At 59.8% G+C, this 57,671-nt stretch carries 50 protein-coding genes (2 of these 50 running past the window's edge); 27 read left to right on the forward strand and 23 right to left on the reverse strand.

Annotation, left to right across the window (positions count from 1 at the left end):
• The 20 genes from cysE to CS390_RS04715 form a co-directional block, all read left to right on the forward strand.
• Positions 1–675 carry the 3' portion of a serine O-acetyltransferase gene (cysE, locus tag CS390_RS04620; protein ID WP_065761350.1) on the forward strand. It extends 93 nt beyond the left edge of the window, so 675 of the gene's 768 nt are visible here — the last part of the coding sequence; its start codon lies beyond the left edge, outside the window; the stop codon is at positions 673–675.
• A 152-nt stretch (positions 676–827) separates the two neighbouring features.
• Positions 828–1,319 carry a Fe-S cluster assembly transcriptional regulator IscR gene (gene iscR, locus CS390_RS04625; RefSeq protein ID WP_065761351.1) on the forward strand — a complete coding sequence of 164 codons (492 nt, stop codon included), beginning with the start codon at positions 828–830 and terminating at the stop codon, positions 1,317–1,319.
• 42 nt (positions 1,320–1,361) lie between these two features.
• Entirely contained in the window at positions 1,362–2,576 is a 1,215-nt protein-coding gene (locus tag CS390_RS04630) for an IscS subfamily cysteine desulfurase (protein ID WP_065761352.1), read from the forward strand.
• Between the two features lie 46 nt (positions 2,577–2,622).
• Positions 2,623–3,009: a Fe-S cluster assembly scaffold IscU gene (iscU, locus tag CS390_RS04635; RefSeq protein WP_002552476.1), complete on the forward strand. Its 387-nt coding sequence runs from the start codon at positions 2,623–2,625 to the stop codon at positions 3,007–3,009.
• 28 nt (positions 3,010–3,037) lie between these two features.
• On the forward strand, positions 3,038–3,361 hold the full coding sequence (iscA, locus tag CS390_RS04640) for an iron-sulfur cluster assembly protein IscA (RefSeq protein WP_065761353.1): 324 nt from the start codon (positions 3,038–3,040) through the stop codon (positions 3,359–3,361).
• A gap of 8 nt (positions 3,362–3,369) precedes the next feature.
• Positions 3,370–3,891, forward strand: coding sequence for a co-chaperone HscB (gene hscB, locus CS390_RS04645; protein ID WP_065761354.1), 522 nt, complete (start codon positions 3,370–3,372; stop codon positions 3,889–3,891).
• Positions 3,892–3,932: 41 nt separating this feature from the next.
• Positions 3,933–5,795, forward strand: coding sequence for a Fe-S protein assembly chaperone HscA (hscA, locus tag CS390_RS04650; protein ID WP_065761355.1), 1,863 nt, complete (start codon positions 3,933–3,935; stop codon positions 5,793–5,795).
• A gap of 3 nt (positions 5,796–5,798) precedes the next feature.
• On the forward strand, positions 5,799–6,140 hold the full coding sequence (gene fdx / locus CS390_RS04655) for an ISC system 2Fe-2S type ferredoxin (protein WP_065761356.1): 342 nt from the start codon (positions 5,799–5,801) through the stop codon (positions 6,138–6,140).
• Between the two features lie 14 nt (positions 6,141–6,154).
• On the forward strand, positions 6,155–6,355 hold the full coding sequence (gene iscX, locus CS390_RS04660; RefSeq protein ID WP_065761357.1) for a Fe-S cluster assembly protein IscX: 201 nt from the start codon (positions 6,155–6,157) through the stop codon (positions 6,353–6,355).
• Positions 6,356–6,445: 90 nt separating this feature from the next.
• A complete protein-coding gene (gene ndk / locus CS390_RS04665; RefSeq protein ID WP_065761358.1) occupies positions 6,446–6,871 on the forward strand; it encodes a nucleoside-diphosphate kinase in 426 nt (141 codons plus the stop codon).
• A gap of 28 nt (positions 6,872–6,899) precedes the next feature.
• The gene (gene rlmN, locus CS390_RS04670) at positions 6,900–8,045 is read left to right on the forward strand and encodes a 23S rRNA (adenine(2503)-C(2))-methyltransferase RlmN (protein ID WP_065761359.1); all 1,146 of its coding nucleotides are present in this window, start codon (positions 6,900–6,902) and stop codon (positions 8,043–8,045) included.
• 13 nt (positions 8,046–8,058) lie between these two features.
• On the forward strand, positions 8,059–8,817 hold the full coding sequence (gene pilW / locus CS390_RS04675; RefSeq protein ID WP_099773610.1) for a type IV pilus biogenesis/stability protein PilW: 759 nt from the start codon (positions 8,059–8,061) through the stop codon (positions 8,815–8,817).
• Positions 8,817–9,863 carry a RodZ domain-containing protein gene (locus tag CS390_RS04680; protein WP_099773611.1) on the forward strand — a complete coding sequence of 349 codons (1,047 nt, stop codon included), beginning with the start codon at positions 8,817–8,819 and terminating at the stop codon, positions 9,861–9,863. The genes pilW and CS390_RS04680 overlap by 1 nt, the downstream gene beginning before the upstream one ends.
• A gap of 3 nt (positions 9,864–9,866) precedes the next feature.
• A complete protein-coding gene (gene ispG, locus CS390_RS04685) occupies positions 9,867–10,976 on the forward strand; it encodes a flavodoxin-dependent (E)-4-hydroxy-3-methylbut-2-enyl-diphosphate synthase (protein ID WP_065761362.1) in 1,110 nt (369 codons plus the stop codon).
• A 23-nt stretch (positions 10,977–10,999) separates the two neighbouring features.
• On the forward strand, positions 11,000–12,289 hold the full coding sequence (gene hisS / locus CS390_RS04690) for a histidine--tRNA ligase (protein ID WP_065761363.1): 1,290 nt from the start codon (positions 11,000–11,002) through the stop codon (positions 12,287–12,289).
• A 39-nt stretch (positions 12,290–12,328) separates the two neighbouring features.
• Positions 12,329–12,970, forward strand: a complete 642-nt coding sequence (locus CS390_RS04695; RefSeq protein ID WP_065761364.1) for a YfgM family protein — start codon at positions 12,329–12,331, stop codon at positions 12,968–12,970.
• Positions 12,963–14,114, forward strand: coding sequence for an outer membrane protein assembly factor BamB (gene bamB, locus CS390_RS04700; RefSeq protein WP_065761365.1), 1,152 nt, complete (start codon positions 12,963–12,965; stop codon positions 14,112–14,114). The genes CS390_RS04695 and bamB overlap by 8 nt, the downstream gene beginning before the upstream one ends.
• Before the next feature lie 116 nt (positions 14,115–14,230).
• Positions 14,231–15,697: a ribosome biogenesis GTPase Der gene (gene der / locus CS390_RS04705; protein WP_099773612.1), complete on the forward strand. Its 1,467-nt coding sequence runs from the start codon at positions 14,231–14,233 to the stop codon at positions 15,695–15,697.
• A gap of 136 nt (positions 15,698–15,833) precedes the next feature.
• A complete protein-coding gene (locus CS390_RS04710; protein ID WP_099773613.1) occupies positions 15,834–16,982 on the forward strand; it encodes a pyridoxal phosphate-dependent aminotransferase in 1,149 nt (382 codons plus the stop codon).
• Entirely contained in the window at positions 16,970–17,761 is a 792-nt protein-coding gene (locus CS390_RS04715; RefSeq protein WP_065761960.1) for an amidohydrolase, read from the forward strand. Before CS390_RS04710 ends, CS390_RS04715 begins: the two co-directional genes overlap by 13 nt.
• A gap of 1,119 nt (positions 17,762–18,880) precedes the next feature.
• Here CS390_RS04715 and CS390_RS04720 read toward each other — a convergent pair.
• Together CS390_RS04720 and CS390_RS04725 are read right to left on the reverse strand one after the other, a co-directional pair.
• Entirely contained in the window at positions 18,881–21,262 is a 2,382-nt protein-coding gene (locus CS390_RS04720; protein ID WP_099773614.1) for a PepSY domain-containing protein, read from the reverse strand.
• A 105-nt stretch (positions 21,263–21,367) separates the two neighbouring features.
• A complete protein-coding gene (locus CS390_RS04725) occupies positions 21,368–23,665 on the reverse strand; it encodes a TonB-dependent siderophore receptor (RefSeq protein ID WP_099773615.1) in 2,298 nt (765 codons plus the stop codon).
• 219 nt (positions 23,666–23,884) lie between these two features.
• Here CS390_RS04725 and CS390_RS04730 point away from each other — a divergent pair, with 219 nt between their 5' ends.
• Together CS390_RS04730 and CS390_RS04735 are read left to right on the forward strand one after the other, a co-directional pair.
• Entirely contained in the window at positions 23,885–24,565 is a 681-nt protein-coding gene (locus CS390_RS04730) for a Fe2+-dependent dioxygenase (protein ID WP_099773616.1), read from the forward strand.
• Between the two features lie 3 nt (positions 24,566–24,568).
• Positions 24,569–25,327 (forward strand): tetratricopeptide repeat protein, encoded by a 759-nt coding sequence (locus tag CS390_RS04735; RefSeq protein WP_099773617.1) that lies wholly within the window; start codon positions 24,569–24,571, stop codon positions 25,325–25,327.
• Between the two features lie 72 nt (positions 25,328–25,399).
• Here the strand turns inward: CS390_RS04735 and CS390_RS04740 are convergent, their stop codons facing one another.
• On the reverse strand, positions 25,400–26,563 hold the full coding sequence (locus CS390_RS04740; RefSeq protein WP_065759367.1) for a type III PLP-dependent enzyme: 1,164 nt from the start codon (positions 26,561–26,563) through the stop codon (positions 25,400–25,402).
• A gap of 504 nt (positions 26,564–27,067) precedes the next feature.
• On the opposite strand from CS390_RS04740, the gene CS390_RS04745 reads away from it, so the two are divergent.
• Complete coding sequence (locus CS390_RS04745) at positions 27,068–28,651, forward strand: peptide chain release factor 3 (protein ID WP_065759368.1); 1,584 nt, start codon at positions 27,068–27,070, stop codon at positions 28,649–28,651.
• 83 nt (positions 28,652–28,734) lie between these two features.
• On the opposite strand, the gene CS390_RS04750 is transcribed toward CS390_RS04745, so the two are convergent.
• The 11 genes from CS390_RS04750 to CS390_RS04800 all read right to left on the reverse strand — a co-directional run bounded on the left by CS390_RS04750 (position 28,735) and on the right by CS390_RS04800 (position 45,545).
• Positions 28,735–31,551 carry a dermonecrotic toxin domain-containing protein gene (locus CS390_RS04750; protein ID WP_099773618.1) on the reverse strand — a complete coding sequence of 939 codons (2,817 nt, stop codon included), beginning with the start codon at positions 31,549–31,551 and terminating at the stop codon, positions 28,735–28,737.
• A 124-nt stretch (positions 31,552–31,675) separates the two neighbouring features.
• Complete coding sequence (locus CS390_RS04755) at positions 31,676–33,823, reverse strand: hypothetical protein (RefSeq protein ID WP_099773619.1); 2,148 nt, start codon at positions 33,821–33,823, stop codon at positions 31,676–31,678.
• Positions 33,824–33,965: 142 nt separating this feature from the next.
• Positions 33,966–34,934 carry a peptide ABC transporter ATP-binding protein gene (locus tag CS390_RS04760; RefSeq protein WP_065759370.1) on the reverse strand — a complete coding sequence of 323 codons (969 nt, stop codon included), beginning with the start codon at positions 34,932–34,934 and terminating at the stop codon, positions 33,966–33,968.
• Positions 34,934–35,902, reverse strand: coding sequence for an ABC transporter ATP-binding protein (locus tag CS390_RS04765; protein ID WP_099773620.1), 969 nt, complete (start codon positions 35,900–35,902; stop codon positions 34,934–34,936). Before CS390_RS04765 ends, CS390_RS04760 begins: the two co-directional genes overlap by 1 nt.
• A 10-nt stretch (positions 35,903–35,912) precedes the next feature.
• Positions 35,913–36,845 (reverse strand): ABC transporter permease subunit, encoded by a 933-nt coding sequence (locus CS390_RS04770; RefSeq protein WP_099773621.1) that lies wholly within the window; start codon positions 36,843–36,845, stop codon positions 35,913–35,915.
• Positions 36,846–36,855: 10 nt separating this feature from the next.
• The gene (locus CS390_RS04775; RefSeq protein ID WP_099773622.1) at positions 36,856–37,866 is read right to left on the reverse strand and encodes an ABC transporter permease subunit; all 1,011 of its coding nucleotides are present in this window, start codon (positions 37,864–37,866) and stop codon (positions 36,856–36,858) included.
• Positions 37,867–37,940: 74 nt separating this feature from the next.
• Complete coding sequence (locus tag CS390_RS04780; protein WP_099773623.1) at positions 37,941–39,536, reverse strand: ABC transporter substrate-binding protein; 1,596 nt, start codon at positions 39,534–39,536, stop codon at positions 37,941–37,943.
• 74 nt (positions 39,537–39,610) lie between these two features.
• Positions 39,611–40,990: an OprD family porin gene (locus tag CS390_RS04785; protein WP_099773624.1), complete on the reverse strand. Its 1,380-nt coding sequence runs from the start codon at positions 40,988–40,990 to the stop codon at positions 39,611–39,613.
• A 92-nt stretch (positions 40,991–41,082) separates the two neighbouring features.
• Entirely contained in the window at positions 41,083–42,693 is a 1,611-nt protein-coding gene (locus tag CS390_RS04790; RefSeq protein WP_099773625.1) for an ABC transporter substrate-binding protein, read from the reverse strand.
• 253 nt (positions 42,694–42,946) lie between these two features.
• Positions 42,947–44,572 carry an ABC transporter substrate-binding protein gene (locus CS390_RS04795; RefSeq protein WP_099773626.1) on the reverse strand — a complete coding sequence of 542 codons (1,626 nt, stop codon included), beginning with the start codon at positions 44,570–44,572 and terminating at the stop codon, positions 42,947–42,949.
• Positions 44,573–44,831: 259 nt separating this feature from the next.
• A complete protein-coding gene (locus tag CS390_RS04800; RefSeq protein ID WP_099773627.1) occupies positions 44,832–45,545 on the reverse strand; it encodes an SIMPL domain-containing protein in 714 nt (237 codons plus the stop codon).
• Positions 45,546–45,745: 200 nt separating this feature from the next.
• On the opposite strand from CS390_RS04800, the gene CS390_RS04805 reads away from it, so the two are divergent.
• Together CS390_RS04805 and CS390_RS04810 are read left to right on the forward strand one after the other, a co-directional pair.
• Positions 45,746–47,005 (forward strand): ATP-binding protein, encoded by a 1,260-nt coding sequence (locus CS390_RS04805; RefSeq protein ID WP_065759379.1) that lies wholly within the window; start codon positions 45,746–45,748, stop codon positions 47,003–47,005.
• Positions 47,002–47,562, forward strand: a complete 561-nt coding sequence (locus CS390_RS04810) for a response regulator transcription factor (RefSeq protein WP_099773628.1) — start codon at positions 47,002–47,004, stop codon at positions 47,560–47,562. Before CS390_RS04805 ends, CS390_RS04810 begins: the two co-directional genes overlap by 4 nt.
• Before the next feature lie 6 nt (positions 47,563–47,568).
• Here CS390_RS04810 and CS390_RS04815 read toward each other — a convergent pair whose 3' ends face one another.
• The 3 genes from CS390_RS04815 to CS390_RS04825 all read right to left on the reverse strand — a co-directional run bounded on the left by CS390_RS04815 (position 47,569) and on the right by CS390_RS04825 (position 49,761).
• Positions 47,569–48,267, reverse strand: a complete 699-nt coding sequence (locus CS390_RS04815; RefSeq protein WP_065759381.1) for an HAD family phosphatase — start codon at positions 48,265–48,267, stop codon at positions 47,569–47,571.
• Positions 48,264–48,980, reverse strand: a complete 717-nt coding sequence (locus CS390_RS04820) for a hypothetical protein (RefSeq protein WP_218195293.1) — start codon at positions 48,978–48,980, stop codon at positions 48,264–48,266. The genes CS390_RS04815 and CS390_RS04820 overlap by 4 nt, the downstream gene beginning before the upstream one ends.
• Positions 48,981–49,128: 148 nt before the next feature.
• Positions 49,129–49,761: a GNAT family N-acetyltransferase gene (locus CS390_RS04825; RefSeq protein WP_157767117.1), complete on the reverse strand. Its 633-nt coding sequence runs from the start codon at positions 49,759–49,761 to the stop codon at positions 49,129–49,131.
• Between the two features lie 477 nt (positions 49,762–50,238).
• On the opposite strand from CS390_RS04825, the gene CS390_RS04830 reads away from it, so the two are divergent.
• Positions 50,239–51,180, forward strand: coding sequence for an AEC family transporter (locus CS390_RS04830; protein ID WP_099773630.1), 942 nt, complete (start codon positions 50,239–50,241; stop codon positions 51,178–51,180).
• A gap of 51 nt (positions 51,181–51,231) precedes the next feature.
• Complete coding sequence (locus tag CS390_RS04835) at positions 51,232–52,605, forward strand: amino acid permease (protein ID WP_065759385.1); 1,374 nt, start codon at positions 51,232–51,234, stop codon at positions 52,603–52,605.
• A gap of 26 nt (positions 52,606–52,631) precedes the next feature.
• On the opposite strand, the gene CS390_RS04840 is transcribed toward CS390_RS04835, so the two are convergent.
• The 6 genes from CS390_RS04840 to gatC all read right to left on the reverse strand — a co-directional run.
• Positions 52,632–53,009: a carboxymuconolactone decarboxylase family protein gene (locus tag CS390_RS04840; protein ID WP_065759386.1), complete on the reverse strand. Its 378-nt coding sequence runs from the start codon at positions 53,007–53,009 to the stop codon at positions 52,632–52,634.
• A gap of 10 nt (positions 53,010–53,019) precedes the next feature.
• Complete coding sequence (locus CS390_RS04845) at positions 53,020–54,063, reverse strand: calcium/sodium antiporter (protein WP_099773631.1); 1,044 nt, start codon at positions 54,061–54,063, stop codon at positions 53,020–53,022.
• 61 nt (positions 54,064–54,124) lie between these two features.
• Positions 54,125–54,496: a septal ring lytic transglycosylase RlpA family protein gene (locus CS390_RS04850; protein ID WP_065759388.1), complete on the reverse strand. Its 372-nt coding sequence runs from the start codon at positions 54,494–54,496 to the stop codon at positions 54,125–54,127.
• Between the two features lie 91 nt (positions 54,497–54,587).
• On the reverse strand, positions 54,588–56,033 hold the full coding sequence (gene gatB / locus CS390_RS04855) for an Asp-tRNA(Asn)/Glu-tRNA(Gln) amidotransferase subunit GatB (protein ID WP_065759389.1): 1,446 nt from the start codon (positions 56,031–56,033) through the stop codon (positions 54,588–54,590).
• Positions 56,034–56,044: 11 nt separating this feature from the next.
• The gene (gatA, locus tag CS390_RS04860; protein WP_099773632.1) at positions 56,045–57,496 is read right to left on the reverse strand and encodes an Asp-tRNA(Asn)/Glu-tRNA(Gln) amidotransferase subunit GatA; all 1,452 of its coding nucleotides are present in this window, start codon (positions 57,494–57,496) and stop codon (positions 56,045–56,047) included.
• A 16-nt stretch (positions 57,497–57,512) separates the two neighbouring features.
• Positions 57,513–57,671 carry the 3' portion of an Asp-tRNA(Asn)/Glu-tRNA(Gln) amidotransferase subunit GatC gene (gene gatC / locus CS390_RS04865; RefSeq protein ID WP_099776545.1) on the reverse strand. It continues 129 nt past the right edge of the window, so only the last 159 of its 288 coding nucleotides appear in the window; its start codon lies off the right edge, out of view — the gene reads right to left on this strand; it ends in the stop codon at positions 57,513–57,515.

The following is a 57,671-nucleotide window of genomic DNA, read 5'->3' on the forward strand; positions in this document are numbered from 1 at the left end:
ATGCACGCAATCTGGCTGCACCGTGCAGCGCATGCCCTGTGGGTGCGGGAGTGGAAGTGGCTGGCGCGGTTGGTGTCGAACTTCGGCCGTTGGCTGACCGGCATCGAAATTCACCCGGGTGCCAAGGTGGGGCGGCGTTTCTTCATCGATCACGGTATGGGTATCGTGATTGGCGAGACGGCCGAGATCGGCAACGATGTCACCCTGTACCAGGGCGTGACGCTTGGCGGTACCAGCTGGAACAAGGGTAAGCGCCACCCCACGCTGGAAGATGGCGTGGTCGTGGGTGCTGGTGCCAAGGTGCTCGGCCCGTTCACGGTCGGTGCCGGGGCCAAGATCGGCTCCAACGCCGTGGTGACCAAGGCCGTGCCGGCCGGTGCCACGGCGGTAGGTATTCCGGGGCGCATCATCGTCAAGACCGATGCCGAGCAGGAAGCCAAGCGCAAGGCCATGTTTGATGCCTACGGCGTCAGCGAAGACATGCCAGACCCGGTCGCGCGCGCCATTGGTCAGTTGCTTGATCACCTGCATGCGGTGGATGGGCGCCTGGAGGACATGTGCGGTGCCTTGAAAAACCTGGGCAGTGACTACTGTGCCAAGGAGCTGCCTGCCTTGCGCGACGAGGACTTTGCCGAGGTTAAGGCCGAGCCGCGTAGCGACGCCGCGACGCATTGACAGAAGGGGCGTGTGCTCACGCCCCGACTTTGCTATTATTCTGCCGCCGTCCAGGCTCAATCCCGACTAAAGCACTAGGTCTTATAGTTGACTTAAATGCTCGGGAATAGCATACTCGCTCACATCCCGTAACTCCGTGGTACCTACTAGCCATGCGACTGACTACAAAAGGCCGATACGCCGTGACCGCCATGCTCGACCTGGCATTGCACGCGCAGCATGGGCCGGTGTCCCTGGCCGACATTTCCGAGCGCCAAGGCATTTCCCTTTCTTATCTGGAGCAGCTGTTTGCCAAGCTGCGTCGTAGCAGTCTGGTTTCCAGTGTGCGCGGTCCGGGCGGTGGCTATCAGCTGTCGCGAGACATGGGAAGCATTCAAGTCGCGCAAGTTATCGATGCGGTCAATGAATCGGTCGATGCTACGCGCTGCCAGGGCCTGGGTGATTGCCACGCCGGCGATACCTGCCTGACTCACCACCTGTGGTGCGATCTCAGCCAGCAGATTCACGAATTCCTCAGCGGTATCAGCCTGGCTGACCTTGTCACTCGCAGTGACGTGCAAGAGGTCGCCCAGCGTCAGGACTTGCGTCGAATCGCAGGCCGGGCACCGCAGCTGGACAAGATTGAGACGTCCGCCGTCGAATGACCGTTTCGACGCGCGACGCGACCGCCTGATAGGAGATATTCAATGAAGTTGCCGATCTACCTCGATTACTCCGCGACCACGCCGGTCGACCCACGCGTCGCGCAGAAAATGAGCGAGTGCCTGCTGGTCGACGGAAACTTCGGTAACCCGGCCTCGCGCTCCCATGTTTTTGGCTGGAAAGCCGAAGAGTCGGTCGAAAATGCTCGTCGCCAGGTTGCTGACCTGGTCAATGCCGATCCGCGGGAAATTGTCTGGACCAGCGGTGCCACCGAGTCCGACAACCTGGCAATCAAGGGTGTCGCGCACTTCTATTCGACCAAGGGCAAGCACCTCATCACCTCCAAGATCGAGCACAAGGCGGTCCTGGACACCATGCGCCAACTGGAGCGTGAAGGTTTTGAAGTCACCTACATCGAGCCCGGTGAAGACGGCCTGATTACCCCGGCCATGGTTGAAGCGGCACTGCGTGACGACACCATCCTGGTTTCGGTCATGCACGTGAACAACGAAATCGGCACCATCAACGACATCGCCGCCATCGGTGAGCTGACCCGCTCCCGTGGCGTGCTGTTCCATGTCGACGCGGCCCAGTCCACTGGCAAGGTCGAAATCGACCTGCAGAAGCTGAAGGTCGACCTGATGTCCTTCTCGGCCCACAAGACCTACGGCCCTAAAGGTATCGGCGCGCTGTACGTCAGCCGCAAGCCTCGCGTACGCCTGGAAGCCACCATGCACGGTGGCGGTCACGAGCGTGGCATGCGTTCCGGCACCCTGGCCACCCACCAGATCGTCGGCATGGGTGAAGCCTTTGCCATCGCCAAGCAGGAAATGGCCAGCGAAAACCAGCGTATCAAGGCCCTGAGCGAGCGCTTCTTCAAGCAGGTCGAAGGCCTGGAAGAGCTGTACGTCAACGGCAGCATGACCGCCCGCGTACCGCACAACCTGAACCTGAGCTTCAACTACGTCGAAGGCGAGTCGCTGATCATGGCGCTCAAGGACCTGGCCGTTTCGTCCGGTTCGGCCTGCACCTCGGCCTCGCTGGAGCCGTCCTACGTGCTGCGCGCCCTGGGCCGCAACGACGAGCTGGCACACAGTTCTATCCGTTTCACCTTCGGTCGCTTCAGCACTGAAGAAGAAATCGACTACGCCGCGCAGAAAGTGTGCGAGGCAGTTACCAAGCTGCGCGAATTGTCGCCGCTGTGGGACATGTACAAAGACGGCGTCGACATCTCCAAGATCGAGTGGGCTGCGCACTAAGTAGTCGCCAGCAAGAGCGGCTCTCTGATGAGGAAGGAATTGCACCATGGCATACAGTGAAAAGGTCATCGACCATTACGAAAACCCGCGTAACGTCGGCAAGATGAATGCCGAGGACCCGGATGTCGGTACCGGCATGGTTGGCGCACCTGCGTGCGGCGACGTCATGCGCCTGCAGATCAAGGTCAACGAGCAGGGTGTTATCGAAGACGCCAAGTTCAAGACCTATGGCTGCGGTTCGGCTATCGCTTCCAGCTCCCTGGCCACTGAGTGGATGAAGGGCAAGACGCTGGACGAGGCTGAAACCATCAAGAACACTCAGCTGGCTGAAGAACTGGCGCTGCCGCCGGTTAAAATCCACTGCTCGGTACTCGCCGAAGACGCCATCAAGGCGGCCGTTCGTGATTACAAGCAGAAGAAAGGCTTGCTCTAAGTCGCTTGTTGCAGGTTAAGGAGTTCCGATGGCTATCAGCATGACAGAAGCCGCCGCCAACCATGTGCGGCGCTCCCTCGAAGGACGTGGCAAGGGTGAAGGCATTCGCCTGGGCGTACGTACCACCGGCTGCTCCGGTCTGGCCTACGTGCTGGAGTTCGTCGACGAGCAGGGCAGTGAGGACCAGGTCTTCGAAAGCCATGGCGTGAAGGTGATCATCGACCCGAAAAGCCTGGTTTACCTTGACGGTACCGAGCTCGATTTCGTCAAGGAAGGGTTGAACGAAGGCTTCAAGTTCAACAACCCCAACGTGCGCGGTGAGTGTGGCTGCGGCGAAAGCTTCAACGTTTGAGGCAGATTGTGGGTACTCCTTGTCATTTCGCCCTGTTTGACCTGCAACCTGGCTTCCGCCTGGACCTCGACAAGTTGGCCGCGCGTTATCGCGAGCTGGCCCGCGAGGTCCATCCGGACCGCTTCGCCGATGCTTCCGAGCGCGAGCAGCGCTTGGCGCTGGAGCGTTCGGCTGGCCTCAATGAAGCCTACCAGACGCTCAAGAGCGCGCCGCGACGTGCCCGTTACCTGCTGGCGATCGGCGGCCATGAAGTGCCGCAGGAAGTCACCGTCCACGACCCTCAGTTCCTGCTGCAGCAGATGCAGTGGCGCGAGGAGCTTGAAGACCTGCAGGACAGTGCCGACCTCGAGGGCGTTGCAGCCTTCAAGCACCGCTTGAAAGTTGCTCAGGAGGCCCTCAATGAGGACTTCGCCGCTTGCTGGGATGTGGCTGCGCAGCGTGAGCAGGCCGAGCGCCTGATGCGCCGCATGCAGTTCCTCGACAAGCTCGCCTACGAAGTGCGCCAGTTGGAAGAGCGCCTCGACGATTAACCCGGTGCCGCCCTGGCGGCCCCTCTGGTACCCGAATAAGCATGGCCCTACTGCAGATCGCTGAACCCGGTCAGAGCCCTCAGCCCCACCAGCGTCGTCTGGCGGTGGGCATCGACCTTGGCACCACCAATTCGCTGGTCGCTGCGCTGCGCAGCGGTCTTTCCGAACCACTGGCCGACTCCGAAGGTCGGGTTATCCTGCCGTCTGCGGTGCGTTACCACGCTGACCGCGTCGAGGTCGGGCATTCAGCCAAGGCGGCTGCCTCCAGCGACCCGCTCAATACCGTATTGTCGGTCAAGCGCCTGATGGGGCGTGGCCTGGCGGATGTCAAACAGTTGGGTGATCAACTGCCTTACCGCTTTGTCGGCGGTGAATCGCACATGCCGTTCATCGATACCGTGCAGGGTGCGAAAAGCCCTGTAGAGGTTTCGGCCGAGATCCTGCGGGTACTGCGCCAGCGTGCTGAAGACACCCTCGGGGGTGAACTGGTGGGTGCGGTGATCACCGTGCCAGCGTATTTCGACGACGCTCAGCGCCAGGCCACCAAGGACGCCGCCAAGCTGGCGGGCCTCAATGTATTGCGCCTGCTCAACGAGCCAACCGCGGCCGCGGTGGCCTATGGCCTGGACCAGAATGCCGAAGGCCTGGTGGCCATCTATGACCTGGGTGGCGGTACCTTCGATATTTCCATCCTGCGCCTGACCGGCGGCGTGTTTGAAGTGCTGGCTACCGGCGGCGACAGTGCCCTGGGCGGCGACGATTTCGATCACGCCATTGCCAGCTGGATCGTTGAGCAGGCCGGCCTGTCGGCTGACCTCGATCCGGGCGCGCAGCGCCAGCTGCTGCAAACGGCGTGTGCCGCCAAGGAAGCCCTGACCACGGCCGATAGCGTGCCGGTGGCTTACGGTCAATGGCAGGCTGAGCTGACCCGCGAAGCGTTTGATGCGCTGATTGAGCCGATGGTCGCACGCAGCCTCAAGGCTTGCCGTCGTGCGGTGCGCGACAGTGGCATTGAGCTGGACGAAGTCGGGGCCGTGGTAATGGTCGGCGGCTCGACCCGCGTGCCGCGTGTGCGCGAGGCGGTTGGCGCACTGTTTGGGCGTACGCCACTGACCGAAATCGACCCGGATCAGGTCGTGGCCATTGGCGCTGCCATTCAGGCGGATACCCTGGCTGGTAATCGTCGCGACGGTGGCGAGTTGCTGCTGCTTGACGTGATCCCGCTGTCCTTGGGCCTTGAGACCATGGGTGGCCTGATGGAAAAGGTGATTCCGCGCAACACCACGATCCCGGTAGCACGCGCTCAGGAGTTCACCACCTACAAAGACGGCCAGACAGCCATGATGATTCATGTGCTGCAGGGCGAGCGTGAGCTGATCAGCGACTGCCGTTCCCTGGCGCGTTTCGAGCTGCGTGGCATCCCGGCGATGGTTGCCGGTGCCGCAAAAATCCGTGTGACCTTCCAGGTCGACGCCGATGGCCTGCTCAGCGTGGCGGCCCGTGAACTGGGTTCGGGTGTCGAGGCCAGCATTCAGGTCAAGCCGTCCTACGGTCTGACCGACGGTGAGATCGCCCGCATGCTCAAGGACTCCTTCGAGCACGCCGGCTTCGACAAGACCGCCCGTCAGTTGCGCGAGCACCAGGTCGATGCTCAGCGCCTGATCGAGGCGGTGCAAGGCGCCCTGGATGTCGATGGTGACCGTTTGCTCAGCGCCGAAGAGCGTCTGGCGATCGAGCATCAGATGCACGAGTTGCGTGAATTGATGAACGGCACCGATGGCGCAGCCATCGAGCAGCAGACCAAGCGTCTGTCGCAGGTGACCGATGCTTTTGCAGCCCGCCGCCTTGATTCGACGGTAAAAGCCGCGTTGGCCGGGCGCAACCTGAATGAGATCGAGGAATAACTGATGCCGCAGGTGATTTTTCTGCCCCACGAGAAGTTCTGTCCGGACGGTCTTGTGGTGGAGGTGGAGCCGGGTACTAATATCCTGGAGTTGGCCCACGAGCACCATATCGAGATGGAAAGCGCATGTGGCGGCGTGTGCGCCTGCACCACTTGCCATTGCATCGTGCGTGAAGGTTTCGATTCGCTCGAGGAAGCTGACGAGCTCGAAGAAGACATGCTCGATAAGGCCTGGGGCCTGGAGCGCCAGTCGCGTCTGGCCTGTCAGGTATTCGTGGGTGAGGAAGACCTGACCATCGAGATTCCGAAGTACACGATCAACCTGGCCGCCGAAGCGCCGCACTGATTCAAGGAGCCATCATGAGTCTGAAATGGGTTGATGTACTTGAAATTGCAATCCAGCTTGCCGAAAGCAAGCCGGAAGTCGATCCTCGTTATGTGAACTTCGTCGATCTGCATCAGTGGGTTCTGGCTTTGCCGGAGTTCAGCGACGATCCACAGCGTGGCGGCGAGAAGGTTCTGGAAGCGATCCAGGCCGCCTGGATCGACGAAGCCGACTGAGTACGCTCGGCAGGTTAGGCAATCCCTAAGAACCCGCGTATAATTCGCGGGTTTAATTTTTCGCTTCACTTACTGTTTCTGGAGTTTTCCATGGCTGTTCAACGTACTTTCTCGATCATCAAGCCTGACGCAGTTGCCAAGAACGTCATCGGCGAGATCACCACTCGTTTCGAAAAAGCCGGCCTGCGCGTCGTCGCTTCGAAAATGAAGCAACTGTCCAAAGCCGAAGCTGAAGGCTTCTACGCTGAGCACAGCGCTCGTGGCTTCTTCGGCGACCTGGTTGCCTTCATGACCTCCGGTCCAGTTGTTGTCCAGGTTCTGGAAGGCGAAAACGCCATCGCTCTGAACCGTGAGCTGATGGGCGCTACCAACCCTAAAGAAGCTGCTGCTGGCACCATCCGCGCTGACTTCGCTGAGTCCATCGACGCCAACGCCGTACACGGTTCGGACTCCGAAGCCGCTGCTGCTCGCGAAATCGCTTACTTCTTCGCAGCTACTGAAGTAACCACTCGCTAAGCGAAGGCTGACGAGTGAGGGTGAATCCATGACGACATCGACTGGCAAAATCAACCTGTTGGGTCTAACCCAGCCGGAAATGGAAAAATTCTTCGACTCAATCGGGGAGAAGCGCTTCCGTGCCGGTCAGGTCATGAAGTGGATTCACCACTTTGGCGTTGATGATTTCGACGCCATGACCAACGTCGGCAAGGCCTTGCGCGAAAAGCTCAAGGCCTGTGCCGAGGTTCGCGGTCCGGAAGTGGTCAGCGAGGACATCTCCAGCGACGGTACCCGCAAATGGGTCGTGCGCGTGGCGTCCGGCAGCTGCGTCGAGACCGTCTACATCCCCCAGGGCAAGCGTGGCACGCTGTGTGTCTCGTCCCAGGCCGGTTGCGCCCTGGACTGCAGTTTCTGCTCCACCGGCAAGCAAGGTTTCAACAGCAACCTCACCGCCGCCGAAGTCATCGGCCAGGTGTGGATTGCCAACAAGTCGTTCGGCACTGTACCGGCCAAGATCGACCGTGCCATCACCAACGTGGTGATGATGGGCATGGGCGAGCCGCTGCTGAACTTCGACAATGTCGTCGCGGCCATGCATTTGATGATGGACGACCTCGGCTATGGCATTTCCAAGCGCCGGGTGACCCTGTCCACCTCCGGCGTGGTACCGATGATCGATGAGCTGGCCAAGCACATCGACGTCTCCCTGGCACTTTCGCTGCACGCGCCGAACGATGCGCTGCGCAACGAACTGGTGCCGATCAACAAGAAGTACCCGCTCAGCGTGGTGCTCGACTCGTGCATGCGCTACATGTCCGAGCTGGGCGAAAAGCGCGTACTGACCATCGAGTACACCCTGCTCAAGGACGTCAACGACAAGCTCGAACATGCCGTGGAAATGGCCGAGCTGCTGAAAAACGTTCCGTGCAAGATCAACCTGATTCCGTTCAACCCGTTCCCGCATTCCGGTTACGAGCGGCCGAGCAACAACGCTATCCGCCGTTTCCAGGACCACCTGCATCATGCCGGCTACAACGTGACGGTACGCACCACCCGTGGTGAAGACATCGACGCGGCATGTGGTCAGTTGGTCGGTCAGGTCATGGATCGCACCCGTCGTAGTGAGCGTTACATCGCCGTTCGTCAGTTGAATGCTGATGGTGATGCGCCGAACACGGCCGTGCAGAACTGAAGAGAGGATCTCCATGACCCCACGCGCTGCGCTGCCGATCCTGCTGGTCGCTCTGTTGGCAGGCTGTGCGTCGACCGGTGAGCCTGGTACGCCGGTCAGCAGCAAGGCGCGGGTCGAGGCGGTTCAGGCGTATGTGCAGTTGGGCCTGGGGTACTTGAAGCAGGGGTTGACCGAGCGTGCCAAGTGGCCGTTGAAAAAGGCCCTTGAACTCAATGCTGACGATGCTGATGCGCATGCTGCCCTGGCCCTGGTGTTCCAGGCTGAAGGTGAAGCGGCACTGGCAGAGCAGCACTTTCGCAAGGCGCTGGCGCAGGCCCCGGACAACACCCGAATTCGCAACAATTTCGGCAGCTTCCTTTATGCTCAAGGCCGCTACACCGATGCCGAGCAGATGTTTCGTCGCGCGGCTGCCGATACCCTGTATCCTGAACGTTCGCGGGTGTTCGAAAGCCTGGGGCTAACCGCCTTGAAGCTCGATCAGCGCGAGCAGGCGCGGGAATACCTGGAAAAGGCTTTACGGCTCAACCGTCATCAACCCCACGCGTTGTTGGAAATGGCTGAGTTGTCTTACGAAGACAGGCATTATGTGCCGGCCCGAGACTTCTACGATCGTTTCAGCCAACTGAGCGACCCCAATGCCCGCAGCCTGCTGCTGGGCAGTCGCCTGGCAACGGTGTTTGAAGAATCGAACAAGGCCGCCGAGCTGGGCCTGCAATTACAACGACTTTATCCCGGTACGCCGGAATATCAGCAATACCTGTCGGAGCAATGATGAAAGCGGCGCATCCCGAAGCAGTAGCAGCGACTCGCGAGAATCCCGGTGAGATTTTGCGTCAGGCCCGTGAAAACAGGGGCTGGTCGCAGGCCGAAGTGGCCCACAAGCTCAACTTGACCGTGAGTTCCCTGAGCAATCTTGAAGCCGGCGCCTTCGACAAGCTGCCTGGGCATACCTTTGCCCGTGGTTATATCCGTGCCTACGCCAAGTTGCTCGACATGGATCAGGCAGCGTTGGTTCAGGCCTTTGACCAGTGCACTGGCACCCATGCCCAGGGCAGCGATGTGCATGCCTTGGGCCGTATTGAAGAGCCTGTGCGGTTGTCGCATAACATTTTGCGTGGCGTAAGCCTCGTGCTGCTGCTGGCGGTGGTCGGTGGTGGTTATTTCTGGTGGCAGGATCAAACCCGTCGGCATGGCAAGGACCTGGCGACCATTGCCATGGAGCATGTCGAGGTCGAGAGCGCCGACGGCACGACGCAAATTCATCCGCTGGACGAGCCGGAAGATCAGGCCGTCGATGCATCGCAACAACCGCAAAGCACTGATTTGAGCCTTGAACAGGCCCAGCCAGACGTGGAAGCCCCTGCACCTGCGAGCGAACCAGCAGCGGCCGTGGCTCCAGCCGCGCCAGTGGCTGTGACGCCTGCCAAACCCGCTGCTGCAGCGGTCGTGCCTGCAGCGCCAGCCGCTCCGGCTGCACCTGCAGTACCTGTTGCGCCGGCCAAGCCCGTCGTTCCGGCCCCGGCCCCAGTTGTGGCCCCGGCTGCTGTCGTCGCGGCCGCAGAGCCTGCGGTTGCAGGCAGTGGCAAGGTGCATGTTCAATTCAATGCCGATTGCTGGACGTCAGTTATCGACGGCAACGGCAAGGTGCTGTTCAGTGCCATCAAGCGCAAGGGCGACAGCCTGGACGTCAGCGGCAAGCCACCGTTTGCGGTGCGCTTCGGCTACGCCAAGGGCGTGCAACTGAGCTACAACGGTCAGCCAGTCGACCTTGCGCCGTTCACCAGTGGCGAGACCGCTCGCCTGAAGTTGGGACAATAAGTCATGCACGGCGAATCTCCGATCAAACGGCGCGAATCCCGGAAAATCTGGGTAGGTAATGTACCTGTCGGCGGCGATGCACCCATTGCCGTCCAGAGCATGACCAACACCGATACCAACGATGTCGCCGCCACCGTGGCGCAGATCAACCGGCTGGTCGATGCCGGTGTCGATATCGTGCGTGTCTCGGTGCCGGACATGGACGCTGCCGAAGCGTTTGGCAAGATCAAGCAACAGGTCAGCGTGCCCTTGGTGGCAGACATTCACTTCGACTACCGCATTGCCTTGCGCGTGGCCGAACTGGGTGTCGACTGCCTGCGTATCAACCCGGGCAACATCGGTCGTGAAGACCGTGTGCGTGCGGTGGTCGATGCGGCACGTGACCGTGGTATCCCGATCCGCATTGGCGTCAACGCCGGTTCGCTGGAAAAGGACCTGCAGAAAAAGTACGGTGAACCGACCCCGGCTGCGCTGGTTGAGTCGGCCCTGCGCCATGTCGAGCACCTCGATCGCCTGGACTTCCAGGACTTCAAGGTCAGCGTGAAGGCGTCCGATGTGTTCATGGCCGTCGAAGCCTACCGTTTGCTCGCCAAGCAGATCATCCAGCCGTTGCACCTGGGTATCACCGAAGCCGGTGGCCTGCGTTCGGGGACGGTAAAATCGGCGGTTGGCCTGGGCATGCTGCTTGCCGAAGGGATTGGCGATACTATCCGCATCTCGCTGGCGGCCGATCCGGTCGAAGAAGTGAAGGTCGGTTACGACATCCTCAAGTCGCTGCACCTGCGTTCGCGTGGTATCAACTTCATCGCCTGCCCGAGCTGCTCGCGGCAGAATTTCGATGTGGTCAAGACCATGAACGAGCTGGAAGGGCGCCTGGAAGACTTGCTGGTACCGCTGGACGTTGCGGTCATCGGCTGTGTGGTCAATGGCCCCGGTGAAGCCAAGGAAGCCCATGTCGGGCTGACCGGTGGTACGCCGAACCTGATCTACATCGATGGCAAGCCGTCGCAGAAACTGACCAATGACAACCTGGTTGATGAGCTGGAAAAGCTGATCCGCCAGAAAGCGGCCGAGAAGGCCGAGGCCGACGCGGCGCTGATCGCCCGCGGCTGACACCGTATCGCTAAGGATTTCCCGTGAGCAAATCGCTGCAAGCCATCCGTGGCATGAACGACATTCTGCCCGAGCAGACCCCGCTATGGCGCTACTTCGAGAGCACCGTGGCCGGCCTGCTCGACACCTACGGCTATCGTCAGATTCGTACGCCGATTGTCGAGTTCACCGAGCTGTTCAAGCGCTCGATTGGTGAAGTGACCGACATCGTCGAGAAAGAGATGTACACCTTCGCCGACCGTAACGGCGACTCGCTGACCCTGCGCCCTGAAGGCACGGCAGCCTGCGTTCGCGCGGTGCTGGAGCACGGCATCAGCGGCGGCGGCCAGGTACAGAAACTGTGGTACATCGGCCAGATGTTCCGCCACGAGCGTCCGCAGAAAGGCCGCTACCGTCAGTTCCACCAGATCGGTGTCGAGGTCTTCAACCTCGACGGTCCGGACATCGACGCTGAGCTGATCGTCCTGACCTGGCGCCTGTGGGGCCTGCTGGGGATTCGCGACGCGGTCAAGCTTGAGCTGAACAGCCTGGGCACCAGCGAAGCCCGTGCGCGCTATCGTGATGCCCTGGTCGAGTTCCTCTCGGCACGCCTGAGCGAACTGGACGAAGACAGCCAGCGCCGCCTGAAAAGCAACCCGCTGCGCATCCTCGACAGCAAGGACCCGAACACCCAGGCGGTACTGGTCGGTGCGCCGAAGCTTGAGGAATACCTGGACGAAGAGTCTCGCGTGCACTTCGAAGGCCTGAAGGCGCGCCTGGATGCCGCTGGCATTCCTTACGTCATCAATACCAAGCTGGTACGCGGCCTGGACTACTACAGCAAGACCGTGTTCGAGTGGGTCACCGACAAGCTCGGTTCCCAGGGTACCGTGTGCGCGGGTGGCCGTTACGACGGTCTGGTCGAGCAGATGGGCGGCAAGCCGACCCCGGGCGTTGGTTTCGCCATGGGTATCGAGCGCTTGATCCTGCTGCTGGAAACCCTGGAGCAGATCCCCGAGTCGATCAACCGTCAGGTCGATGTCTACCTGTGTGCGTTCGGCGAGCAGGCCGAGCTGGCTGGCCTGACCCTGAGCGAGAAGCTGCGTGATCGTCTGCCGGGCCTGCGTCTGCAGGTGAACGCCGGTGGTGGCAGCTTCAAGAGCCAGTTCAAGAAGGCCGACAAGAGCGCAGCGCTGTTCGCCTTGATCCTGGGGGACGACGAACTGGCGCAACAAGTGGTAGGTTTCAAACCCCTGCGTGGTCAGGGCGAACAACAAAACATTGCCTGGGATGCTCTGGCCGAGCACCTGGAAGCTTCCCTCGCGCAGGCGTGAAGCGGGTCAACAGCCGATTTGGTGAAAAGGAGTATTGGGGTGTCGAGTACCGATGATGAACAGCTGGCGGCATTCAAGGACTGGTGGCAGCGTAACGGCAAGCCACTGGTAACCGGTGGCCTGCTGGCGCTGGTGGTGGTATTCGGCTGGCAGGCCTGGCAAAAGTACCAGGGCAATCAGTCGCAAGGCGCCTCCAACCTCTACCAGGCCTTGCTGGAAACGACCCTCACGCCGAGCGGTCAGCCTGATACCGCCAAGGTTGCCGAACTGTCCGGCAAGCTCAAGAGCGAGTTCGGCGGTTCTGCCTATGCGCAGTACGCCAGCCTGTTCGTGGCCAAGGTTGCGGTTGAAAGCGGCAAGCTGGATGACGCAGCCGCTGAGCTGAAGAGCGTTATGGACAAGCCGGCCGACGCCACGCTGGGCGAGATCGCCCGCCAGCGTCTGGCCCGCGTGCTGGCTGCGCAGAACAAGGCTGACGAGGCCCTGAAACTGCTTGATGGTGATGCCGACAAAGCCTTCCTTGCCAGCCGTGAAGAGCTCAAGGGCGACCTGCTGGTGCAACTGGGCCGCAGTGCTGATGCCCATAGCGCTTATGAGAAGGCCAAGGCGGCGCTCTCTGACGATGCCGCCATCGGTGGCCTGCAACTCAAGCTCGACGACCTGGCCAAAGGGGATGCCTGACGTGATCGCATGGAAACCTGCCGCAGTGCTGGCCTTGGCTCTTCTGGCCGTGGGTTGCAGCAGCAACAGTAAAAAGGAACTGCCGCCGGCCGAGCTGACTTCGTTCACCGAAGAAGTGGTGCTGAAAAAGCAATGGAGTCGTTCGATCGGTGACGGTCAGGGCGAAACCTTCAATATGCTCGTTCCGGCTATCGAGAACGACCGTATCTATGCTGCGGACGTCAACGGCCTGGTCATGGGCCTTGATCGTCTGAACGGCGACGTGATCTGGAAGAAGAAGCTGGAACTGCCGGTTTCCGGCGCCGTCGGTGTTGGCTATGGCCTGGTCATGGTCGGTACCCTCAAGGGTGACGTCATTGCCCTGGATGCCAGCACCGGTGAAGAAAAGTGGCGCTCGCGCGTTACCAGCGAAGTGCTGGCACCGCCTGCCACCAACGGTGACGTGGTTGTCGTTCAGACTCAGGACGACCGCGTGATCGGTCTGGATGCCAGCACGGGTGACCGCCGCTGGATCTATGAAAGCACCCCGGCCGTACTGACCCTGCGTGGCACAGGCGCGCCGATCGTGACCAACCGTCTGGCGGTTGCCGGGCTGTCGACCGGCAAGGTCATCGCCCTTGATACCCAGAACGGTGTACCGGTCTGGGAACAGCGCGTGGCCATCCCGCAAGGCCGTTCCGAGCTGGACCGTGTCGTGGACATCGATGGTGGTTTGCTGCTGTCGGGTGGTGTGATCTACGTTGCTAGCTACCAGGGGCGTGTTGCTGGCCTGGAACTGGAAAGCGGTCGTGTGCTCTGGCAGCGTGATGCTTCCAGTTCGGCAGGTGTCGCTCAAGGTTTCGGTAACGTCTACGTGAGCGAAGCAACAGGCACGGTCGAAGGTATCGATGAGCGTTCGTCCACCGCACTGTGGAGCAACGATTCGCTGGCACGTCGCCAGCTGTCGGCCCCTGAGGTGTTCTCCAGCTATGTGGCAGTCGGTGACCTTGAGGGTTACCTGCACTTGCTGAGCCAGGTCGATGGTCGTTTCGTTGGCCGTGAGCGCATCGACAGTGACGGCCTGCGCGCGCGTCCGCTGGTGGTGGGTGACACGATTTATGTGTATGGCAACAGCGGCAAGCTGGAAGCGCTGACCATTCGCTGAGTCTATGCTTGAGGCCTGCAAGGGCCTCGGGTTGCGGCACTTTGGTGCCGTCCGAACTCCGGCCGCTGCTGTGCAGCGGCCTTTGTATTTTTTGAATTTACGCAGTGGAGAGCCGCATGGTTCCCGTAATCGCCTTGGTGGGCCGGCCGAACGTCGGTAAATCCACCATGTTCAACCGCCTGACCAAGACCCGCGACGCCATCGTCGGCGACCTGTCCGGTCTGACCCGCGACCGCCAGTATGGTGAGGCGCGCTGGCAAGGGCGTTCTTACATTCTGGTCGACACCGGTGGTATTTCCGGTGACGAGCAGGGCATGGACGAAAAAATGGCCGAGCAGTCGCTGCTGGCCATTGAAGAAGCCGATGTAGTCCTGTTCCTGGTGGATGCCCGTGCGGGCCTGACCGCCGCCGACCAGATGATTTCCGAGCACCTGCGCAAGCGCAACAAGCGCTCGTACCTGGTGGCGAACAAGATCGACAACATCGATCCGCAGATGGCCATCGCCGAATTCTCGCCACTGGGTATGGGCAATGCCTTGCCTGTGGCCGGTTCCCAGGGCCGTGGTATCAATGGCCTGCTGGAAACCGTGCTGGGTGAGTTCCCGCGCGACAAGGACGAGGAAGAAGTCGACCTTAACGTCGCCGAGGGCGAGGAGGCCGTGCGCATTCCTGGTCCGAGCGAGAAGGACGGGATCAAGATCGCCATCATCGGTCGTCCAAACGTCGGCAAGTCGACGCTGGTCAACCGTATGCTCGGCGAAGAGCGGGTGATCGTCTATGACCAACCCGGCACCACCCGCGACAGTATCTACATTCCGTTCGAGCGTAATGAAGAGAAGTACACCCTGATCGACACGGCTGGGGTGCGCAAGCGCGGCAAGATCCACGAGGAAGTTGAAAAGTTCTCGGTGGTGAAGACCCTGCAGGCGATCAAGGACGCCAACGTGGTGATCTTCGTCATGGACGCCCGCGAAGGCGTGGTTGACCATGACCTGAACCTGCTGGGCTTCGCCCTGGAAGCGGGGCGTGCGCTGGTGATCGCCCTGAACAAATGGGACGGCATGCAGCCTAGCGAACGCGACTACGTGAAGACCGAGCTGGAGCGCCGGCTGTTCTTCGTCGACTTCGCCGACATTCACTTCATTTCGGCGCTGCACGGCACTGGCGTGGGCAACCTGTATCAATCGGTACAGGCCTCGTTCAAGTCTGCGGTGACCCGTTGGCCGACCAGCCGCCTGACCCAGATCCTCGAGGACGCGGTCAGCGAGCACCAGCCGCCGATGGTCAATGGTCGCCGGATCAAACTGCGTTATGCCCACCTTGGTGGCGCCAACCCGCCGCTGATCGTGATCCACGGCAACCAGGTTGAAAAGGTACCGAAGTCGTATTCGCGCTACCTTGAAAACACCTATCGCCGGGTACTGAAGCTGGTCGGTACGCCGATCCGCATCGAGTACAAGGGCAGCGACAACCCGTACGAAGGCAACAAGAACACGCTGACCGACCGCCAGGTCAACAAGAAGCGTCGTTTGATGTCGCACCACAAGAAAGCCGAGAAGAAGCGCAAAGACAAGCGCAAGTAAGCTTTCAGGCCTAATCGCCGGCTGTGCCGGCGATTAGGATCACCTAACCTTTTTCCTGACCGTTCAATCCGCTATGCTCGGGGGCTTACCTCCCGTGCCGCCTCGAGCCGGATGTTCTGTGTAGAAAGAGGGTTACATGATCAGCAGCAAGTTGCCGAACGTCGGCACGACCATCTTTACCACCATGTCCCAGCTCGCCGCGCAAACCGGCGCCCTGAACCTGTCCCAAGGGTTTCCCGACTTCAATGGCCCGCAAGAACTGCTCGATGCGGTAGGCCGCCATATTGCTGCCGGGCACAATCAGTATTCGCCGATGACCGGCTTGCCCGCCTTGCGTGAGCAGGTTGCAGCCAAGATCGCCCGCAGTTATGGCGTAACGGTTGATGCCGACACTGAAGTGACCATTACTCCCGGTGCGACGGAAGCTATTTTCTGTGCCATCCATGCGGTGATTCGCGCGGGTGACGAAGTGATCGTTTTCGACCCGTGCTACGACAGCTATGAGCCGTCGGTGGCGTTGGCCGGTGGTCGCTGCGTGCATGTGCAGTTGAACCCTAACGATTTCTCCATCGACTGGCAGAAATTCAGCGATGCGCTCAGCCCGCGTACGCGGATGATCATTCTGAACTCGCCACACAACCCGAGTGGGGCGCTGATCAGCCGTGCCGAGCTGGACCAGTTGGCGGCATTGATTGCCGAGCGCGATATCTACCTGATCAGCGATGAAGTCTACGAACACCTGGTGTTCGATGGCGTAAGCCACGCCAGCGTTCTGGCCCATGAGGCCCTGTATCAGCGCGCTTTTGTGGTCAGCTCGTTCGGCAAGACGTATCACGTTACGGGTTGGAAAACCGGTTATGTGGTTGCGCCGCCGGCCTTGAGCGCGGAATTGCGCAAGGTTCACCAGTACGTGAACTTCTGCGGCGTGACCCCGCTGCAATGGGCGCTGGCTGACTTCATGGCTGCGCACCCGGAGCATGTCGAAGAATTGCCAGCCTTCTACCAGGCCAAGCGTGATCTGTTCTGCGACTTGCTGACGCCCTCGCGCTTCACCTTCAGCCGGGCTGCGGGCACCTATTTCCAGTTGGTGGACTATTCGCAGATCCGCCCCGACCTTAACGATCTCGAGATGTCCGTGTGGTTGACCCGTGAACACGGCGTGGCGACCATCCCGGTATCGGTGTTCTACCAGCAACCTATTCCCGAACAGCGCCTGGTGCGTCTGTGTTTTGCCAAACGCGAGGAGACGCTGCGCCAAGCAGCGGAGAAACTATGCGCGATCTGAGCTCACTGCCTAACCTGAGCGTTGCCCTGGTCCAGACCACATTGGCGTGGCAGGACCGGTTGGCCAACTATGAACATTTTGAAACCCTGATGGAACAGGCCCGTGGCAGCGATTTGATTGTGCTGCCGGAGATGTTCACGACCGGGTTTTCCATGGACTCCGAACGCCTCGCAGAGCCTGAGAATGGCCCGACGTACAAATGGCTCAAAAGCCAGGCGAAGAAGCTCAACGCGGTGATCACCGGCAGTGTGATCATCCAGGCTGCGGACGGCAGCCATCGTAATCGGCTGCTCTGGGCGCGCCCAGACGGCGAAATCCTGCACTATGACAAGCGTCACCTGTTCCGTATGGCCGGTGAGCACAAGCACTACACGCCCGGCGAGCGTCAGGTGCAGTTCGAGATCAACGGTTGGCGGGTGCGCCCACTGATTTGCTATGACCTGCGTTTCCCGGTCTGGAGCCGTGACCCTCAGGACACCGACCTGCTGCTCTATACCGCCAACTGGCCGGCAGCACGGCGTCAGCACTGGAACCGTTTGTTACCGGCTCGCGGTATCGAGAACCTCTGTTATGTGGCCGCGGTGAACCGGGTGGGTACAGACGGCAAAGGCTTTGCCTACACGGGCGACAGCCAGGTGCTGGATTTCCAGGGTGAGAGCCTGCTCAGCGCGGGAGAGGCGGATGGTGTATTTACCGTGGTGTTGAGCGCAGCCGACCTGGCAGCCTACCGTACGCGTTTCCCGGCGAACCTGGACGCCGACGTCTTCGAGTTGCAGTAAGCGTCATCGCAGGCAAGCCAGCTCCAACAACCTGTAGGAGCCGGGCTTGCCCGCGATGCAGACGCCGCGAACTCACGGCCACCCCACCGACGCCATCGCAGGCAAGCCAGCTCCAACAGAAAGTGCAACCTGTAGGAGCCGGGCTTGCCCGCGATGCAGACGCCGCGAACTCACTGGCACCGTGCCGAGGCTATCGCAGGCAAGCCAGCTCCAACAGAAAATGCAACCTGTAGGAGCCGGGCTTGCCCGCGATGCAGACGCCGCGAACTCACGGTCACCCCACCGACGTCATCGCAGGCAAGCCAGCTCCAACAGAGCCCACGCAACCTGTAGGAGCCGGGCTTGCCCGCGATACAGGCCCCGCGAACTCGCAGTCACCCCACCGACGTCATCGCAGGCAAGCCAGTTCCAACAGAGTCCGCGCAACCTGTAGGAGCCGGGCTTGCCCGCGATGCAGGCGCCGCGAACTCACTGTCACCGCGCCGAGGCTATCGCAGGCAAGCCAGCTCCAACAACTTGTAGGAGCCGGGCTTGCCCGCGATGCAGCCGCCGCGAACTCACGGTCACCCCACCGACGCCATCGCAGGCAAGCCAGCTCCAACAGAAAGTGCAACCTGTAGGAGCCGGGCTTGCCCGCGATGCAGACGCCGCGAACTCACTGTCACCGCGCCGAGGCTATCGCAGGCAAGCCAGCTCCAACAGAAAATGCAACCTGTAGGAGCCGGGCTTGCCCGCGATGCAGACGCCGCGAACTCATGGTCTCCCCACCGACGCCATCGCAGGCAAGCCAGCTCCAACGAAAATGCAACCTGTAGGCGCCGCGAACTCACTGGCACTGTGCCGAGGCTATCGCAGGCAAGCCAGCTCCAACAGAAAATGCAACCTGTAGGAGCCGGGCTTGCCCGCGATGCAGACGCCGCGAACTCGCAGTCACCCCACCGACGTCATCGCAGGCAAGCCAGCTCCAACAGAGTCCGCGCAACCTGTAGGAGCCGGGCTTGCCCGCGATGCAGGCGCCGCGAACTCACGGGCATTGCGCCGACGCCATCGCAGGCAAGCCTGTTCCAACAAAAGCCGAGTAGCCTGCGGGAGGTTTGCCAACGCTTGGGCCGTCAGGCGTCAGTAGACATCCCGCCGGTAACGCCCTTGCTCGATCAGGTGCTCAACCTCGGCAGTGCCCAGTACTTCCTTCAGCACCGCATCGACCCCACCCGCCATGCCGTGCAGGCTACCGCAGACATACAGCGACGCCCCTTCGGCCAGCCATTGGCGCAACTCAGCTGCCTGTTCGCGCAGGCGATCCTGTACGTAGACCTTTTCTGCCTGATCACGGGAGAACGCCAGGTCCAGGCGTGCCAGTTCACCCGTACGCAACCACCCTTGCAGCTCTTCCCGGCAGAGGAAGTCGTGTGCTTCGTTACGCTCGCCGAACAGCAACCAATTGCGCCGCTCGCCTGCTTCGATACGCGCTTTAAGCAGGCTACGCAGGCCTGCCAGCCCTGTGCCGTTGCCGATCAGAATCAGCGGTGCAGGCGTTGTCGGTAGGTGGAAGCCGCTGTTACGTCGCAGGCGCAGGTCGATTGGGCTGGCCAGCGGCGCCTGTTCGGTCAGCCAGCCTGATCCCAGGCCCAGTGTGCCATCAGGGTGTTGCTCCTGGCGCACGATCAACTCCAGCATGCCATCGCTGGCAATCGAGGCGATCGAGTACTCCCGGGGGCTGATCGCAGGGTTGTTCTGCGGCAGGATCTCGACCAGATCACCCGCTTCCCAACGTGCCGGTTGTGCTGGCATCAGCCCGAGCAGGTACACGGCTGACCCTTGGCTTCCTGGGTTGAGCCGTTCGCGCCGGGTGAGCGTCCAGGTTTCGAAGGCTGGTGCTTGCCAGTTACTGGCGACTGGGCTGCCGGTCAACTGTGCCAGCTGTTCTTGCCACTGCTGCAGGGCGTGTGGGTCGGCGTTATCCACTTCTACCGGGGCGAAGCGGGCTTTGGCCCCGCGTGTTCCCAGCCAGTCATGCAGGCGTTTGGCGAAGCCGCAGAAGTGCGTGTATTGACGGTCGCCGAGGGCGAGCAGGGCATAGTCGAGTGAGCCCAGCGCCCAAGGCTGGCCGAGCACCTTGCGCTCGAACGTACGGGCGCTGTCCGGTGCTTCGCCGTCGCCAAAGGTACTCACCACGAACAGGGCCTTGTTCGCCTGGCGCAGGTCGGTTTCGCTCAAGTCAGCCAAGGCTCGCACGTTTACCGCAAAGCCCGCCGCCTGCAACTGCCCGGCGCTTTGCCAGGCCAGTTGTTCGGCGAAACCGCTCTGGCTGGCAAAGCCCACCAACCAGCTGTTTTCACCCGATGCAGGCGCGGTCATACCGTTGCGTGCGACGCGGATCTGGCGTTTCTTGCGCCGACGGTCGAGGTACAGCAACCAGCCGGTGATGAAGAACAGTGGCATGCTCAGGCTGGCCAGCATCATCAGGATGCGCCCGGTCAGGCCGAAGTAACTGCCGACGTGCAGGGCATAGACACTGGCCAGCAGTTGCGCCTTGAACGACTTGTCGGTGAAGCGTTCGTGTTTACGTACCTGACCGGTAGCAGGGTCGAGGGTCAGGGTGTTGAAGGCTCTTTCGTGATCGGCATTGTCAAGCAGGTAGAACAGGGTGGCCGGTTGCCCACCAGCAGGCGGCAGGCGCAGGTTGTAGGTGCTCAGGCCTGGCCCGGCAGCCGTTTGCAGGCTGGACCAGATCGCATCGTAGTCAACCACCAGAGGCGGTGCGTTCTTGTCTGGTGCAGGTGGGCGGCCGCGGCCTTCACCGCGTTTGCGTTGCTCGCCCGCCACCGGCCCGTCGGCCAGCAGTTTGTTCAGGCCTTCGCGATACCACTCGTAAGACCAGAACAGGCCCGTCAGTGCTGCGAGCAGGTAGAACACCAGGCACCAGGTGCCGGCAACCGCGTGCAGGTCCCAGTTGAAGGCGCGGCCTTTTTTCGCCCAGTCCAGGGTCAGCCAGTTACGCCAGTTCAGCGCCTGGCGCGGCCAGCGCAGGTAGAGGCCAGAAAGGCAGAAGAACACCAGCATCAGGGTGCAGGCGCCGGTGATCTGCCGACCGGTGTCGCCGATGGCCAGGAATCGGTGCAGTTGCAGCATCAGGCCGAAAAAGTCCTGGCCACTGACATCGCCTTGCAGCGCGCCAGTGTATGGGTCGGCATAGCGCATTTCGCCTCGCCGCTCGCCAGGTGGCGGGGTGAAGAATACCCGCGCGGCGTTATCGGTGCGGGTATCGACCCAGAGCATGGCAACCTTGTCGCCGTGCTCGGCCTCTACCCGGCGTACCAGTTCAGCCGGCGGCAATACACCGCCTTCACGCACGTGAACCTTGAGGGCTTCGGGGTTGAACAGACGCAGCAGCTCATCCTGAAATGACACCGCTGCGCCGGTAATGCCCATCAGTGCGAGTACCAGGCCTGCGGTGATACCGAAGAACCAGTGCAGTTGAAACAGGGTTTTTTTCACCACATCGACCACCTTGTCTTGCTGTATACCTGTGCGGGGTATGCACGCTGTCGAGATACATAAAAGCCCCGCTCACTGAAGTGGGCGGGGCTTTGCCTGCCAGCAGCCTTAGAAGTGGAAGCTGGTGGTCAGCAGGGCGGTACGCCCGGCCGCCTGGTTGGCGTAGTGATTGCCGTAGGCCTTGTCGTAATACAGTTCGTCGGTCAGGTTCTGCACGTTGAGTTGCAGGTCGACGTTCTTGGTCAGCTTGTAGCTGGCCATCGCGTCATAACGCACGTAGGAGTCGACCATGACGCTGTTGGTGGTGTTGCCGAACACGTCATCGACGTAGAAAGCACCGCCCCCGATGGTCAGTTTTGGCGTTACGTTGTAGGTGGTCCACAGGGTCATGCTGTTGTTTGGGGTGTTGGGCAATTGGTTGCCGTCATCGAAACCGTCGATGTACAGGTTGCCCACCCTCGGAGCGCCGCCGTCTACAAGCTTGGCATCCATGTAGGTATAGCCCGCGAACACTTGCCAGTTGTTGGTCAGCTTGCCGGTTGCGGTCAGTTCGAGGCCGTCAACGCGGGTTGTGCCGACGTTCTGGTAGGTGTTGGCGTCAACCAGTACCCGGGCGTTTTCTTTCTCGGTACGGAAGATTGCTGCAGTCAGTGCCAGACGCTCCTGAAGCAGGTTCCATTTGGTACCGATTTCGTAGTTGGTGGTTTCTTCCGCTTTCAGGTCGCTGGTGGTGGTGGCGGTCAGCAGTGCATTACCATCCGCGCCTTCACCCAGCGAAGCACCGGCTGGCGTAGCAGAGGTGGCATAGGAGATGTAGATGCTGCCATTTTCAGCCGGTTTCCAGGTCAGTCCCAGTTGGCCGGTGACGAATTCACTGGTGTCCTCGGTCTTGAAGTTGACAACCTTGCCAGCAGTCAGTGCGCGGGTCTTGACCTTGGTGTCGAAGTGGTCATAGCGCAGGCCCATGGTCAGCAGCCAAGCCGGGTCCAGTTCAACTGTGTCGACCAAGTAGATCGCACGGGTGTTACCGGTGGTGTCGGCGCCGAGGTCATTACGTGCCACCGTGCCATCCCACGCCTCGTGAGGATCGGGGTTCGGGAATGAGGTGCACACACCGGAGATTTGCCCGGTAGCGCTGGAGCACTTGCCTGCACCGAACCCTGTGATGGTGTAGCCGGTCTTGACCGAGGCTTCGCGGCTCAGTTCGATACCGGTGGAGAAGTTGTTCTTGAAACCTGCGATGTAGACTTCGCCAAACAGGTCGGTCTGGTTCGTGGTGGTACGGGTGTTGGAGACGCGGTTGTTCGGGCGACGCCAGATTTCACCGTTGAGGATGTTGCCCTTGCTGTCATCCGGCTGGGTGACGATGTAGTCCTGCAGGGTGTTGCCGTGGCGCAGGGTGTTCTTCACCGTCAGCGAGTCGCTCAGGTCGTGCTCGATGGCGATGGTGGAGATATCCGCGCGGCTCTTGTAGAAGTCGCGGCCAACCAGGCCATAGAAGTTATCGCTGTCACCACCGTTGGTGGGCTTGTCCGGGTTGGCTGAACTGCGAGAACCCGGGACGCCCGAGTTCAGGCTGTAGGGGATGCCGGAGTCTGGCAGGTCGTCACTTTCGACGTGGTAGTAGTCCAGGCTCACGCGGGTATCGGTACCCAGGCCAAAGACCAGAGAAGGTGCTACGCCCCAGCGGTCATAGTTGACTTCGTCGCGCCCGGCGACGTTGTTTTCGTGGGTCATCAGGTTCAGGCGGAACGCTGCCGTGTCGAGGAACTGGTAGTTGCCGTCGAGGGTGTAGCGTTGCGTCTGGTCTGAGCCCCAGGTGTAGGCGCCATCCAGCGAGTTGCCCAGGTGGGCTTTCTTGGTGATCAGGTTGATGCTGCCACCGGCCGCGCCACGACCGGCGATGGACGAGTTCGGGCCCTTGCTGACTTCAATCGATTCGACGGCGAAGATTTCCCGGGTTTGTGAGCCCGTGTCACGCACACCGTCCAGGTACATCGAGCTCTGTGTGTCAAAGCCACGAATGAACGGACGATCACCAGAAGGGTTGCCGCCTTCGCCCGCGCCCATGGTGATGCCGGGGACAGTTCGCAGGGCATCCTGCAGGTTCTGGGCGTTGGTGTCCTTGATGACCTGTTGCGGAACCACGGTGACGGTGCGTGGGATGTCCACCAGCGGCGCGGTGTACTTTTGCGAAGCCGATTTCTCAACCTTGTAGTCGGTGCTGGTCTGGTTGGCTTCACCCGTAACACTGGTGGCATCCAGAGCAATCGCCCCATCGTTGGCCGGTGCAGCTTCGGCAGCGTACGCTATGTGCGCAGTAGAGGTGGCGGTAATGGCCACACCGATGGCAGAAGCGAGCAAGCGTGGTGAACTGACAGCGGTTGGCACGTAGTGGCGCGACATTGTTATGACCCCTCCCAAGGTTTCAAGGCCGCGAAATGTAATGTAAATACATACGACTATCAATTGAGAAGAATTGTTATTCGTGTTGAATTTACAATCTTTACATTTTCATCCTGTGTTTTTTGCGGGCTCATTCGTCTTGGCAAGCGCTAAGGGCTTGTGGTGATGCAATAAGAATCAATATCATTGGCGTCTTTTCTGGCCTTAGGTATCCGCGCCATGCTTTTACACATTCCTGGTCTGTTTACGCGCGAGGAAGTGCTGCGTATTCGTGAGGCGCTGGAGCAGGCCGATTGGGCTGACGGCAAGATCACGGCGGGTTACCAGTCGGCCAAGGCCAAGCATAACCTCCAGTTGCCCGAGGGCCATCCATTGGCCAAGGAGATTGGTGCGGCCATGCTTGAGCGCTTGTGGGCCAACCCCCGTTTCATGTCTGCGGCCTTGCCCTTCAAGGTCTTCCCGCCGCTGGTCAACTGCTACCGCGAAGGCGGCAACTTTGGTTTTCATATCGACAATGCCGTTCGCCAGCCCCGTGGCAGTCACGAGCGGGTGCGTACCGATCTGTCTTCGACGCTGTTCTTCAGTGACCCTGAGGAGTACGACGGCGGTGAGCTCGAAATTCAGGACACCTACGGACTGCAGCGGGTCAAGCTGGCGGCTGGCGATATGGTGTTGTACCCGGGGACGAGCCTGCACAAGGTCAACCCGGTCACTCGCGGTGCGCGTTATGCGGCGTTTTTCTGGACCCAGAGCATGATCCGCGAAGACAGCCAGCGTACCCTGCTGTTCGAGATGGACAACGCAATTCAGCAACTGACTGCCGACGTTCCCGATCATCCATCACTGATTCAGTTGACGGGGACGTACCACAACCTGCTGCGTCGCTGGGCCGAGGTCTGACGCATGGCCTTTCACCTACGCCGTGAAGAAGTGCTCGACGGCGATCAACTGGGCCAGATGCTTGAAGAAAGCCCGGCCAAGGCGGCCCAAGCGCTGTTGATGGCCGCGGGGCAGGGGATCGTCGAGGCCCAGTTGCTGCTGGGGCAGATACTCCTGGACGGACGCGGTATCGAGCGCGACCCGGCGTTGGCCCGACGCTGGTTCGCCATTGCTGCCAATCAGGGCAGTGCCATGGCGCATAACATGCTCGGGCGTTGCCTGGAGCATGGCTGGGGTGGCGAGGTGGATGCTGTCGAAGCCGCTCGCCATTACCGCCTCGCGGCAGACGCCGGGCTTGATTGGGGGCTGTACAACTATGCCAACCTGTTGGCCACGGGGCGTGGTGTCGCGATAGATCCTGGTGCGGCACTGTGCTGTTATCGGCAAGCCGCTGAGCAAGGGCATGCGAAATCCATGAACCTGTTGGGGCGCTACCTTGAGGAGGGTGTGCATTGCCCGGCCGATGTGTCGGCGGCACACGACTGGTATCGACGCTCGGCAGAAGGCGGGGACTTTCGTGGGCAGTTCAGCCACGCCGGGGTCTTGGCGGCGCGGGGGCAGGTCGAGCAGGCGCTGGGCTGGTTGCGTCAGGCGCTGGTTGCGGGGAATGCAAATTTTCTGACGGTTGCTGCCGCTGCGTTGGAGCAGGCGACACAGCCCGAGATTCGAGCCATGGCGTTGGCCTATCGCACTCGGCTTGGCGAGCTTGGCGTTATGCCATAAAGCAATCGCCGGCAAGGCCGGCTCCTGCAATCGCTGCAGGAGCCGAGCGTGCCGGCGATAAGGTTCAGCCGTTTACAGGTAGTAGGCTTTCAGCGGCGGGAAGCCGTTGAACTCTACCGCGCTGTAGCTGGTGGTGTAGGCGCCGGTCGACAGCCAGTACAGGCGGTCGCCGATAGCCAGGTTCAGTGGCAGGCCGTACTTGTAGTGCTCGTACATGATGTCGGCGCTATCGCAGGTTGGGCCGGCGATCACGACTTCTTCCATCTCGCCTTTTTTCTCGGTCCAGATCGGGAACTTGATGGACTCGTCCATGGTTTCGATCAGGCCGGAGAATTTGCCCACGTCGGTGTAGACCCAACGCTCAACCGCGGTACGCGATTTGCGGGCGACCAGCACCACTTCGCTGACCAGAATACCGGCGTTGGCAATCAGCGAGCGGCCAGGCTCAAGGATGATTTCTGGCAGGTCGTCACCGAAGTCTTCCCTCAGGAAGCGGATGATTTCCTCTGCGTAGGTTTCCAGGCTGTTGGTACGGGTGATGTAGTTGGCCGGGAAGCCGCCACCCATGTTGATCAGCTTCAGTTCGATGCCGTCTTCGTCTTTCAGACGCTCGAAGATCACTTTGACCTTGGCGATGGCCGCGTCCCAGACGCTGATGTCGCGCTGTTGCGAACCCACATGGAAGGAGATGCCGTAAGGCACCAGGCCCAGGTCGCGGGCGAGGATCAGCAGGTCCATGGCCATGTCGGTCTGGCAACCGAACTTGCGCGACAACGGCCAGTCAGCGGTGGTCGAACCTTCGGTCAGGATACGCACGTAGACTTTCGAGCCCGGTGCGGCCTTGGCGATGTTGCGCAGGTCGGCTTCGGAGTCGGTGGCATACAGACGCACGCCCTTCTCGTAGAAGTAGCGGATGTCCTTGGATTTCTTGATGGTGTTGCCATAGCTGATGCGGTCTGGGGTGACACCGCGGCCCAGCACTTTGTCGAGCTCGTAGATCGAGGCGATGTCAAAGCTCGAACCCTTGTCGCGCAGCAGATCGATGATTTCGACCGCCGGGTTGGCCTTGACCGCGTAGTAGACCTTGGCGAATTCGAAGCCAGCACGCAGGTCGTCATAGGCCTGGCTGATCATCTGGGTGTCGATAAGTACGAACGGGGTTTCTTGCTTGTCGGCGAACGCCTTCATTTTTTGAAAGGTTTCGCGCGCGAAGTAGTCTTCGACCTGAATCGACATGCTTAGGGACTCCATGGGCAAACTAAAAAAATAAGTGGCTGCAGCTGAGCGCCCTCCGTATCCCCACTTTGGTTCGCCTACTTCCCAAGGCATGTCGCCGAAAGCAAAAAGGTCAACCGTGCGGTGAAAAAGGCGCTACGGGTGACCTTGCTGTCTCGTCGTCAGTACTTGAGCCGGATGGATCGTTTCCAGCATGGACGCTCGGCGCGAACTTTAGGACTTGAGGGGTTCAAGATCAACAAAAAATGTCGCGTTTTTGCACACGTCTGTCGCCCGGCGTTGCGCAGTCTCTTTGTAACCGAGCCGCATGACAGATGGATGTCTTTGAAAACAGTCCACATCGGCTCATGCCAAGGCCATTGCTGCGGCCGTTGTACCGGGGCTTGGCCGCTGTACGATCGCCGTGTGTGAGTCTGCCCTGGTCGTTGGGAGTCTCGACTTTGGTCCACCGGCAAGTTCGGGTATAATTTTGGCCCTTTTGAATCCCCAGTCAGGCGATTTCCCATGACCAACCAGGCCGCCGAAGTCGCGAAGCGTCGCACTTTCGCCATTATTTCCCACCCCGATGCGGGTAAAACCACCATCACCGAGAAGCTCCTGCTGATGGGCAAGGCGATTGCCGTCGCCGGTACGGTGAAATCGCGAAAGTCCGATCGCCATGCCACCTCCGACTGGATGGAAATGGAGAAGCAGCGTGGCATCTCCATCACCACCTCGGTGATGCAGTTCCCTTACCGCGATCACATGATCAACCTGCTCGACACCCCGGGCCACGAAGACTTCTCTGAAGATACCTACCGCACGCTGACAGCGGTGGACTCGGCGCTGATGGTACTCGACGGCGGTAAAGGCGTTGAGCCACGTACCATTGCCCTGATGGATGTCTGCCGCCTGCGCGACACGCCTATCGTCAGCTTCATCAACAAACTCGACCGTGATATTCGTGACCCGATCGAGTTGCTCGACGAGATCGAAGCGGTCCTGAAGATCAAGGCCGCGCCGATCACCTGGCCGATCGGCTGCTACAAGGACTTCAAGGGTGTTTACCACCTGTCCGGCGACTACATCATTGTCTACACCCCGGGCCACGGTCACGAGCGTACCGAGGTGAAGATCATCGAGAAACTCGACTCGGACGAGGCCCGCGCGCACCTGGGTGATGAATACGAGCGTTTCATCGAGCAACTGGAACTGGTTCAGGGCGCTTGCCATGAGTTCGACCAGGACGAGTTCATGAACGGTGAGTTGACGCCGGTGTTCTTTGGTACCGCGCTGGGCAACTTTGGTGTGGACCATGTCCTTGACGCCGTGGTCGACTGGGCGCCGCGTCCGCTGCCGCGTGTAGCCAATGAGCGCACGGTGGAGCCGACCGAAGAGAAGTTCAGCGGTTTCGTCTTCAAAATCCAGGCGAACATGGACCCGAAACACCGCGACCGTATCGCCTTCATGCGGATCTGTTCGGGCCGTTACGAGAAGGGTATGAAGATGCGCCATGTACGCACCGGCAAAGACCTGCGTATCGGCGATGCTCTGACCTTCTTCTCCTCCGAGCGTGAGCAACTGGAGGAAGCCTGGGCCGGCGACATCATCGGTTTGCATAACCACGGCACCATCCAGATTGGCGACACCTTCACGGAAGGTGAGAATCTGGGCTTCACCGGCATTCCTCACTTTGCCCCTGAACTGTTCCGCCGCGTTCGCCTTAAAGACCCGCTCAAGTCCAAGCAATTGCGTCAGGGCCTGCAGCAGTTGGCCGAAGAAGGCGCGACCCAGGTGTTCTTCCCCGAGCGCAGCAACGACATCATTCTCGGTGCCGTGGGTGTTCTGCAGTTCGATGTGGTCGCCAGCCGTTTGAAGGAAGAGTACAAGGTTGAATGCGCCTACGAGCCGATCACCGTGTGGTCGGCCCGCTGGATCCAGTGCGACGACAAGAAGAAGATCGAGGAATTCAAGGTCAAGGCCATGGAAAACCTGGCCATCGACGGTGGTGGTCACCTGACCTACCTGGCGCCGACCCGGGTCAACCTGGCACTGATGGAAGAGCGCTGGCCAGATGTGAAGTTCCGCGCCACGCGCGAGCACCACTAAACCTCGCCGGCAAGCCCGTTCCTGCAACCCAGCACGCCTGAGGCTGTTGTGGGCGACGGGCTTGCCTGCGTACAGGTGTCGCGTTAGCCGCCTACGCGAGCTGCCGGTACGCTCGGGCTATGCAGACGTTCACCCATGCGGAAGATCAGCAAGGTCAACGAGTCGGCGTTTTTCAGCATGATTTGCGCACGCTTTTCTGCATCGTTCAGAAAAACCTGACGGGCATCGTCGAGGTTTTTAGCGCCCGTGGTCTGCAGGATGAATCGCCGCCCCTTTCGATCATCGTCACGAATGTCGCGTGGGGCGCCATTCGGGTGATCCTGTATGACAAACAACTCATTGGCCGGTGTGCGGTGTGAGAATGTGGTGTCTTGGCGTTGCCTCAGCCAGAGTGTCTTGGGAACAGGCGCCAGCAGGTTCAGGAAGGGTAAGGTGCCTTCGTTGTAGCAGATGTCGCGCGTGTTGTAGGCCAGGTGCGTGAACTCGTGAACCAGCACGGCTGCCCTGAAAATGGCGGCGGCATCGTCTTGCGTGTAGCCGGCACGGAAGGTGAATTGGTTGGCGAAATTGTAGTCAAAGTAGCCGTCGAGCATGAAAATCTGCTTCTCGAGATCCGAAGGCACCGTGAACGCCAGTCCCTGGCTGTTAATTGTGCTTGTACCGATGAGGTAGCGTGACGAGGACTGCGGCGAGTAGCTGCCTGACCCCATCATATCGATGACGGCATTGACCGACTCATGCATGGATTGCCGGAGTGGCTCGGTCAGGGCCGGTACACCGAAGAAGTCGCTGATGATGCGTTGGGTTTCTACCGGGACGTGTGTGGCTGGATCGGCGTTGCGCAGGTTTTTCAGGCAGTTCGTCAAGTACATCATGGCGGTGCGATGTGCCTGGCGTATTTTTTGCGCGCGGCTGGGCATCATGTTTTGAATCTGCCGCATTCCGCTCGCGACGATAATGACGTTTTCCCGGCGAGCCTTCCAGCGCGTGTACTGGCCACCTAGCCGAGTGAGGACAGCGCCATGCTCTATCGGAAGCGGCAGCGTCGGGTCGATCTCCCATCGGTTGGCGGCGCTCAGGCGCAAACGAGGGCCAAGGTTATCTTCAGCCTCATCGATCAGGTACCAGTTGGCGTCCGAGAAGGTTGCCCGGTATACGTGTCCATTGATATTGACATAGTGTTTGCCTGTGGCCGCGTCTCTGTAGACCTGAGTCAGGCTGTCGAACACCATTAACTCCAGCGCTTGGGTGGGTGCTTCATAGCGTGCCAAGGGTATGGGGGAGTGCTCGTCAAGGTACAGGTTTTGCCAGAACTGGCGTTCGGCATTAAGGTTTTCTACGTCGCCCAGCGTGCTGGCGCTGTGGCCAATCAGCAGGCTTTGCACCAATACGCACAGCAGTTCGGCGGTATGCGCCGGCCAATCGCTGCCCTCGTCGTTACGTGCAATTTTTAGCACCGTCATTTCTGCCTGCCAGGCGCCGAGCAGCAGTCCAATCTTGCCCGGTACGAAAAAACTCAGTTGGTTGAACACAAGCCCGAGGATATGTTTGAGCGACTCCCAGTCAGCCTTTTCGGTGCTGATCAGTTGGGCGTCCAGCATGCGCTTGAGGGTGCGAATGTTTTCCTCGAACAGGTAATGCAGCGCGTTGCCCTTGACCGGCAGGTTGGCAAGGGTAACGGGGCCTGGTCTCGATAACGGCAGGTCGAAGTCCGATTCTGCACTGAAGGGCAAGTGGGGTTCGTCGAAGCCATTGTTGTCATAGCGTCTGCGCAAGGGCTCTGGTAACTGGGCGAGAACCAGGGCTTGCAACGCGGTGTCTGTCTTCAGTTGCGCCAGTAGTGCTGTGGTGCTGCTGAATTCCTTGAACGTAAAACTTTCGCAGTACGGGGCATAGAGCACTACGGGGTCGGTGTCTTCTGCTCGAAACAGGTAGAGGTCAGGGACAATATCGGCGGGTAAATCCGATTGTGCGATCAGCGCCAGCGGTGTCAGTTGGATGCGCTTGCCGTCCAGCGGTAAGCGGGCGGTCGCATCAGGCATTTGTACCACTTGCTTCACAAAGGCTACTGCAGTTTTACTCAGGTTTCGCCTCAGGTAGGCATTGAATGCACGTTCAAGCATTTGGTCGGGTACTTGGCGGCAAAACAGCTCTAGGCGATGGTTGAAGCCGGGGCTGGCAGGGTCAAATGTCTGACTGAACAATGTTTGATAGTTGCTACCAATGTCCAGGCGCCTGACCAGGTCCTTGATGTAGTCCACGTTCATTGCTGTGGGGGGCGCTGCACCGTTTTCCAATTCCAGTGCGGTGATGGGGTTGCTCCAGTCTCGGAAGTGATTCAGTGCATATTCGACCAATGTTTGTCGATGGTGGATGCATTCGCCTGTAGAGCCTGAGGGCACTTCGCCAGTGGGCGGTAGCGTTGAGATGCAGGCGATGGTGGTGATGAAAATGGCATCCGGCGGATAGCGTTTGGCCGGAAAGTCGCTATCAAGCTGAGTGGCCAGTCGCTCATAGGCATAGTCCGCGATGGTGGGCATATCGGAGAGGTAATCCTCTTCCGAGGTGATATTGAGCAGGTTGCGCCCCAGGATTTCCAGATAATCGAATTTCTCCTGGTAGGTTGCATCCAGCAGCCACTTCGGGATTGCCGCGCGCACGGTTTGTTCGCGTATTTCATGCTTGAAGCGCAGCAACTGTACTTCGCTGCTGTCCATGGGCGTATAGGTATGCAGCAGTTCCGGCAGACCACTGCCCGACAGCCCGGCATTGATGATCTGATCGAAGACGAACAGGGTGTTGCGCTGGCGAAGGTTGCTGTCGAGGGCTTCGAGCCGTTGCAGCACATTGCTCTTGATCGGGCTCCAGTTCAAGGTCGGTGGCGTCACTTGCGGCGCCATAGGGGCGTTATCCGGCAGCACGCTATCCTCTTCTGCAACGCAATCGTAGAGTGATTCTGCGCTGTGAAAGTTGGTTAGCCGCGCCTGAAGCTTCTGGTTGAGGGACTGGAGTGACGTGAAGGTTTCAAAGCCTAATGCCCGTGTCCACAGGATCAGGGGGGGCTTCTGCCGTTTCCAGGGGCTTGCGTGAAAGTAGCAAGAGGTTGGCAACCTGCGTTTCGTGCTTGCCCTCGTAGGTAATGTTCAGTTGCCAAACCATGGCCGGAGCACCCTCCAGCAGCGGCCGGGTGCGTGATATCGGGTAGTTGAGCACCGCTTGGATGAGGTCGATTGCCGGTTGTTCGAGGGTGTTTTTCTGACGAGCCAGCTGCAGTTCCAGCCGCAGTGTCAAGCCGTACAGGTTTTGTGCCGTGTGTCGCTCTTGGTTCTGATTACGCACGACTGCATGGGCCAGATAATGACGAAGTGAGCCGGTCACTTTGTCGACACACTGGTTGATGACCGGGGCTGTCAGTTGCGGCAGCAGCGCTTGAGCGTTGGCGGCCAGGCGGTGTTGTGCCGGCTGTTGAGTCGCCGACGTCGCATTTCGTTTGCTCAGGTTTTCCCAGATCAACTCACTGAGGCTCTGGTTGGGGGTTCCATCGGCGCCGTTCTGCAGCAGGACAGACGCTGCCGGCATGGAGCCGAGTAGGTAGCACAGGTTGTTTTCAATCAGCGACAGGGTGACGGAATCCAGGCTTGGACGGGCTTCCAGCAGTTGTGTGTTGTTCTGTTCCACGCGGCGTTTGATGTGCTTCAGGTCTTGGAGCGAAAGCGTTTCGCTGTTCAAGTCATGCTTGATTGCCGTGAGCGAGGCGCTGCTCTCTCTATCCTTGCGGACATACGGCATCATCAGGCGTGGCAGGCAGGGATCAATCAAGCTCTCCAGCTCAAGGGCTTTCTGACAGACACTGACAAACGCCAATGGGCCTTGTTGCCGCAGGGCCTGGGTCAGGCGCTGGCGCGGTACGCTCAGTAGGCGTTGGGTGTAGGTTTGCAGGGCCGGAGCCTGCATGGGTAGCAGCGGCACGTCACCGATTGCCAGTGTATCCAAGAACGCCTGGCGGTTTGTGTGACGCTTCAGCCCCCCGGTAGGGGTGTAGCTATAGCACGGAGTTGACGGCGCATCCGCAGTGCCCAGCAACATGACGGTTTCCAGCGGAACTGTCGCGGTTGTCGAGGCTGTGGGTTTCAGGTACCAGGCCTGCAGCTCCGGTAAGTGTTCTGCCTTGGACCATTTGATCAGGGTCCTGTACTCCTGGTTGCTCAGGTCGTTACTCCAGGCGAGCTGGGTTAGGGCTTCAAGAAAACGGCTGCGTAACGCATGGGTCAGTTGCTCGGTAGGGCTCAGGCCCTCGGAGCGTGATGCTGCCCAGTGGTTATCAAGCTGAGTGGTGCAGTGCTCACTCAACTGCGCCCGAGTCAGGCACAGTGCGGTATTGAGTTTTTTTTGGTCTTGCGCGCTGGCTCGCGTGCCGTCGGGGTTCAGCAGTTCATGTGCCCCGTTTCCAATGAGTGTGGGGTCTGCCAGCGTTTCCAGAAGGGTATCGTTCAGGCTTTGGTGATAATCCTGCCCCTGGGCGCGGTTGGACAGGCGCTGAGCGGACACTTTGACTTCCCGAGTAGCGGGGTTGATGGCTGCATCGGGCCACTGCACGCGTAGTTGGGTCACGAAGGCTTGGGTTAGTAGCGTTTCGGGAGCCGGCTGGTTGAGGAGCAGGGTTTGCAGGGTGGTCAGGTTCTGGCCGAGACGTGAATTGATGCTCAGCATCAACCACTCAAATACCGCCCCTTCGATCAGGTTGTCTTCCAGGTCCACGACCGGGTCGTTACGCCATTGTCGATAGGCTTCGGCATCGGTGTATTGCAGCAGGGCCAAGGCGGTCTCGGCGTTACCGAGCATCTGGATGAGTGCATTGCGAGCCTGCAGACGATCATCGAATTTCATGATGCCCAGTACAGGGTTGTAGATGAACACTGCTGTTTGCGTGGAGTGGCTGATCAGCAGTGTCGAGATCAGGGCAATGGTTTGACCGGATGCGCTCACCGCATCGAGGTAGTCCACGCGTGTATCCGCGCGAGCGTCGGGCTGAGGCGCCGTGCTGGTCAGACGTGAGAGTCGGTTTGCCTCCACGGCGCTAATACGTTTAGCAGAGGCGGCGTCTTGCAGGTGATCTTCAAAGCGTTTGTGCAGTGCATCGGTGTGATAGTACGGGAGGGTATTGAGGCTCATGGCACAGTCTCGGCAGGTGGTTAGGCTGTCCGGGCTGCTGTACGTGAACGCAGCACCCCGGCGGTGGGTTCACGGTGCCGGGGTGCGGTGTCTCAAAGGTGATATTTATTTCAAGGGTGCTGCTGACACTGCCATGTCTCTGCTAGAGGAACTGCTCTGCGTAGTGACAGGCGACCTGCCGTGTTTCCACCTGACGGAACGCCGGTACCTCCTGGGCGCAACGTTCGGTGGCGTGGGGGCAGCGTTTGTGGAATGCACAACCTGATGGTGGGTCCAGCGGGTTGGGCAGTTCGCCAGCGATCTTGATTTTCGGTTTGAGCGGGTCCGGGTGCAAGGTCGGGGTTGCTGACAACAAGGCCTGGGTGTAGGGGTGCAGTGGCCTGTTGTAGATGTCTTCTTTCGGGCCCATTTCTGCTGGGCGGCCGAGGTACATCACCAGTACCTGGTCGGCCACGTGTCGCACCACGGCCAGGTTGTGTGAGATGAACACATACGCCGTGTTGAACTCGTTTTGCAGGTCCATGAACAGGTTCAACACTTGCGCCTGGATAGATACGTCCAGCGCCGAGGTTGGCTCGTCGGCCACCAGCACCTTGGGTTGCAGCATCATGGCCCGGGCGAGAGCGATACGCTGGCGCTGACCGCCAGAAAACATATGCGGGTAGCGTTGGTAGTGTTCAGGGCGAAGACCGACCTGTTGCATCATCGCCTGAACCTTCTCTCGTCGTTCGGCTTTGGAGAGGTTGGTGTTGATCAGCAAGGGTTCGGCGAGTTGGTCGCCAATCTTCTGTCGAGGGTTCAACGAAGCATAGGGGCTCTGGAAAACCATCTGCACATCTTTGCGCAGTTGTTTGCGCTGAGCCTTGTTGGCGCCCGTGACTTCTTGCCCGGCAATTTTCAGGGAGCCGGAGGAGGGTTCTTCAATAAGGGTCAGGGCCCGGGCCAGGGTTGATTTGCCACAGCCGGACTCACCCACGACTGCCAGGGTCTTGCCGGCTTCCAGTTCAAAGGAGACGCCATTCAGCGCGCGGACCAGTGCGTGGCCTTTGAACAGGCCACGTGAGACTTCGTAGTGACGGGTAAGCTCACGGGCGGTAAGAACGACGCTCATTACGCCACCTCCTGGTTCAGCGGGTAGAAACAACGGACCAGGCTGTGGGCCTGTCTGTCCAGGTTCGGACGTTGCTGGCGACAGTGATCCTGAACGTAGGGGCAGCGCGGTGAGAGCAGGCAGCCCTGTGGTCTGTCATAGCGCCCTGGAACGATACCGGGCAAGGTTGCCAGGCGTGCAGCGCCTTCACTGTGCTCGGGAATGGCCGCCAGCAGCGCTTTGCTGTAAGGGTGCGCAGGCACCTCGAACAGCGTTGGAACCTGGCCAATTTCAACGGCTTGGCCGGCGTACATGACGCATACGCGCCTGGCTGTTTCGGCGACCACGGCCAGGTCATGGGTGATCAGGATCAGGGCCATGTCCTGCTCCTGTTGCAGGTTGAGCAGCAACTCCATGATCTGCGCTTGAATGGTGACGTCCAGTGCGGTGGTCGGCTCGTCGGCGATCAGCAACTTGGGCTCGCCGGCAATCGCCATGGCAATCGCCACGCGTTGGCTCATGCCGCCCGAGAGTTGGTGCGGGTAGGCGTCCAGCCGGCTTTCAGCCGCCGGAATTTCGACTTTCTTGAGGAGTTCCAGCGCCCGCTGGCGGGCTGCCTTGCCGCGCAGACCAAGGTGCTGGCGCAGCACTTCCTCGATCTGAAAACCGACGGTATAGCTGGGATTGAGCGCGGTCATCGGGTCCTGGAAGACCATCGCCAGGTCCTTGCCGACGACCTTGCGCCGTTGCCGCGCGCTGAGCTTGAGCATGTCGTTGCCGTCGAACGTCATGCTGTCGGCGGTGACGATGCCGGGGGCGTCGATCAGGCCCATCAGTGCCATCATGGTCACGGATTTCCCCGAACCGGACTCGCCGACGATGGCCAGCACTTCGCCTTTTTCCACGCTGAGGTCGAGACCGTCGACCACGGGGACCGCCTTGGCATCGCCAAAGCGCACATTGAGATTGTTGATCTGCAACAGTGACATGGGCGTCTCCTCAGGCGGCATTCTTGAGTTTCGGGTCCAGCGCGTCGCGCAGCCCGTCGCCCATCAGGTTGATTGCCAGCACGCTGAGCAAAATGGTCAGGCCGGGCAGGCTCACGACCCACCAGGCGCGCTCGATGTAATCGCGGGCCGAGGCCAGCATGGTGCCCCACTCGGGAGTTGGCGGTTGTACGCCCAGGCCGAGGAAGCCCAGGGCCGCGGCATCGAGGATGGCCGAGGAAAAACTCAAGGTGGCCTGGACGATCAGCGGCGCCATGCAGTTGGGCAATACGGTGATGAACATCAGCCGTGGCAAGCTGGCACCGGCCAGGCGCGCAGCGGTCACGTAGTCACGGTTCAGTTCTCCCATCACCGCGGCACGGGTCAGGCGCACGTAGGACGGCAACGAAACGATGGCAATGGCGATCACGGTGTTGATCAGGCCAGGGCCGAGAATGGCTACGATGGCCACGGCCAGCAGCAGCGAAGGCAGGGCCAGCATGACGTCCATCAGGCGCATGATCGACGGGCCGAGCAGGCGTGGAAAGAACCCGGCCAACAGCCCCATCAGCACCCCAGGGATCAGCGACATGACCACTGAGGACAGGCCGATCAGCAAGGACAGGCGCGAGCCATGGATCAGTCGCGAGAGCAGGTCGCGGCCGAGCTCGTCGGTGCCGAGGATGAACTGCCAGGTGCCGCCCTCAAGCCAGACCGGCGGGGTCAGCAGGAAATCTCGGTACTGTTCGCTTGGCTCATGGGGCGCGACCCATGGCGCGAAGAGCGCACAGAACACGATCAGGCACATGAACAGCAGGCCGGCGAAGGCGCCTTTGTTGCGGGCGAAGGCCTGCCAGAATTCGGTGTACGGCGATGGGTAGAGCAGGCTCTGGTCCACGGCGCTGGGCGGCACGGCAGAGGCGGATTTTACGATTGGGTCAGTCATTGTCTCGGCCTCAGCGCTGGTGGCGAATGCGTGGGTTGACCAGGCCGTAGAGGATATCCACGACGAAGTTCACCAGGATCACCAGGCATGCAATCAGCAGGATGCCATTCTGTACCACGGGGTAGTCACGGGCGCCGATGGCTTCGATCAGCCACTTGCCGATGCCCGGCCAGGAAAAGATGGTTTCAGTCAGCACGGCGCCGCCGAGCAGGGTGCCGACCTGCAGGCCGAACACGGTCAGAACCGGGATCAATGCATTGCGCAGACCATGCACGAAGACCACGCGGGCAGGCGACAGGCCTTTCGCGCGGGCAGTACGAATGTAGTCCTCGCGCAGCACCTCGAGCATCGAGGAGCGTGTCATGCGTGCAATCACCGCCAGCGGGATGGTGCCCAGGACGATGGCCGGCAGAATCAGGTGCATGAGCGCGTCCTTGAAGGCGCCTTCCTCTTCACTGAACAGGGTATCGATGAGCATGAAACCGGTGATGGGCTCGATGTCGTAGAGCGAGCTGATACGTTCGGAAACGGGTGTCCAGCCGAGGCTGACCGAGAAGAACATGATCAGGATCAGGCCCCACCAGAAAATCGGCATGGAGTAGCCGGCCAGCGAGATCCCCATCACGCCGTGGTCGAGTAGCGAGCCGCGCTTGAGGGCGGCGACCACCCCGGCCAACAGGCCGAACACGCCGGCAAACAGCAGGGCGGCAAGCGCCAGTTCCAGGGTGGCCGGGAACAAGGTGAGAAACTCTTTCCAGACGCTTTCGCGCGTGCGCAGCGATTCGCCCAGATCACCCTGGGCAAGCTTGCTAATGTAGTCCAGGTACTGCACCGGTAATGGTTTGTTCAGCCCCAGCCGCTCCATGGCTTGTGCGTGCATTTCAGGGTCAACGCGACGCTCGCCCATCATCACTTCGACCGGATCACCTGGTATCAATCGTATGAGCGCGAACGTCAGTAAGGTGATGCCGAAGAAGGTCGGGATCAACAGTCCCAGTCGTCGGGCAATAAAACTAAACATGTTCTGGTGTACCTCATCAGCCGGTTAGGCGTACCCGCCAACGCCCGGATAAGGCGCGGGCGGGCGTTGTTGTTCTACTTCACCAGGGTGGTAGCGAAGTTGTTGGTGGTCAGCGGGCTGATGTGGAAGCCCTCGACGTTCTTGCGCATGGCGGTAAACATCTTCGGATGTGCGATGCTGATCCACGGTTGGTCTTCATCGTACACCGCCAGGGCTTTCTCATAGAGTGCTGCGCGCTCACCCGTGTCGATGGTCTCGCGGGCTTTGGTGATCAGCGCCTGGAAGGTCGGGTTACACCAGCGTGCGTAGTTCTCGCCACTTTTTACGGCGTCGCAGCTCAGCAGCGGGCTGAGGAAGTTGTCCGGGTCGCCATTGTCACCGGCCCAGCCGGTCGAGACCATGTCGGGTTCTCCCTTCTTCGCGCGCTTGAGCATTTCTGCCCATTCCATCACGCGGATGTCGACCTTAAGACCAATCCTGGCCAGGTCGGCCTGGAGCATTTCTGCGCTCAATCGCGGGTTGGGGTTGGTCGGGCCACCACCGTTACGGGTGTACAGGGTCAATACGGTGCCTTCCGGTACGCCGGCTTCCTTGAGCAGGGCTCGGGCTTTATCCAGATCCCGGGGCGGGTTCTGGTTGGCGTTGTTGAAGCCAATCAGTGTGGGCGGGTAGGGGTTTATGCCGATCAGCGCGTTGCCTTTGCCAAACAGTTGATCAACATGGGCCTGTTTATCGAAAGCCAGGTTGATCGCTTTGCGTACCCGCACGTCACTGAGGTACTTGTGCTCGGTGTTCAGTGAGATGTAACCGGTGGTCAGGGCCTCCAGTTCATCAACTTTCAGGTCCGGGTCTTTGCGGATACTGGGGATGTCATCGGGCTTGGGGTACAGCGCGACCTGGCATTCATTGGCCTTGAGTTTTTGCAGGCGCACATTGTTGTCGGTGGCGATGGTCAGCACCAGAGGGTCGCTGGGTGGTTTGCCCCGGAAATACTCGGGGTTGGCCTTGAAGCGCACCTGAGCGTCTTTTTTGTAGCGCTGAAAAATGAATGGGCCGGTGCCGATTGGTTGGCTGTTGAGGTTGGCCGTCTTGTTGGTCGCCAGCAACTGGCTGGCATACTCGGCCGAATAGATCGAGGTGAAGGCCATGGCCAGGTCACGCAGGAACGGTGCTTCCGGGCGTGTCAGGGTAAAGGTGACGGTGTGCTCGTCGACTTTCTCGACACCTTTGAGCAGGTCTTTGAAACCCATGCTTTCAAAGTAGGGAAAGCCGACGCTGGCCTTGTCATGCCAGGGATGCTTGGGGTCGAGTTGGCGCTGAAAGCTCCAGAGCACATCGTCGGCATTCAACTCACGGCTTGGGGTGAAGTAGTCGGTTTTGTGGAACTTCACGCCCCGGCGCAGGTAGAACGTGTACGTCAGCCCATCCGGGCTGATTTCCCAGCGCTCGGCCAGGGCCGGTTCGATGTCGGTGGTGCCCGGCTTGAAGTCTACCAGCCGGTTGAACACGGTTTCGGCGGCCGCATCGGCCGTCACTGCGGTGGTGTATTGAACGATGTCGAAGCCTTCCGGGCTGGCCTCGGTACATACCACCAGTGGCTTGGCTGCCACGCCAGCTGCAGTGCTCAACAGTAGGGCTGCCAGGGCAGCCTGAAGGGGTCGCAGTTTCATGAAAGCTCCCAGCGATCAATTAAAGCAGGTTAGTTGCCACGGGCGATTCGTCTAATCCCCCGTGGCCATGCCCCCTAAAGGATGTTGAATGGAATGGTGGTCACGACCCGGAACTCGTCCAGGCTACCGTCGGCCTGGGCCTTGCTGGCACGGTGCGCGGTGTAGGTGGCGCGTACCGTGGTGTCTTTGAGCGAGCCGCTCTGCACGGTGTAACTGCTGCCAATGCCGTACTCGTAGTGGTTTTCACCCTCAAGGCCACGCACGTCGTAGCCCGTGCCCGTGTAGTGCGTGCCGTCGATGCCCCAGCCACGGGCGTTATAGATATTAAACTTCAGCCCCGGAACACCATACCCGGCCATGTTCAGGGTGTAGGCGACCTGCAGGGATTTTTCGTTCGGGCCGTTGAAGTCCGAGAGCAGTGAGTTGGCCAGAAAGATGGCGTTGGTATCATGGAGGTAGTCGAAGTACTCGTTGCCGTTTACCTGCTGGTAGGAAACGCTGAGTTTGTGCGCCTGATGGGTCAGGCCTAGCGACAGGCTGTAGGTGTCATTGTCGATCTCACCCAGTTTGCGTTTACCTTCATCCCGGGTTTTGTAGTAGTTCAGCCCCGTGCTCAGGCTCAGCAGTGCGCTGTCGCCCAGCTCGTGCGTGGCGCCGAAATAGTACTGGTTCCAAAGGTCTTCGACATTGGACAGGTAGAGGCTGGTGTTCAAGCTCTTGAGTGGCTGATAGTTGACGCCGGCCATGCTGATGCGGTCGGTGTACTGGTTGCTGTCGCCATATTCGGAGCGGAGCTTGCTCTGGCCTTGCTCGGTTCGGGTCGAGACGCGGTCGAAGGTGCCGGCATCGAACGACAGGTTGTCGAACTCTGCGCTGTGGATGCTGACACCCTGGAAGCTGGAAGGCAGTGCACGGTTGCCAATGTAGGCAATAACCGGCGTGTCGATGGACTGACGGCCTGCTGTGAGGGTGGTGTTGGAGACCCGCGCCTTGAGGTTGGCCAGGCCCATTTTGCTCCATTGGCCGATGACCTCTCCGTCGCGGTGGGTCAGGGTGCGGTTGTTTGGCCCGGCGACGGCGGCGCGGCCTTGCTCAAGCGCAATGGCGTTGTAGGCGGCGACTTCGGTGCTGAAGCCGACAGTGCCTTCGGTGAAACCGGAGGTGTAGTTGAGAATGGTGCCCTGTACCCAGTTGTTACGGCTATGGGTGTCATGACGGCTACCATCACGTTTGTAGTATTTCCACAGGGGTGCACGGGTAGCACGCTCATGGGCATACCAGTTGCGGGTCGAACCGGACAGGCTCTGCCCTTCGATGAAGCCTTTGGCTTCGTTTTGATCGCTGGTGGATTTGACCGTCACCGGGACGAATGCCTGGCTGATGGGTTCTGCCAGGGCCAGTGTGGACAGGCTACTGAGGGATAAGGCCAGTACTGCGTTCTTGGTTCGTCTCAAGGTAAAACTCCCTTTCTTCTCTTTCTATTAACCGTCCAGCCTCGTGAGCCGTGCGGGTACTGCGGTGGAACTGGTTTGGATGAACCAGGCGTTCAATCCACGCTGACACCTGAGAAGTTGTTGCGGCCGAACGGGCTCACCTTGAAGCCCTCGACCTTGGCGCTGAGCGGCTGATTGACGGTCGAGTGAGCGATTGGCGTGATGGGTACCTGTTGCTTCAGGCGCTGTTGGGCTTGCTGGTAGAGCGCGGTACGTTGCACGCGATCGGTGACGGTCTTGGCCTTTTTAACCAGCGCGTCATAGTCCGCATCGCACCACATGGAGTAGTTGTTGCTGCCAATCGCGTCACAGCTGTACAGCGTGCCCAGCCAGTTGTCCGGGTCACCGTTGTCGCCTGTCCAGCCGATCAGCGAGATGTCGTGTTCACCGTCCTTGGTGCGCTTGAGGTATTCCCCCCACTCGTAGCTGACGATCTTGACCTTGAAGCCGACCTTGCCCCAATCGGCTTGCAGCATCTCGGCCATCAACTTGGCGTTGGGGTTGTAAGGGCGTTGCACGGGCATGGCCCACAGGGTGATTTCGGTCCCTTCCTTGACGCCTGCGGCCTTGAGCAGTTCGCGTGCTTTTTGCGGGTTGTACCCGGCGTCTTTGAGGGTTTCGTCATACGACCACTGGGTCGGCGGCATGCTGCCGACGGCCAGTTGCCCGGCCTGCTGGTAAACCGCATTGACGATGGCGGGCTTGTTGACCGCCATGTCCATGGCCTGGCGCACCTGCAACTGATCGAACGGTGCGCGCTGGACGTTGTAGGCGATATAGCCAAGGTTGAATCCAGGCTTTTCGATCACCTGCAGCTTCAGGTCCTGCTTGAGTGCATCGAGGTCGGCCGGGCGCGGATTCAGGGTCACCTGGCATTCGTTCTTGCGCAGTTTCTGGACGCGCACCGATGGGTCGACGTTGATCGAGAAAATCAGGCGCTCGACCTTGACCTGGCTGGGGTCCCAATAGGCTTTGTTGGCCTGGTAGCGAATCTGCGAATCTTTTTGGTAGCGCTGGAAGACAAAGGGGCCGGTGCCAATGGGGTGCTGGTTGATGTCGCTCGGTTTTCCGCTGGCCAGCAACTGGTTGGCGTACTCGGCAGAGAGGATCGAGGCGAAACTCATGGCCATGTTCTGGATGAATGCGGCATCGATGCTGTTGAGGGTAAACCTGACGGTATGCGCGTCGAGTTTCTCCACCTTGGCGATGTTCTTGTCCAGGCTCATGCTCACGAAGTAGGGGAACTCGGTAGGGTAGGCCTGGCGAAACGGATGGGCTTTGTCGAGCATGCGCTGGAAGGTGAACAGCACGTCATCGGCGTTGAACGTGCGGGTAGGGGTGAAGGCCTTGTTGCTGTGGAACGTGATGCCTTCACGTAAGTGGAAGGTGTAGTGCAAACCATCCCTGGATACCTCCCAATGGGTTGCCAGTGCTGGTTTGACGACGGTGCTGCCTCGTTCGAATTCCACCAGTCGGTTGTAGATCGGCTCGGCCGCATCGTTGTCGGTGGCACTGGTGTACTGGGCGGTATCGAAACCTGCGGGGCTGCCTTCCGAGCAGAATACCAGGCTGCCTTTGGCCTGAACCTGAGTGGCCAATGCCAGGGGTGTCTGGGCCAGTAGGCCAAGGCCGAGCAAGGTGGCAAATACGGGTGTGTATCGCATGGCGGTCCCTTTCTTTTCTTCTTGTTGAACAGGTCAGTGGCATGCAGTCGGCCATAAGCTCGCGACTGGCCGGATGCACCTTCGACGTTAGGGGGGCAGGGGGCATTCAGGAAGGTAAGAAAGCGGAGGGTGTAAGTAGGATGTTTCTGATTGATGCGTAGGCTGTGTCTTGATGGGGCGTCGGCAGGATATTGGCCTTCGTTAAAGGCTGGCCCCGGCACGCCGTCTGGCGGTACCGGGGTACCCCCAGTGTCTACTGGCTGATGCCGACCCCGTAGAAGGCATTCAAGGCAAACGGACTGATCTTGAAGCCCTGCACGGTTTTACGCATGGGTTGGTAAACCGTTGAGTGCGCGATAGGGGTAATCGGCACCTGGTCCTTGATAATGTGTTGTGCTTGCTTGTATAGCGCGGTGCGCTTGGCTGTGTCGGAGGTGGCCTTGGCTTGCTTGATCAGCGTGTCGTACTCGGTGTTGCACCATTTGGAGAAGTTGTTGCCGTCCACCGCGTCGCAGCCGTAAAGCGTGCCCAGCCAGTTGTCGGGGTCACCGTTGTCGCCGCTCCAGCCGATCAGCATGGCGCCGTTCTCGCCTGCCTTGGCGCGTTTGATGTATTCGCCCCACTCGTAGGTGACGATCTTGGCCTTGATGCCGATTTTGGCCCAGTCCGATTGCAGCATCTCGGCCATCAGTTTGGCGTTGGGGTTGTAGGGGCGCTGAACCGGCATGGCCCACAGGGTGATTTCGGTGCCCTCCTTGATCCCGGCTTCCTTGAGCAATGCCTTGGCTTTTTCCGGGTCGTAGGGGGTGGCCTTGATGGTGTCGTCATACGACCACTGGGTGGGCGGCATGGCATTGACGGCTTCCTGGCCCGCACCCTGATAGACCGAGTCGATGATCTGCTTCTTGTTCACAGCCATGTCCAGAGCCTGGCGTACCTTGAGCTGAGCCATCGGGTTGGGCTCATTGCTGCCCTTGATCTTGTCCATCACGTTGTAGGCGATGTACCCGAGGTTGAAGCCGGCTTGCTCGGGCATTTGCAGGTTCGGGTCGCTTTTCAGCGAGTGAATGTCCGCCGGGCGCGGGAACAAGGTGACCTGGCATTCGTTTTTCTTCAGTTTCTGCATGCGTACCGAGGCGTCTGTGGTAATGGCGAAGATCAGGTTGTCCAGCTTCACGTCCTCGGGCTTCCAGTAGTCCTTGTTGCCCTTGAAGCGGATCTGCGCGTCTTTCTGGTACTTGCTGAATACGAAGGGGCCGGTGCCGATCGGCTTCTGGTTGATGTCGGCGGGTTTGCCTTCCTTGAGCAGCTTGTCGGCGTATTCGGCCGATTGAATCGAGGCGAAGCTCATCGCCAGGTTCTGAATGAATGCGGCGTCTACGGTCTTTAGCGTGAATTTGACTGTGTGTTCGTCGATTTTTTCGACTTTGCTGATGTTTTTGTCCATCCCCATGTCGGTGAAGTAGGGGAACTCGGTGGGGTAGGCCTTACGGAATGGCATGTCTGGGTCGAGCATGCGGTTGAAGGTAAACAGCACGTCGTCGGCGTTGAACTCACGGCTTGGCTTGAAGTAGCTGGTGGTATGGAACTTCACCCCCTCACGCAGGTGGAAGGTGTAGCTCAGGCCGTCTTCGGCGGTATCCCAGCGGGTTGCAAGGCCCGGAATAACGGACGTGCCGCCATGTTCAAATTGCGTCAGGCGGTTGAAGACTGTTTCGGCTGAGGCATCGAAGTCGGTTCCGGTGGTGTATTGGCCGGGGTCGAAGCCCGCCGGGCTACCTTCTGAGCAAAACACCATGTTGCCTGCTGCGAGGGTGAGGGGGGCGCTGGAGAGTAGGCTTGCACCTAGAAGAAGCGGAATGACTGCATGTTTAAGCATGGTGGCCTCATTGTTGTCATTTTGATCTGAGGACGGCCTCGTGAGCCGGCCTGCCGGATACTTAAGCAGGCCCCATTGCCAATGCAATATTCAGCGTACTGAGTATGGGGAAAATGTGGAACGATCGTACATGGATGTCGCGTTGGTATAACTATCTGGCTTGTTTAACGCTTAATCGTGAATGTTTATGTTTTTTTACGATGATTTCGTGTAGGTGCGGCTGCGCGGCGAGTGAAAATCGCCGCGCAGTGAGCGGATGTCAGGGCATTTGTACTTCGATCGTACCGTCGGCATTCATGCTGACCTGGCTGGTACCGGCTTCGACCTGCGGGCTGGGTGCGGCCTCGGCATCCATACTGGCTTTCATCATCATGACTGGGCCACGGGCATAGGGTTGCGGATAGCCACTGCTGTTGAGGTTCAGGTTGAGTACTTTGTAACCCTTGCCGCCCAGTGCCTCGGTGGCCAGTTGCGCACGGCTCTTGAAGGCGTTGACGGCATCTTTGAGCAGATCATCTTCACTGGCCTTGCGGGTGGCTGGTGCAATGGCAAAGTCCATGCCGGCCATTTTCAGGTCTTGCAGCAGTTCACCGGTCAGTTTCGACAGCGCCGGGAAGTCGGTGCTTTCCAGGCGAAGCTCTGCACGTTCACGCCAGCCGGTAATTCTTTGGCCTTTGGTGTCGTAAATGGGGTAGCTGTTGCGGCTGCCCTGGCTGATTTTGATGTCCTTGACTGAGCGTGCCTGCTCCAGGGCCTTATTCATGGTTCGGGTGATTTCGGCTGCGAGCTTGCCGGGGTCGCTATTCTGCGCTTCGCTGTACAAGGTTACGCTCATCAGGTCGCGAGCCACTTCCTTGCTGACTTCAGCGCGCAGGGATACTTGATTGTAACGAGGTTCTTCAGCCAGCACCGGGAGGCTGGCCATCAGACCAGCGGCCAATAGCATTGCAGCACTGCGACGAGGGAAATACATGTAGGGCTCCTTGAAAAAAGGCGTGGTTGATGGTCATCCATTTTCACGCAGACACTTAAGACCCTTGGCAGTGTAGCGAGGTTCAAAAATGCCAGTATGGGCCTGTAAAAAACTGTGGTGTGTTGCCGCATCGCTGCAGACCAGGCCTCACCTTCGGTATACTCGCGACGATTCACCTGGAGCACTCATCAGGAGAGCTCATGCTCGCCCCCGTACAAATACTCTCTGCTACCCGTCAGAACCTCTGGCGCCTGACGTTCATCCGCATTCTGGTTTTGGCGGCCCAGGCCGGTTCCGTGGCCGTTGCCTACTGGACTGATCTGCTGCCGCTGCCGTGGCTGTCGTTGGTTATCACGCTGGGCTTGTCGACGTTGCTCTGCGCCTTCACGGCCTTGCGCTTGCGCCTTTCCCTGCCCGTCACCGAGCTGGAGTACGCCTTTCAGCTGGCTTGTGATCTGCTTATTCACAGCGCCCTGTTGTATTACTCCGGCGGGTCGACCAATCCGTTTGTCTCGTACTACCTGGTACCGCTGGCCATCGCTGCAGTGACCTTGCCGTGGGTCTACTCACTGATCCTGTCAGGCATCGCACTTATTGCTTACAGCCTGTTGCTGGTGCAGTTCTATCCGCTGGAAACCTTCCCGGTTGCACGGGAAAAAATGCAGATATATGGCATGTGGCTGAGCATTGCGCTGGCTGCAGCGGTGATTACCTTCTTCGCCGCCAAGATGGCCGAGGAGCTGCGCCGTCAGGAGCAGTTGCGCGCCCAGCGTCGCGAGGAAGGCCTGCGTGACGAGCAGTTGCTGGCCGTCGCCACCCAAGCGGCAGGCGCGGCCCACGAGTTGGGAACCCCGCTGGCGACCATGAGTGTGTTGATCAAGGAAATGCGCCAGGACCATTCCGACCCGCTACTGCAGGAAGACCTGCAAGTGCTGCAGGATCAGGTCAAACTGTGCAAGGAAACCTTGCAGCAACTGGTGCGTGCCGCCGAAGCCAACCGGCGCATGGCCGTGGAAGATCAGGACGTCACCTTCTGGCTTGACGAGGCACTGAACCGCTGGCACTTGATGCGCCCAGAGGCGAGTTACCGCTTCCAGCGACTTGGCCAAGGCAGCATACCGCGCCTGGCACCACCACCGGATCTGACCCAGGCGCTGCTGAACCTATTGAACAATGCCGCCGATGCCTGCCCGGATGGGCTTGAAGTTCATCTGGACTGGAACGACCAGGACATCGTGATCAACATCCGCGACCATGGCCCCGGCGTGCCGGTGGCCATCGCCGAGTCGATCGGGAAACCCTTTTTTACCACCAAGGGCAAGGGCTTCGGCCTGGGCCTGTTTCTGAGCAAGGCCAGCGTCACGCGTGCTGGTGGCTCGGTAAAACTCTATAGTCACGAGGAAGGCGGTACGCTGACCGAGCTACGCCTGCCGCGTGATGCGCGAGGAGATCAACAATGAATGATGAAACCCAGGTCGAAGGCGAAGAGCTGCCGCATCTGTTGCTGGTGGACGATGATGCCACCTTTACCCGCGTGATGGCCCGAGCCATGAGCCGTCGCGGTTTTCGTGTGAGCATTGCTGGCTCGGCTGAAGAAGGGTTGGTGCTGGCTCAGCAGGACATCCCCCACTACGCGACACTGGACCTGAAGATGGAAGGCGATTCGGGCCTGGTGCTGCTGCCCAAGCTGCTCGAACTCGATCCGGAAATGCGCGTGGTCATTCTGACCGGCTATTCAAGCATTGCTACCGCGGTTGAGGCGATCAAGCGCGGCGCCTGCAACTACCTGTGCAAACCCGCTGACGCTGACGACGTGCTGGCTGCATTGTTGTCCGAGCACGCAGACCTGGACAGCCTGGTACCGGAAAACCCGATGTCGGTGGACCGCTTGCAGTGGGAGCACATTCAGCGGGTACTCACCGAGCATGAGGGCAATATCTCTGCGACGGCCCGGGCACTGGGCATGCACCGCCGCACGTTGCAGCGCAAGCTGCAAAAGCGCCCGGTCCGACGCTGAGCGGTATCAGATCTCGCTACCGTGTTTTGCCAGGGCCTGACGGATCAGGCCTAGTACTTCCGTCGGGTGCTCCGCTCTTTTTATGGATGTTGCACAGTCCAGGGGAGCGCTAGCGTAGTAATCGACGCAGATGAAATCATCCACAAGGCCATTAACCAGTACACGATGGTCTGCGGCGCCATCCCCGACGATGATTACAGGCCCATTCAGACGGCCTTTGGCCCGCCATTCGCGCACAATTGCAGACTTGCCTTTGCTTGAACTCAGCAAGGGAGAGGGGCGAATGGCCAGTGCGCGCGAGCCAAGCCAGAAAAAACGGTTGGCGATGACGTGCTGCGGGTTGATCCCCCATGATGCTGCCAGCGGCACGATCCACTCCATGTAACCGCCCGAGATGATGTGTATACCGACCTGCTGTTCTTGAAGGTGGCGCAGGGTTGTGCGCAGCGCCTCAGGCAGGCAGTTTGCCTGTTCGCGGATGTAGCGTTGAACATGCTCTCGGCGGATTCTGGGGATGATTTTCATCAGTGTCAGCAATTCTGCCAGGCTGGCCTGGCCTGCCAGAGCCTTTGGGGCGATGTGGGCAAGCCGTTGAATCACTTGCGGCGCGTCCTGGCATCCTTCCAGGCTGAGCTTGATGACTTCGACTGTGCTTTCGCCGGGAAGCAGTGTCTGGTCAAAATCGAAAATCACGTGAGCTTTCATGGCTGAAGCCTGCGCTGTTCAAGGTCGTGGTACTTGTCTTCGCGTGTCCACTGAGTGGCGGCTATCTGCAGGTGCTGAGCGATGGCGTTCTGTACTTGATCGGCGAAGTCCTGATCTGACTGCTCCGCAGCGGGTGACTGGTGGGCGAGAAAGGTCAGTTCAAATTCGAGCCAGGGCATGGCCAAGAGCCGCAGGAATTTCATCGCGCCCGGATCTTCAAGCGGGTTGGGGTTCAGTCCCAGGGGTGTTTTGAGCTTCATTGCCAGTGGTACCACCGGGCGACGGCGCACCATGAACTCCGGGCGAAAACGGAAAAGGCCTTTGCCGTTATTGATGGTCGCTTCGGGGGTGATGTAGAGCGCCGTGCCTTCGGGGGCGCGTTGCCATTGTCGGAAATGCCCGGCGAGTTGCCGTTTATCATCGGTCACTTGCCAGTAGCTTGAGCCTGAGCACTGAAACAGCAGGTGCCCGGTCAGTTTGCCGATGATGCTGTCGGTTTTTACCACCATCACCGTGGCGAAAGGCATTGCCAGTACCGGGTAGTGATCAAACACGCTGATGTGATTGAGCGCGACGACGCAGCCGTCAGTATGCTGCCCTACCTGCTGAGGCGTCATCGCGCACTTGATGCGTATATTCATGGCTTTCAAGAGGCATCGATACAGTGCCCTTTTACCTGCGCGAGGTAAAGCCAACGCGATCAGGCTAGCCAAGAACAGACTGAACAGGCGCAGTACCAGAAGTATGATGCCTACAGGCAGGTACAGGTAACGCAGTACGGCGGATACACCGCTACGGGGTTGCCAGGCGCTCATGTCCGAAAGGTCACTGACCCGAGGGGTAATCCGTTCATTCGATTGCTTAGACATTTGCATGGTGCGCGCCCTGTTTAGGCGCTTCAAGAGCGCGTTCACGTTTCTGTTCAAAGTAGTTGATCAAGGATTCGATACGGGCGGCGTTCTTGGCGCGGACTTCGAGGATTTTTTGTTTGGTGACATCGATTTTTACATGCGGACCAAACGGGGTTTCGATAATGCAATCCGGAAGTACTTCCAGGTTCAGCAGCTTTTTGTTCATGTTGAGTGCTGCAGTGTGCTTCAGGTTTGTCAATGTATAAACTTTCTCAAACCCCAATGTTTCAAAGGCATAGGTGACGGCCATATGAGCGGCGGTGAAGGGATAAGGTGTTCCCCAGTAGGGCTTTAAAAAGCGCATTCCAAAGTTTATTCCCCACTCTTTTTCAGCAAACCCCGCGTAGCCTATGAAGGGCGAGCCAAGGCCAAGGCTTACTGCCCAGCGCGACCAGCCTTGTTTGGCGTGCGCTTCCTGGAAGGTCGCCACTTCGGCGGCGGCATCCTGCTCGGTTCGTGTGGTGCCAGCAGAAATGAATTGCATCGTTTCACTGTCGCTTACCAGTGAGGCGTAACCCTGTATATCCGCTGCATCCCACGTTCTTAAGGTTAATCCATGTAGGCTGATGATTTCTGTGCGCACGGTGAAGTCCTTGTCGATCTAAGAAGTATCAAGTGGAAACTCAGGTGGCTAAGGTGGGTAAGCGTCTTACACAAACTGAGTTGTGATCGTTTCTATAATGAGTGTTGTTGAGGTGCAAGTTCGTGGGGGTGGGCTGCAAGAAAGTTAGTGATTTCTGTAGTTGTCTTGTAACTTGTCTTGGATGTAGGTGGAAGTTTTCTGTCAGACGCTCGTTGATACAGGGCGCGAGGATAGTGTTGCTCAAACGGAGTGACTCAGGGCTGTCGAACCGGCGCTTGTATTTGCGCTATTGAATATCTTTTCAGTGGCTTTTCTGCCTGTGCAGCCCGCACTGTTTGGTCGGATGCGACACTTGATTCAGACCTGTACGCGCTGATCTGAAATTTATTGCGTGTGGCGAAAAATCCCCATCAAGATATCGCCTTTGCTGGCGTATCATTAGCCACCTAACGACAGCCAGCCAACGGGATCGCCTGCATGCTCGCCCTCTTTTTTCAGACGCTGAACATCACTGCGCCTGTGTTTGCGATGTTGTTCATGGGGGTGCTGCTCAAGCGCATTAATGCCATCAACGACGGTTTTATCCATATCGCCTCGTCCCTGGTCTTCAACGTCTGTATGCCAGCGTTGTTGTTCCTGGGTATCTACCACGCGGACCTGAGTACGGCGGTCAAGCCGGGTTTGCTGCTGTACTTTGTGGTTGCAACACTGGGTGGTTTTTCCCTGGCTTGGGCCTATGCCCTGTGGCGTTGCCCGCGTGAAGACCGTGGTGTCTATACCCAGGGTGCATTTCGTGGCAACAACGGGGTTATTGGTCTGGCGTTGGCGGCGAGTATGTACGGTGATTACGGCATCTCGCTCGGTGCGGTTCTGGCGGGCCTGGTGATCCTGCTCTACAACTCGTTGGCGGCGGTGGTGCTGGCGGTCTACAGCTCCAGCACCAAGTCCGACCCGTGGAGCATTCTCAAGAGCATTTTGCGTAACCCGCTGATCATCAGCGTGCTGCTGGCCACTCCAATGGCGTATGGACAGGTGCCATTGCCGAACTGGTTACTGACCTCCAGCGACTATCTGGCGCAGATGACACTGCCGTTGGCGTTGATCTGTATCGGTGGCACGCTGTCGCTGGCATCGTTGCGCAACAGCGGCAGTCTGGCCATCAGTGCCAGCCTGCTGAAAATGGTCTGGTTGCCGCTGATCGGTACTGTCGGCGCGTGGTTGTGGGGTTTCCGAGGTGCCGAGTTGGGCATTCTGTTCCTCTACTTCGGTAGCCCGACGGCAGCTGCCAGCTACGTGATGGCCCGCGCCGTCAACGGCAACCATGAGCTGGCGGCATCGATCATTGTCATCACCACAGTGGCGGCGGCGCTGACGACAAATATCGGCATCTTCCTCTTGCAGTGGGGCGGCTGGATCTAGATCCTGTCACAAAACAATTCAAACGCTGCCTGACCTGTCCGAGGACATTCCATGCAAGACGAGATCACGCCCGAGCGCTTGCATCGTGGGCTGAAGAATCGCCATATCCAGTTGATCGCCCTGGGCGGTGCCATCGGTACTGGCTTGTTTCTCGGCATTGCCCAAACCATCCAGCTGGCTGGCCCTTCGATTTTGCTGGGGTATGCGGTTGCCGGGCTGATTGCATTTTTTATCATGCGACAGTTGGGCGAGATGGTGGTCGAGGAGCCGGTATCGGGTACGTTCAGCCACTTCGCACACCGTTACTGGAGTGAGTTCGCCGGTTTCATGTCGGGCTGGAACTACTGGGTGCTCTATGTGCTGGTGGGCATGGCCGAGCTGACCGCCGTGGGGATCTACATCCAGTACTGGTGGCCAGGCTTTCCGACCTGGGCCTCGGCAGCAGTGTTCTTTGTGTTGATCAACCTGATGAACCTCAGCCAGGTCAAGGTCTATGGCGAGATGGAGTTCTGGTTTGCCTTGATCAAGGTCGTGGCGATTGTCAGCATGATCGCCTTCGGTGGCTGGTTACTGTTCAGCGGCAATGGCGGCCCGGACGCCAGTGTGGCCAACCTTTGGCAATACGGTGGTTTCTTTCCCAACGGCCTGACCGGGTTGTTGATGGCCATGGCGGTGATCATGTTCTCGTTTGGCGGCCTGGAGCTGGTCGGCATTACCGCCGCTGAGGCCGACAATCCGCGCTACAGCATCCCGCGGGCGACCAATCAGGTGATCTACCGCATTCTGCTGTTCTACATCGGGGCGCTGGCGGTGCTGTTGTCGCTCTACCCATGGCAGAAAGTGGTTCAGGGCGGCAGCCCCTTCGTGATGATTTTCCATGCGCTTGATAGCAACGTGGTGGCCACGGTACTCAACCTGGTGGTGCTGACGGCAGCGCTGTCGGTGTACAACAGTTGCGTGTATTGCAACAGTCGCATGCTGTTTGGCCTGGCAACACAAGGCGATGCGCCGAGGCGCCTGCTCACGGTCAACGCACGAGGTGTGCCCCTGGCGGCGCTGGGGGTTTCGGCAGTGGCCACCGGGCTGTGTGTGTTGATCAACTATGTGATGCCGGCCAAGGCCTTCGAGTTGCTAATGGCACTGGTGGTGTCATCGTTGGTGATCAACTGGGGCATTATCAGTATCACCCACTTGAAGTTCCGCCGGGCCAAGCAGGCTGCCGGAGAAACGACGTTCTACAAAAGCTGGGGCTACCCGCTGACCAACTACATCTGCCTGGCCTTCCTGGCCCTGATTCTGGTGGTGATGTACTTGACCCCGGGCATCAACATCTCAGTGATGCTGATTCCGGTCTGGCTGGTGCTATTGCGGCTGGCCTTCTGGCTGAAAAAACGCAACGAGAAGGCTGCCGCTGTTTCCAACTGACGCGCCGAAGGCAGGCGAGTGATCGATCAGCCCTGTTGGTAGCTGTCGATCACTTCCTGGGCGGCACGGAAGGCGTCTATTGCTGCTGGAACGCCTGCATACACCGCGCAATGCAGCAACGCTTCGCGAATCTCTTCTACCGTACAGCCGTTGTTCAAGGCGCCGCGCACGTGGCCCTTGAGTTCTTGCGGGCACTTCAATGCGGTCAGTGCGGCCAGGGTGATCAGGCTGCGGGTTTTCAGCGGCAAGCCTTCTCGGCTCCAGACACTGCCCCAGGCATGTTCGTTGACGAATGCCTGCAGCGGCGCCGTGAAATCGGTAGCGTTACCCAGTGCGCGGTCAACGAAAGCGTCACCCATTACCTGGCGGCGGACCTGTTCGCCGCGTTTCTCGCTGTCACCCATCGTGTTCTCCTTAGTGTTGACGGCGCCAGGCTTGCAGGCTGGTGTAAAGCAGCGTCACCGCGAGCACTGGCAGGACATAGAACAGCATCAATCGCTCAAGCTTCGTCGCCAGCGGCATGCCGGTGGTGAAAGCCACCACGTGCAGACCATAAGCCAGGTACAGGCAGAGAAACACCAGACCTTCGGCGCGGGTGATCCGGTAGCCAGAATAGAACACTGGCAGGGTCAGGACAGCAACGCCGAGCATCACTGGCAAGTCGAAGTCCAGTGCATTGGGGGAAATCGACAAGGGCGTCGGGGCCAGCACGCTGGTCAGGCCCAGCACGGCGAGCAGGTTGAACAGGTTGCTGCCAATGACGTTGCCCACGGCGATCTCCCGTTCGCCACGCAAGGCGGCGATCAGTGAGGTGGCCAACTCGGGCAGTGAGGTGCAGACCGCAACTACTGTCAGGCCAATGATTCGTTCGGAGAGTCCCAGGTCGACTGCCACCTCGACCGAGGCTTCCAGCAGCAAATGCCCGGCCAGGCTGAGAAGTCCCAGGCCGGCAGCCATCAGCAAGAGGCTATTGAACCAGAAGCCTGCGCTGCGCTGTGGCCTTGGCCCTGGGGCCGGATAGGTGCGCGCGTGGTGCCGGGATTGGTGCCAGAGCAGGCTCAGGTAAGCGACCAGTGCGCAGAGCAGCAGGGCGCCTTCCAGGCGGCCAAGCAGTTCATTGAGCGCGAGTAGATAGACCAGCAGGCTGGCGCCGATCATCAAGGGGATGTCCAGCCTTACCAGTTGTCGGGAAACCCGCAGTGGAATAATCAGTGCGGCCAAGCCAAGGGTTACCAGAACGTTGAAGATGTTGCTGCCGATGACACTGCCTACGGCGACGTCTGGCGCGCCGCTGTAGGCCGCTTGAATACTGACCGTCAATTGCGGTGCGCTGCTGCCGAAAGCTACCAGGCTAAGACCAATGATCAGCGGCCTCACCTGCAGGCTTTCGGCCATGCGCAGGGCGGCACGCACCAGCAGCTCGGCACCTGTGATCAACAGCAGCAGGCCGCTGATCAGTTGCAGCAGGCTGAAGGTCGGTAATGAGGCCAGGTCAAAAATGGTCGTGCTCCCTCAAAGGTCAGTCGCTAAGACCTTGTACCCGTACGCGGGCCGTTCCGCTACGGATCATGCCCAATTGTTCGGCGGCAGCACGGGAAAGATCAATCAGCCGGCCGCGAGTGTGCGGGCCACGGTCGTTAATGCGCACCACCACGCTGCGTTGGTTGTTCAGGTTGGTGACGCGTACCTGTGTGCCGAAGGGCAGGCTGCGGTGCGCAGCGGTCAGTGCGCGTTGATTGAACGGTTCGCCACTGGCAGTACGCTTGCCGTGGTGACGGGCGCCGTAATAGGAGGCCGTACCACTTTCATCATAACCGTGAGGGTCGATGTCGTGGCTGGCACAGCCGGCAACCAGGGTGAACAGTGCTAGCGCACTAAGCGGACGCCACATGAATCAGATACTCCGAGGTGTGTGCATGGCTGGCAAGGCTGGCTCTTACAAGGTGCAGGCCTGGTAGGAGCCAGCGTTGCTGGCGATGCAATTACCCTTCGAGCTTGCTCTTGAGCAATTGGTTCACTTGCTGCGGGTTGGCCTTGCCTTTGGACGCTTTCATTGCCTGACCGACGAAGAAACCGAACATCTTGCCGCGCTTGGCTTCATCGGCGGCGCGGTACTGCTCGACCTGCTCGGCGTTGGCTGCCAGCACTTCGTCCAGCACTTTCTCGATCGCGCCGCTGTCGGTGACTTGCTTCAGTCCGCGGGCCTCGATGATGGTGTCGGCATCGCCTTCACCGGCGGCCATCGCCTCGAAGACCATCTTGGCGATCTTGCCGCTGATGGTGTTGTCGATGATGCGCGAGAGCATACCGCCCAGTTGTGCGGCACTGACCGGTGATTGCTCGATTTCCAGGCCCAGCTTGTTCAGCAGGCTGCCCAGTTCGACCATGACCCAGTTGGCGGCCAGTTTGGCATCGCCACATACGCCAACCACCTGTTCGAAGTAGTCTGCCTGTTCGCGGCTGGAAGCCAGCACGTTGGCGTCGTAGCTGGACAGGCCGAACTGGCTCTGGAAGCGCTCGCGTTTCTGCGGTGGTAGCTCCGGCAGGGTGGCGCGGGTGGCTTCGAGGAAGGCCTCTTCGATGACCACAGGCAGCAGGTCCGGGTCGGGGAAGTAACGGTAGTCGTTGGCTTCCTCCTTGCTGCGCATCGAGCGGGTTTCGTCCTTGTTCGGGTCGTACAGGCGGGTTTCCTGGATGACCTTGCCGCCGTCTTCGATCAGGTCGATCTGGCGTTGCACTTCGCTGTTGATCGCACGCTCGATGAAGCGGAACGAGTTGACGTTCTTGATCTCGCAGCGGGTGCCGAACTCGGCCTGGCCTTTCGGACGAATCGAGACGTTGCAGTCGCAACGCAGCGAGCCTTCGGCCATGTTGCCGTCGCAGATGCCCAGGTAGCGCACCAGCGCATGGATCGCCTTGACGTAGGCCACGGCTTCCTTGGCGCTGCGCATTTCCGGCTCGGAGACGATCTCCAGCAGCGGGGTGCCAGCACGGTTCAGGTCGATGCCGGTGGCGCCGCTGAAGTCTTCGTGCAGGCTCTTGCCGGCGTCTTCTTCCAGGTGCGCGCGGGTAATGCCGATACGCTTGACGGTGCCGTCTTCCAGGGCGATGTCCAGGTGGCCCTTGCCGACGATCGGCAACTCCATCTGGCTGATCTGGTAACCCTTGGGCAGGTCAGGGTAGAAGTAGTTCTTGCGGGCGAACACGTTGTGCTTGCCGATCTCGGCGTCGATCGCCAGGCCGAACATGCAGGCCATGCGCACGGCTTCTTCGTTCAGCACCGGCAGCACGCCGGGCATGCCCAGGTCGATCAGGCTGGCCTGGGTGTTCGGCTCGGCGCCAAAGGTGGTGGCGCTACCGGAGAAAATCTTCGACTGGGTGGCGAGCTGGGTATGAATCTCCAGCCCGATAACAACTTCCCATTGCATGTGTGTATTCCTCAGAAGCCTTTAGGTGCGCGGGTGTGCCAGTCAGTCACTTGCTGATAGCGGTGCGCGACGTTGAGCAGGCGGCCTTCCTGGAAATACGGGGCGAGCAATTGCACGCCGACCGGCAGACCTTCGACGAACCCGGCCGGCATCGACAGGCCCGGCAGGCCCGCGAGGTTGGCGGTGATGGTGTAGACGTCTTCCAGGTACGCAGCAACCGGATCGTTGTTCTTCGCGCCAATCTTCCAGGCCGGGTTCGGCGTGGTTGGGCCGAGAATGACGTCGACCTCGTTGAAGGCGGCCATGAAGTCGTTCTTGATCAACCGACGGATTTTCTGCGCCTGCAGGTAATAGGCATCGTAGTAACCCGCCGACAAGGCGTAGGCGCCAACCATGATCCGGCGTTGTACTTCAGCACCGAAGCCTTCGCCGCGCGAGCGCTTGTACAGGTCGGTGAGGTCTTTCGGGTTTTCGCAGCGGTAGCCGAAGCGCACGCCGTCGAAGCGCGACAGGTTGGAAGAGGCTTCTGCCGGCGCGATCACGTAGTAGGCCGGAATGGCGTGCTGCATGTTCGGCAGGCTGATTTCCTTGATGACCGCACCGAGCTTCTCCAGCTCTTTGACGTTGGCCTGGACCAGGTCGGCAATGCGCGGATCGAGACCGGCACCGAAGTACTCCTTCGGCAGGCCGATGCGCAGGCCTTCAAGGGATGCATTCAGGTTGGCGCTGTAATCGGGCACGGGCTCATCGATGCAGGTGGAGTCCTTGGCATCGAAACCGGCCATGCCTTGCAGCAGCAGTGCGCAGTCTTCGGCGGTGCGGGCCATCGGGCCGCCCTGATCGAGGCTTGAGGCATAGGCGATCATGCCCCAGCGCGAAACACGACCATAGGTCGGCTTGAGGCCGGTCAGGTTGGTCAGTGCCGCAGGCTGGCGGATCGAACCACCGGTATCGGTGCCGGTGGCGGCTGGCAACAGGCGTGCGGCGACAGCCGCGGCCGAACCACCGGAAGAACCGCCAGGGACGTGCTCGAGGCTCCACGGGTTCTTGACGGCGCCGTAGTAGCTCGATTCGTTGGCCGAGCCCATGGCGAACTCGTCCATGTTGGTCTTGCCCAGGGTGACAGTGCCAGCTTCGGCCAGCTTGCTGACAACGGTGGCGTCGTAGGGCGCCTTGAAGTTGTCGAGCATCTTCGAGCCGCAGCTGGTCCGCACGCCTTGGGTGCAGAACAGGTCTTTGTGGGCGATCGGCGCGCCGAGCAGGGCACCGGTCTCGCCAGCAGCACGCCGTGCGTCGGCGGCACGGGCCTGGCTGATGGCCAGCTCTTCGGTGATGCTGATGAAACTGTTAAGTTGTGGGTCGAGTTGCTGAATGCGTGCCAACAGTGCACGGGTCAGTTCTTCGGAGGAAAAACGCTTGTCGGCGAGTCCGCGGGCGATCTCGGCCAGGGTCAGTTGATGCATGGCAGGCTCTTTTCCCTTACTCGATGACTTTCGGAACCAGGTACAGGCCGTTTTCGGTCGCCGGGGCGATGGCCTGGTACTGGTCGCGATGGTTGCTTTCGGTGACCACGTCAGCGCGCAGGCGCTGGCTGGCTTCCAGCGGGTGGGCGAGTGGTTCGATGCCGGTGGTGTCGAC

This window comes from Pseudomonas sp. HLS-6 (genome assembly GCF_002753995.1).
GTDB lineage: Bacteria > Pseudomonadota > Gammaproteobacteria > Pseudomonadales > Pseudomonadaceae > Aquipseudomonas > Aquipseudomonas defluvii.

What these genes read in the sequence shown, in the direction of transcription:
- CS390_RS04770 (WP_099773621.1), bottom strand. Translation starts at nt 36,845, where the DNA reads ATGACTGACCCAATCGTAAAATCCGCCTCTGCCGTGCCGCCCAGCGCC.
- CS390_RS04790 (WP_099773625.1), bottom strand. Translation starts at nt 42,693, where the DNA reads ATGCGATACACACCCGTATTTGCCACCTTGCTCGGCCTTGGCCTACTG.
- iscX (WP_065761357.1), top strand. Translation starts at nt 6,155, where the DNA reads ATGAGTCTGAAATGGGTTGATGTACTTGAAATTGCAATCCAGCTTGCC.
- CS390_RS04805 (WP_065759379.1), top strand. Translation starts at nt 45,746, where the DNA reads ATGCTCGCCCCCGTACAAATACTCTCTGCTACCCGTCAGAACCTCTGG.
- rlmN (WP_065761359.1), top strand. Translation starts at nt 6,900, where the DNA reads ATGACGACATCGACTGGCAAAATCAACCTGTTGGGTCTAACCCAGCCG.
- CS390_RS04725 (WP_099773615.1), bottom strand. Translation starts at nt 23,665, where the DNA reads ATGTCGCGCCACTACGTGCCAACCGCTGTCAGTTCACCACGCTTGCTC.
- CS390_RS04840 (WP_065759386.1), bottom strand. Translation starts at nt 53,009, where the DNA reads ATGGGTGACAGCGAGAAACGCGGCGAACAGGTCCGCCGCCAGGTAATG.
- iscR (WP_065761351.1), top strand. Translation starts at nt 828, where the DNA reads ATGCGACTGACTACAAAAGGCCGATACGCCGTGACCGCCATGCTCGAC.
- CS390_RS04750 (WP_099773618.1), bottom strand. Translation starts at nt 31,551, where the DNA reads ATGGCGCCGCAAGTGACGCCACCGACCTTGAACTGGAGCCCGATCAAG.
- CS390_RS04780 (WP_099773623.1), bottom strand. Translation starts at nt 39,536, where the DNA reads ATGAAACTGCGACCCCTTCAGGCTGCCCTGGCAGCCCTACTGTTGAGC.
- CS390_RS04710 (WP_099773613.1), top strand. Translation starts at nt 15,834, where the DNA reads ATGATCAGCAGCAAGTTGCCGAACGTCGGCACGACCATCTTTACCACC.
- hscA (WP_065761355.1), top strand. Translation starts at nt 3,933, where the DNA reads ATGGCCCTACTGCAGATCGCTGAACCCGGTCAGAGCCCTCAGCCCCAC.
- CS390_RS04745 (WP_065759368.1), top strand. Translation starts at nt 27,068, where the DNA reads ATGACCAACCAGGCCGCCGAAGTCGCGAAGCGTCGCACTTTCGCCATT.
- CS390_RS04760 (WP_065759370.1), bottom strand. Translation starts at nt 34,934, where the DNA reads ATGAGCGTCGTTCTTACCGCCCGTGAGCTTACCCGTCACTACGAAGTC.
- CS390_RS04730 (WP_099773616.1), top strand. Translation starts at nt 23,885, where the DNA reads ATGCTTTTACACATTCCTGGTCTGTTTACGCGCGAGGAAGTGCTGCGT.
- CS390_RS04715 (WP_065761960.1), top strand. Translation starts at nt 16,970, where the DNA reads ATGCGCGATCTGAGCTCACTGCCTAACCTGAGCGTTGCCCTGGTCCAG.
- ispG (WP_065761362.1), top strand. Translation starts at nt 9,867, where the DNA reads ATGCACGGCGAATCTCCGATCAAACGGCGCGAATCCCGGAAAATCTGG.
- CS390_RS04810 (WP_099773628.1), top strand. Translation starts at nt 47,002, where the DNA reads ATGAATGATGAAACCCAGGTCGAAGGCGAAGAGCTGCCGCATCTGTTG.
- iscA (WP_065761353.1), top strand. Translation starts at nt 3,038, where the DNA reads ATGGCTATCAGCATGACAGAAGCCGCCGCCAACCATGTGCGGCGCTCC.
- iscU (WP_002552476.1), top strand. Translation starts at nt 2,623, where the DNA reads ATGGCATACAGTGAAAAGGTCATCGACCATTACGAAAACCCGCGTAAC.
- CS390_RS04775 (WP_099773622.1), bottom strand. Translation starts at nt 37,866, where the DNA reads ATGTTTAGTTTTATTGCCCGACGACTGGGACTGTTGATCCCGACCTTC.
- CS390_RS04835 (WP_065759385.1), top strand. Translation starts at nt 51,232, where the DNA reads ATGCAAGACGAGATCACGCCCGAGCGCTTGCATCGTGGGCTGAAGAAT.
- CS390_RS04795 (WP_099773626.1), bottom strand. Translation starts at nt 44,572, where the DNA reads ATGCTTAAACATGCAGTCATTCCGCTTCTTCTAGGTGCAAGCCTACTC.
- pilW (WP_099773610.1), top strand. Translation starts at nt 8,059, where the DNA reads ATGACCCCACGCGCTGCGCTGCCGATCCTGCTGGTCGCTCTGTTGGCA.
- bamB (WP_065761365.1), top strand. Translation starts at nt 12,963, where the DNA reads ATGCCTGACGTGATCGCATGGAAACCTGCCGCAGTGCTGGCCTTGGCT.
- CS390_RS04755 (WP_099773619.1), bottom strand. Translation starts at nt 33,823, where the DNA reads ATGAGCCTCAATACCCTCCCGTACTATCACACCGATGCACTGCACAAA.
- ndk (WP_065761358.1), top strand. Translation starts at nt 6,446, where the DNA reads ATGGCTGTTCAACGTACTTTCTCGATCATCAAGCCTGACGCAGTTGCC.
- CS390_RS04850 (WP_065759388.1), bottom strand. Translation starts at nt 54,496, where the DNA reads ATGTGGCGTCCGCTTAGTGCGCTAGCACTGTTCACCCTGGTTGCCGGC.
- CS390_RS04740 (WP_065759367.1), bottom strand. Translation starts at nt 26,563, where the DNA reads ATGTCGATTCAGGTCGAAGACTACTTCGCGCGCGAAACCTTTCAAAAA.
- fdx (WP_065761356.1), top strand. Translation starts at nt 5,799, where the DNA reads ATGCCGCAGGTGATTTTTCTGCCCCACGAGAAGTTCTGTCCGGACGGT.
- CS390_RS04800 (WP_099773627.1), bottom strand. Translation starts at nt 45,545, where the DNA reads ATGTATTTCCCTCGTCGCAGTGCTGCAATGCTATTGGCCGCTGGTCTG.
- CS390_RS04830 (WP_099773630.1), top strand. Translation starts at nt 50,239, where the DNA reads ATGCTCGCCCTCTTTTTTCAGACGCTGAACATCACTGCGCCTGTGTTT.
- der (WP_099773612.1), top strand. Translation starts at nt 14,231, where the DNA reads ATGGTTCCCGTAATCGCCTTGGTGGGCCGGCCGAACGTCGGTAAATCC.
- CS390_RS04765 (WP_099773620.1), bottom strand. Translation starts at nt 35,902, where the DNA reads ATGTCACTGTTGCAGATCAACAATCTCAATGTGCGCTTTGGCGATGCC.
- CS390_RS04630 (WP_065761352.1), top strand. Translation starts at nt 1,362, where the DNA reads ATGAAGTTGCCGATCTACCTCGATTACTCCGCGACCACGCCGGTCGAC.
- gatA (WP_099773632.1), bottom strand. Translation starts at nt 57,496, where the DNA reads ATGCATCAACTGACCCTGGCCGAGATCGCCCGCGGACTCGCCGACAAG.
- CS390_RS04735 (WP_099773617.1), top strand. Translation starts at nt 24,569, where the DNA reads ATGGCCTTTCACCTACGCCGTGAAGAAGTGCTCGACGGCGATCAACTG.
- gatB (WP_065759389.1), bottom strand. Translation starts at nt 56,033, where the DNA reads ATGCAATGGGAAGTTGTTATCGGGCTGGAGATTCATACCCAGCTCGCC.
- CS390_RS04815 (WP_065759381.1), bottom strand. Translation starts at nt 48,267, where the DNA reads ATGAAAGCTCACGTGATTTTCGATTTTGACCAGACACTGCTTCCCGGC.
- CS390_RS04680 (WP_099773611.1), top strand. Translation starts at nt 8,817, where the DNA reads ATGAAAGCGGCGCATCCCGAAGCAGTAGCAGCGACTCGCGAGAATCCC.